This is a genomic window from Wenyingzhuangia aestuarii (assembly GCF_011927765.1).
Lineage (GTDB): Bacteria > Bacteroidota > Bacteroidia > Flavobacteriales > Flavobacteriaceae > Wenyingzhuangia > Wenyingzhuangia aestuarii.
Genome location: NZ_JAATJG010000006.1, coordinates 57,672 through 115,342, shown reverse-complemented (window position 1 = coordinate 115,342; position 57,671 = coordinate 57,672). Strand labels below are relative to the sequence as shown.

Genomic DNA, 57,671 nt, shown 5'->3' with positions numbered 1-57,671 from the left:
ATTGCCTTAATAATTGCAGCAAAATCAGCAGCAGCTAAAGCAGCTCCACCAATTAATCCACCATCTACATCAGCTTTAGAGAAAATTTCTTCAGCATTCGCAGGCTTACAAGATCCTCCGTATAAAATAGATACGTTGTCAGCAACTTCCGCTCCGTATTTATCAGCAACAAATCCACGGATAAAAGCGTGCATTTCTTGTGCTTGATCTGCAGATGCAGTTAATCCTGTTCCAATAGCCCATACTGGTTCGTAAGCCAATACAATGTTAGACCATGCAGCAGCATCTAAATGAAATAATGCTCCAGAAATTTGTTTAGCAACAACTTCTTCTTGAGTATTAGATTCTCTTTCTTCTTTAACTTCACCAAAACAGTAAATTACTTCTAATCCATTTGCCAAAGCAGCATCTGTTTTTTGAGCTAATAAAGCTTCGTCTTCACCAAAGTATTCACGTCTTTCAGAGTGACCTAAGATGACAGATTTAATTCCAGCTCCTGTTAACATAGCAGCAGAAATTTCTCCTGTGTATGCTCCACTAGCATTTTGATTCATGTTTTGAGCAGCAACTTCTACAGCAGAACCTTCAGTTGCAGCTAGTACAGTAGTTAAGTTTACAAATGTAGGTGCTACAATTACTCTAGTATTTTCTAAAGAAACACCTTTTAATTCACTTACTAATTCTTCTGCTAACGCTTTAGATTCGGCAACGTTTTTGTTCATTTTCCAGTTACCTGCTACAATTTTACTTCTCATTATGTTTATTATTTTTGATTTTCTAAAATTTCTATAATATCAGAATCATCGGCTTCAATGGCTCTGTAAACAACAACTTTACCGTTTGGATTGATAAGAATGTATCTTGGAATCCAATCTAGATGAATGTTCTCTGCAAATATACTTTTCCAACCGCCTTCTACATAGTAATGATCTCCTTTTATACGATAACGTTTGATACCATTTTGCCAAGCCCTCTGATTGCGGTCCAAAGATATAAATACATAGCTAATTTTAGGGTGCTTTTGCTGAATAGTTTTTAGTTTTGGTAAGCCTTTTATACAGTCTCCACACCAACTAGCCCAAACATCAATAAGTACAGTTTTTCCTTTGTAAGATGTTACTAAATCTTGAAACGTAACAAGATTTCCATCATTTGTAAGAATAGGAGCTTGCAATACTTCTTTGCTAAATTGAGTATTGTTGGGTGGTTTGCAGTTTAAAAGAAATAGACTTAGAAATACAAAAAAAAGTTTTTTCATCATTATTATTTTAATTCAACACTTGGGTCTAATATGCTGTAAGAAATATCCACTAAAATATTTAAGAGGATAAAAAAAGCAGCAATGGTTAGAATACTTCCTGATATAACAGGTAAGTCGGAAGAATTTAATGCGTTTACAATTTCTTTTCCTAAACCGTTCCAATTAAAAATATATTCTACAAAAACAGCTCCTGCTAGTAACGATGCAAACCAACCTGATAAGGTGGTAATAACAGGGTTTAAAGCATTTTTTAAAGCGTGTTTTTTTATAATGGCATAGGTAGATAATCCTTTAGATTTTGCTGTTCTTATATAGTCTTTACTTAAAACATCTAACAAAGAGTTTCTTGTTAATTGTACAATTACAGCCAAAGGTCTAATTCCTAATACCAAACTAGGGAGAATGGCATTTTTCCATACTATTTTGGTTCCTTCTCCAAAATCATCTACCTCTATAATATTTCCTGTCATTCCTAAGCCTGTGTATTTATGCAGTACAAAACCAAAGAGCCAAGCAAAAATTATGGCCGAAAAGAAAGAAGGTAAACTCATTCCTAAAGTACTAATTACCATAATACATTTGTCTAAAAAACTATTGATTTTTAAAGCAGAAATAATCCCTAAAATTAAACCAATTACCAAAGCAATACTAATAGCAGCTACAGCTAGTAATAAGGTGTTGGGTAGTGTTTCTGCTAGAATACTACTCACTTCTTTGTCATTTTTCTGAAAAGAATTTCTAAGGTTTGGGAATTTAAGTACAAAGTTGTAATTCTCTGTTTGTAACCAAGTAAGTTTACTTTTTTTAGGGGATAAATAAGAATAATTATTCTTGTTGTTGCTGTGAACAGATAACGGAGAAATATCGTTTAAATATTGAAAATATCTTTCGTGAATAGGGAGATTTAAACCGTATTTAATTTTTATATTTTCTAATTGTTCTTGATCTTCTCTTTGGTCTAACAGCATCCTAGAAGGATCTCCTAGTAAATTGAATAAGAAAAACAGTAGCGTAGCTACTCCAAATAGACTTAAAAAACCTTTAAATATATTTTTTATTAAAAAAGAAATCAATGGCTAAAATTTTATCATTCAAATATATCATTTAATATTTTGAGTAAAGCATAAAATTGCTACAGAGAAGAATTCATTTTTTAATTCTTTACCAAAGGTTTTCTTTTAGAATAGTGATAAATTAGTAGGTGTCTAAGAATTTTTAAAAACAAAAAATGTCAAATATAATAAGAACAGGGTTGTTGTCTTTTGGAATGTCTGGTAAAGTATTTCATGCACCTTTTTTAACAGCACATAGTGGTTTTGAACTGACTGCTGTGGTAGAACGTAGCAAGCAAGAGGCTCATAAAATATATCCACATATTAATAGTTATGCTAGTGTTGATGCTATTCTACTAGATAAAAGTATAGATTTAATTATAGTAAACACCCCAACGGGTACTCATTATGAGTTTGCTTTAAAAGCGTTGCAACATAAAAAACACGTGTTGGTAGAAAAAGCTTTTACAGCAACAAGTGCACAGGCTAAAGAATTATTTGCTCTGGCTAAAGCGCATAATTGTTGTTTGTTAGCCTATCAAAATAGACGTTTTGATAGTGATTATATGTCGGTAGTAGATGTGGTAAAATCAGGAAAGTTAGGATCTATTGTAGAAGCACATTTTAGATTTGATAGATATAAGCACGAAATAGGTCCAAAAGCTAAAGAAATTCCGGGTGAAGGTAGTGGACTATCTTATGATTTGGGTCCTCATTTGTTAGATGAAGTTATAGCTCTATTTGGTCAGCCTCTGTCATGGAATAAAACACTAGGAATGTATAGACCCAATACTAAAGTAAACGATTTTATGCATGTGCATTTAACCTATCCAAAAGCATTACAAGTTTTTGTAACGACTAGTTTGTTGGTCGCTAATGAGCAAGCTGCTTATGTAATTCACGGGACTAAAGGATCCTATGTGAAATATAGAACAGATCAACAAGAAGCTCAGTTGTTGGAAGGAATAGGAGTGGAAGATGCTAATTACGGAAACGAAAAAGAAAATCAAGAAGGAGTGTTAACCACTATGGACGAGAATAATGTAAAAACGGTGATAAAAGTTCCATCAAAAAAAGGAAATTATATGGAAGTGTTTAATGCTGTATATGCAACAATAATGGAACAGAAACCCTATATAGTAACAGAGCAACATATTATATACCAATTAGAGATATTAGAAGACTAATTCTATCGTTATTTTAACCATATGTTTCATACCTATAATGTAGATAGCCTTATGTTTGTTTTTTAAAACATTACAATAGCGCAAATTATTTTATATGAAAATTTCAAATTTATTTCTTACGATTAGTCTTCTGTTTTTAGTGATTTCTTGTAAGAATAAGGAAACCTCAGAAGCACCCACTTATAAAAATTATCAAGATTTAAGTTTTGGAGAATTATCACCTGCCATGGTTGATGATTTTTTTAATCACGATAAAAAAGAACAAATTTTAGTAGAACCAGGCTACTATGTTTGGGGAACCTCTGTAGTAAAATGGAATGGAGAATATCATGCCTATTATGCCAGATGGAAAAAAGAATACGAACACAAAGGATGGATGACCAATTGTGAAATTGCTCATGGAGTTTCTAAAAATCCTCAAGGTCCATTTAAGTTTGTAAACGTAGTTTTAAAAGATCATAAAACTGGAGGATGGGATCTTAACAATTCACACAATCCATATGCTGTAGTAGCTCAAGGAAAAATTAGTTTGTACTATATAGCTAATGACATTCACAATCTTTTAAAAGCCACAAAAACAACCATAGATCAAGTAAATACAGAATGGTTTGATGCCAATAGAATGGCGATAAGAGATCGTCAAAGAATTGGAGTTGCTATTGCAGATAATCCTTCGGGACCTTTTGTAAAAGCTAAAGAACCTGTAGTAGCTCCAGACAATGTGAAGTTTAAAAAAATAGCAGTAAACCCAGCTGTAATCTATAATAACAATGAGTATTTAATGATTATGAAAGGGGATGATTTAGCACATGAAAAACCTTTTAGAATTCAATTAGTAGGTAGTGCAAAGCATGCAGACGGTCCTTTTACTTTTAAGGAAAAACCTGTATATGCAAAAGCTCAAACAGAAGATGCAACCATGTGGTTTGACCAAACGTTAAACAAGCATTTTATGGTTTGTCATGTTATGGGTAAAAACGATTTAGCTTTGTTTAGCTCCAAAAATGGTTATGATTGGGAGCCAGATGAAAGAAGTGTGTTTATGAAAAAAGAGTTTAAATTGTCAGACGGTACTATATGGAAACCTAAACGAGTAGAACGTCCGTTTGTATTGACCAATGAAAAAGGTCAGCCTATCATGATTTATGTAGCTGTGTACGATAAAAACACCAATGGAAATATTGCCCTTCCTATCAACATTACCAAAATTCAAAAATAACAGAAGATAAAACCAAACACAATGAATTTAAAACCTCTCTTTTATGCTACATCGCTTTTAGTAGCGATGGCTTCTTGCAAAACAGAACAAAAAGTAGAAGAACCTCAACAAAAAAACATCCTTTTTATTTTAGCGGATGATTATGGATATAATGATTTGAGCTATAGAAATAATAGCTTTTACGAAACTCCAAACATTGATCGTATTGCGAAAGAAGGAACTGCTTTTAATGAAGGTTATGCTGCTTGTCAAGTTTGTAGTCCTTCTAGAGCAAGTATTTTAACCGGAAAATTTCCTGCAAGACATGGAATTACAGATTGGATTGGTGCTAAAACAGGAGAAAAATGGAGAGAAAAAAACAGATTTTCTAAATTATTACCAGCAGCGTATGATCATAATCTAAATAAAGAATATGTTACGTTGCCAGAGGCTTTACAGCAAGAAGGTTATAAAACGTTTTTTGCTGGAAAATGGCATTTGGGTGAAAAAGGTTCTTGGCCCGAAGATCATGGTTTTGATATCAATGTTGGGGGATGGGATGCTGGAGGTCCTAGAGGAGGATATTTTGCTCCGTATAAAAATCCTAATTTAAAAGATGGGAAAGATGGTGAGAATTTAACCATGCGTTTGGCTAAGGAAACGGTTAAATTTATGAAAGACCATAAAGATGAAAAGTTTTTTGCTTACTTATCTTTTTATGCGGTACACGGACCAATTCAAACAACAGAAGATAAGTGGAAAAAATATCAAGAAAAAGCACTTAAAAATGGAGTTGCTGACAAAGGATATGAAATGGGACACTTTTTACCCATAAGACAAACTCAAGACAATCCGGTATATGCAGGTTTGGTAGAGTCTATGGATGATGCTGTAGGTGTTGTGTTAGAGAGCTTAAAAGAATTAGGATTAGACAAAAACACAATTGTTGTTTTTACATCTGACAACGGAGGAGTTTCTGCCGGAGATTCTTTTTCTACTTCTAACTTACCTTTAAGAGGAGGAAAAGGATATCAATTTGAAGGAGGTATTAAAGAACCTTACTTTATTAAAGTTCCTTGGTTAAAAGATAAAGTTGACGAAAACAATACTCCTGTATCAGGAAGTGATTTTTATCCAACATTATTAGAGTTAGTGGGAGCAAACCTAAGACCACAAGATCATCAAGATGGAGTTAGTTTAGTGCCTTTATTAAAAGGAAAACAAATTAAAAAACGTCCATTAGTTTGGCATTATCCACATTATGGAAATCAAGGAGGGGAGCCATCATCTATTATTAGAGAAGGAGACTGGAAGTTAATTCACTATTACGAAGATGGTAGATATGAATTGTACAATATTACTTTAGATCAAAAAGAAAAAGACAATGTTGCTTTAGAAAATAAAGACAGAGTAAAAGATTTAAAAACAAAATTGTTTGATTATTTAGAAAGTGTAAATGCAAAATATCCTGAAAAAGATCCTTTGTATAATGCAGATAAAGAAGCAGCTTACCTTAAAAAAATAGCTACTAAAAAATTAAAAAGTTTAGAAAAACAAAGAATTAATTTTTTAGCTCCAAACTTTAAACCTAATGCAGACTGGTGGGAAAGCAAGCAGACTGTAGACTAGTGTAGAGTGTTTGTCTAGTTTGTAAATTGGACTTATTTAAAGGAATTATAATCATATGATGTGCATATAAGGGGATTTGTTTCCCCTTTTTGCATCTATATTGTGTCTCTTTGTTAGTATAATAGTAGAATTGAATAATTATAAAAAATTAAAAATGATTAAAAGTAATTTAGCAAAGTATACCGGTATTGCTGTTTTATGTTTGATGACTTTGAGTGGATGCTCACAAAAGACAACAAAAGGATTTCCTTATGCACTTCCTGCAGAAAAACCAAACAGACCTTTAAGTTTAGCAATGGAACGTAGTTACGATAAATACGGTGCTACTCCACAAGACAACGAATTGTATACGCAATTTAAATATACAGAGTTAAAAGGGTTTGATTATAATGGTCATGATGGAACTATTTCTAGAAGAGATCCCTCTAAAATAATTTATAAAAACGGAAAGTACTACGTTTGGTATACTTACAGAAATACGTCTACTTCTCCAAAAGGAGCTGCTAAAGCTAATGACACTATTCCTTCTGCTGATTGGGATTTATCAGAAATTTGGTATGCTACTTCTAAAGATGGATTTACTTGGGAAGAACAAGGTGTAGCGGTTCCTAGACCTCCTAAACCTGCTGTAGGATGGAGATCTGTAACAACTACAGATATTTTAGAATGGAAAGGTAAATATTACTTATACTACCAAGGTTTCTTAGAAATTAGTGGTAAAAAAGGAGATGATTGTCCCGTAGCAGTTTCTTATGCAGATTCTCCTGATGGACCTTGGACTCCACACAATGAAATTGTAATTCCTAATGGAGCACCAGGGGAGTGGGATCAATATTCTATTCACGATCCATATCCAATTGTGTACAAAGGGAAAATTTATTTATACTATAAGTCAGATGCTAACGGTAAACCAAATTACATTAGAATGCAAGGTTTAGCAACTGCAGATAATCCTTTAGGACCGTTTACAAAACATCCTTTAAACCCGGTAATTGGTTCAGGTCACGAAACAACCATGTTCCCTTTTAAAGATGGAATTGCTGCTTTGGTAATTAGAGATGGTAATGAACACAATACTATACAATTTGCTAAAGATGGAGTTAATTTTGATGTAGCAGCTAATGTTGAGTTTATGCCAGATGCAGCAGGACCTTTTATTCCAGATGCTTATACAGACACTAAAGACGGTAGAGGAATCACATGGGGGTTATCTCATTTTACAACTGTGAATGGATGGGGTACCAATCATGCCGTTTTAGCTCGTTTTGATTGTGACTTAAGTCAAGATGTAAACGATCCAAATATGAAGAAAAATCACGTGTATTTAAGGCCAGAGTTTTTCTATAAAATGGGCTTAACTGGACAACAGAAAAAAAGAATTGCAGAAGAAACTAAAAAACTAAGTAAATAAGAGTTTTAGTATACTTTTCTAAAAGTAATACATATTAAATCCTCAAAAATGCAAGTTGCATTTTTGAGGATTTTTTTATTAATCTATAATTATTTTTTGGGTTTTAATTCCTGTATTAGAACTTATTTCTAATACGTAAATACCTTTTTGAAATTGATTTTTATGTAAGTTGAAATTGTTTTCACTGGTAGAATTGTGATAAATTAAATTTCCTAAAAGAGTAAACAAACTAATGTTTTTAATACTATTAGTATTCTCTAATTTAACAAGAACATTGTTCTTAAGATTAGATATTTCTAACGTTTCTTCTTTTTTAATTAGGTTAGCTGCGCTACTAAAATTAGTGATGTCAAACTTTAAAGCTGCATTTTTATTATTTCCATTAGCTTCTAATACATTGTTGTTTGCTACAATATACTTGTTGTTAATTTTAGCTTTTAATACAATTTTACCATTAGAAGTTTCAATTCTAAATTTTTGTCTGTTAAAAGCTTTAGAAGCTCCTGCTCTTAAGGGGGAATTTGTAATAGAAGTTGCTGTTACAAATTTATTATTTGCAGAAGATTTTAAGCTAACAAAGCCATCTGATGTGTTTGTTATTGTAAATTTTTGATTGTTTCCAGTTCCACTATTAGCCGTTGTTTTTAATGTATTGCTGTTGTTGCTTACTACAGTAATAAATTTGTTGTTATTGGAAGCTTTTAAATTGATAGTACTACCAGAACTAGGTAAATTGTTGTTGCTTGGAGGATCTATAGGTTCAGTTGGCGGATTGTTGTTTGTATTATTTCCATCTAGTTCCCATACTCTTATGTAATCAACTTGCATTGTTTGTGGAAACTTATTTTGATTGTTTAAGGCAAACTGTCTGGTAGGCAACGCAAAGGCATTGTTACAAAATGTAGTATAAGGAGCTCTAATTCCTAAAGATAATGCCACATTCATAGGTCTATGCCATTTTGTATTGGCCTTTCTTCCAATTTCTCTGTTATCAACATACCATGTAATCCAATTTGGATCTATTCTACATCCATATGTGTGAAATGCAGCTCTAGGATCAAATCTGTTAGGATCACTAGCTTGACCTGTTACATTTTCTTGGTCGTGACTTACTTCTGGATTTCCAGGTCTAAACCATCTACGTCCCTTGTTGGTGGTTATCTCATTATTGGTCAAAGGAATTTTATTTCCATTAGTATCTAATTGAAATGTATAGCCGTTAGAAGTTACTTTGTTACGGGTAGTAACAATAGCGTGTAAATTATGATCCATAATCATTTCATTACCTCTTACTCTGTTACCTCTTTGAGTCATTTCTACCACATCTACTTCGCTATATCTAATAGCTCCCTCTTGGGTTAAACTATCATCAATATCACTATACATCCAAAATGCAGGAGCTACACCAGGAAACAAATTGGCACCTTTAATTTTGGCTTCATAATAGCCGTAAACTCCTTTGGAATAAGATTTAAGCATTGCAGATGTGTAGAATAAATCATTGGTAGCACCACCACAATTCTGAAAAATATTTCTATCTGCTCCAGCATCATCAAATCGAGCTGTTAAATTTAAAACACCATTCACTTCTTTGGCATTATTGTCGTTGTCCCAAGTCCATGTTTGTACTTGGCCAGGGTTTCTTTGCCATTTACCATAATCAACAGCATTGTTTGGTCTGGATTGATTAAAATCATCGGAACGATTCCATTTGATAGTCCAATTTTCTCCAGGCTTGGCATTAAGCGGTCTTAAATTCTGAGAAGTTTGAGAAAATCCATTCACAAACATTCCTGTTACAATTATTGCAGTAATTGTCTTTTTCATAAGTAATTAAATTTTTATTGAAAATCTAATCTATGCTTAAAAATGTATTTTGTTTAGTAAATATCAATATATATTGTTTTATTGTCATTTTTTAATTGATATTTTGTTGGTACTAGTAATATTTCAATAAAAAGGCTCTGAATATTTCAGAGCCTTTTTGTTATTGTTGTGATTGTGATTGCGATTGTTGGAATTTTAATTCTGTTTGATTGTAGCCACCATCAGGTCTAATGTCTACAGAAACAGATAAGGTACTCATTCCACTACTATAAAGGACTCCTTTTAGTGGAGCTACATCGTAATAATCTCTTCCCCAAGCCACAATAATATGTTGGTCTTTTGGAATCTGATTGTTGGTAGGGTCAAAATCTACCCATCCAAAGGTGGGAATATACACAGAGAACCATGCGTGTGAAGCATCTGTTCCTATTAGTTTTTCTTTTCCAGGAGGGGGTAGTGTTTCTATGTATCCACTAATATACCTTGCAGGTAAATTTACAGAACGCAAACAAGCAATAGCAATTTGTGCAAAATCTTGACAAACACCTTTTTTCTCTTTCATAACCTCGCTAATAGGTGTAGCAACGTTAGAAAAGGTAGTGTTAAACTCAAAGTCTTTAAAAATGCGTTGCATCAATTCAAAACTAGCTTCAAAAACAGATCTGTCGGGTTTAAAGGATTCTAAGGCATATTTTTTTATATCCTCATTAATATTGTTAATCAATATAGATTCTAGTTGATATTGTCTTGCATCTAAAATTTCATCACTTACTCCTTTTAGCAGCTCTAAAGTTTCGCTAAGTGTAATTCTTTTACCTACTTCAGCATCTTGAATGTTTTTACAAGTACTCACATCACGATTAACTTTACTAGTAGCAATTACCTTTAACTGTTTGTGATGTTCTTGAATAGAGAAACGAGTAATAGTGTTGCCAAAAAAATCTTCTTTTTCAGAAAACTCAGTAGGTTTGGGTGATATTTCTAATTGATAATCTACCAATCTTTGTCCTGCAATATCTTTAGGTTTTAAAATGGCAATGTTATGACAAAAAGTAACACCTTCATCATAATCATATATTGTAGAGTGGATGACTTTGTATAACATTAGTTTTCAATTTTTTGTTGAACCATTTGTGTTTGTTGATACGTGTGATCAAAATAAGTATTAGAAATTGCCAACGATGTTTCGTGTAACAAATCACTTAAATCGGCAAGTGTTTGTTCTAAGTCTTCTCTAAGCACTCCCTCTTTATTCGTTGTAAGTATTGTTTGCGGATTTATAGCATCCATAATGCTACAAGCAGCTGCAATTTTATCTTGACATTCGCTAAAACCAATAGTGGTTACAGGCAAAGGTAAATGAGCAATATCTTTCTGAATTCTCTTTAATTGATAATGTAGCGACTTTGCATACTCTTTATCTAAAAGAATTAAGTTAACTACATTTTCTACACTTAAATAAGATTGATAACTATATCTGTAAATGTTTAAACTTTCGTGACTGTTTAACAAAGCCTCTAAAATTTCGTAGTTTAAAGAATCTTCGTAATTAAACACAATTAGAGATCTACACTTGGCAATATTCATGCTTGCTTGCTCCATTTGTAGACCAATAAAGTACAATAGCAAGCCTTGGTTTACCATAATACTTTCTTCTATCAATCCCATAAAAGCAATCAGCCTTGTAATAGTTCTGTCTAACAATTTAATCAAAGCATTTAAAGAATATTCTTTACTGCTGTCAAATTCTTTCCACAGTTTTTTAATACTATCAAACACTCTCCACATGTCTTTAGACCAAAGATTTCTTAGTGTGTAATAAGAATTGTTAAAACTGTTTAAAGTTTGTGCCAAACTACCAGCTCTGTTACTATCTAAAATTAACGATTGTAGCTCTTTAAGAGGATCTTTTAACACTTCTTCGCTACCTTTTCCTACAAAACCAGGAAATGTAGAGGTAATATTGGTTACTGCTTTAAATAAATAAACTAAAATTTCCGATTCGGATTTACGAGAGTTGTAACGCTCGTTGTTCATGTTGTTTAAAACCGTTCTTATAAATCTAGAGGTTGTTAGCGCTCTTCCTAAATACCTACCAGACCAAAATAAATTTTCGGCCGTGTTACTAGGCAAATCATTCATGTCTGAAGCTCCAGAGTTTTTAGATTTGTTCCAAGTGTATTGTTGAATATTGTCTTGTTTGTCATTACTAACAATCCAAAAATCTTTGCTAATTCCACCACGTTGATTAGAAACTCTTAGTTGTTTTCTTTCTGATGCAACACGAACCAAACCTCCAGGCATTACAGAATAACAGTCGTCTTTTGCAATGCTAAAAGTTCTACAAACTACTTTGCGAGGTTCTAGTTTTCCTTTTACATAATTGGGTGCTGATGAAAATGATATTTTTTCTTGAGCTACAAATCTAAAAGGGTTTTTGATGATTTCTTCTTTTAAAACATCAATCTCTTTTTCTGATAAAAATTCACAGAAGTACAAGCTTTCTCTATTCGTACGATCGATTCTTTTTACGACAAATTTTCGAATGTTTTTAAGAACAAAAGTTCGTTCTTTTTCTTGACCACACCACCAAGAGGCAATTTGTGGCAACAATAAATCTTCGTCAAAAAAGTAATTACAGATGGCATTCATAAAAGGAACCAATCCTGAGTTTTCTATAATTCCGCTTCCAATTGGGTTGATAACGGTAATGTGTTGATTTCTGACAACTTCTAACAATCCTGCAACTCCTAAGTAAGAATCTTCTCTTAACTCTAAAGGATCTACAAAACTATCATCTACACGTCTAAGAATTACATCTACTTTTTTTAAGCCTTTTAAAGACTTCATCCACACAAATCCATTTCTAACAATTAGGTCGTTTCCTTTAACCAAAGGATATCCTAAAAGTGAAGATAAATAGGCATGCTCAAAATAAGTTTCGTTATGTGGTCCAGGGGTTAAAATTACAATGTTAGGATTTTCTACTCCTGTTGGAGCAGCATCCATTAACATCTTGCTAAAATCATTAAAGAATTTAGAAGGTTGCTTTACATTAATATCCTGAAACAATTCAGAAGTTATTCTACTTGTGGTAAATCTATTTTCTAAGGCATATCCCATTCCAGAGGGTGCCTGAGTTCTATCGTTTACAACCCACATTCTTCCATCAGGACCTCTAGATAATTCTGCAGAATAAATCATTAAGTTCTTAGGTGTGGTATATTCAATCTGATCACATTGTCTTAAAAAACCTCTATGCTCGTAAAAAACTTCAGGAGGAATAATTCCATCTTTAATTAATTTACGTTCACCGTACACATCTTTTAGAATTAAATCTAAAAGTTTGGCTCTTTGCTGAATTCCTTTTTCTATGGTTGTCCATTCATTTTCATGAATAATAAAAGGAATGGCATTTAATTGCCAAGGCCTATGCAAACCATTAGGATCGTTATAGACATTATAAGTAACCCCATTTTCAGCCATTAGCCAGTCAATTTCACTTTGTAATTCGTGAAGTTCTTCTGTACCAATAGCTTCTAGGTTATCAAATAATTGAATCCAATTTTGATTGATTTCTTTAGTAGGCTTTAAGATTTCGTCGTAGTTCTTTAGATCAGCTACATAATCTTTAAACAATTTGTTTGAATCAATGCTCATTTACGGTGTTTCTATTTTTTACGCAAATCTAATGTATTTGGAAATTCTGGGTCAATAGGAATGGTTTTAAATCTAAACTTTCTTTTACTTCCTTGTTCTTCTACAGTTCTTTCTGGTGCAGGTATTTCTCTAGCAGTAATTTCCTCAATAGTATCTACATCTGCTTGGGTTTCTCCAATGTCCCAAAAACGATTGATTCTTCTAGATTCTGCTTCAAAACTATTAATAGGGAAGGTTTCGTAAGATCTTCCTCCAGGATGTGCTACAAAATATTTACATCCACCAATAGATTTACGGTTCCAAGTATCTACAATGTCAAAGGCTAGGGGAGTATCTACTCCAATAGTTGGATGTAAGGCAGAATGTGGATCCCAAGCTTTGTATCGTACTCCGGCAACATATTCACCTTTTATAGGGGTGGGTTGTAATTGTACTTTTACTCCGTTACAGGTTAACACATATCTTTCATTTACAAAATTAGAAACTTTTACTTGTAAGCGCTCTAAAGAAGAATCTACATAACGAGAAGTTCCTCCTCCTGTCATTTCTTCTCCTAAGACATTCCAAGGTTCTATACCTGCTCTTAATTCTAAGTGAATATCTTTAATATCTACCATTCCGTGTAATGGGAATCTAAATTCAAAGAATGGATCAAACCAATCTACTTCAAATTTGTATCCAGCTTTGTTTAGCTGACCTACAATGTCTTTTACATCTTCTCTAACAAAGTGTTCTATTAAAAACTTATCGTGTAATTCTGTTCCCCAACGTACTAAATTGTGTTCGTAAGGTTTTTTCCAAAACCATGCAACTAAGGTTCTAACCAATAACATTTGTACCAAACTCATTTGTGGATGTGGAGGCATATCAAACCCTCTTAATTCCAAAATACCTAATCTTCCTGATGATGAATCTGGAGAGTATAGTTTATCAATACAAAATTCAGCCCTATGCGTATTACCTGTTAGATCGGTTAACAAGTGTCTAAACAATCTATCCGTTAACCAAAAGGGAACTTCTCCGTCTTTAGGTATTTGGCTAAATGCAATTTCTAACTCATATAAGTTTTCCATTCTAGCTTCATCAATTCTTGGAGCTTGACTGGTAGCACCTACAAAGGCACCCGAAAACAAATAAGATAAACCTGGGTGATGTTGCCAAAACGTAAGCAAACTTCTTAACAAACTAGGTTTTCTTAATAAAGGACTATCAGAAGGCGTAATACCTCCTAGAGTTACATGGTTTCCTCCACCGGTTCCGGTGTGTTTTCCATCTAACATAAATTTTTCTGTTCCTAAACGAGATTTTTTAGCCTCACCATACAAAGTCATAGTATTTTCTACGAGTTCTGTCCAGCTCTTCATAGGATGAACGTTGACTTCTATAACTCCTGGATCTGGAGTAATTTTCATAGATTCAACTCTGTTATCATGCGGAGGATTGTATCCTTCTAAAATAACAGGAATGTTTAATTCTTTTGCTGTAGCTTCTATGGATGCTATTAAATCTAAAAAGGCATCGGCAGAATCTAAAGGAGGTAAGAATAAGTATAATTTACCCTCTCTAACTTCTGAACAAATGGCAGTTCTAACAAAATATTTAGGTTTGTTTTTTTCTAATCCTCTGGTACAAAAATCTTTGTAACGAATGTTTACCAGTCTTTTAAAACTAGGCAATGCTTTTCTTTCTTTAAATAAATCGGGCTCGTATACAGGGAATACTTCATAGTCTGGTTCAGACATTAATGAGTCTAAAGGCAGTCTTAATCCAATTGGAGAAGTACCAGGAGTTAAAAACAAGTTTTTTCTACGGAACAACCATTCGCTAGTAAACCATTGGTCACCAGATTTGTTTAAGGGTAAAACATATCCAACAGCTTTATGGGTTCCTTGTTTTAAAATTTCTGCTAATTTTTGTCTTACTAAATCTTCGCTGTTTTCTTTTGTAATATCAATATCTACAGGAACATTTCCTTCTTCCCATAACATGTAAAATGCATCTTCGTAAGTAGGAATAATATGTTCGTGGGTAACGTTTAAGTATTTACTTAAGGTACGCAAAAATCTATGATCGCTTCCTTCGGGAACAATTGGGTTAGGAGAAAAACAAGATAATAACTCTTCGTTATGCCAAATGTTTTTTCCATCTTTTCTCCAATACAATTGAATTTCCCAACGAGGTAAAGGTTCTCCAGGGTACCATTTTCCTTGTGCATGATGTAACATTCCACCCAAAGCAATTTTATCTAATAATCGTTTGGTTAAATCGTTGGCTAGTTTTCGTTTGTGTGGACCATCTGCAGCTGTATTCCATTCTGGAGCTTCCATATCATCAATAGACACAAAGGTAGGTTCTCCACCCATGGTTAGTCTAACATCTCCTTTTTGTAAATCTTTTTCTACTTTATGACCTAGTTTTTCAATAGCATTCCATTGCTCTTCGGTATAAGGTTTGGTTACTCTAGGAGATTCTAAAATTCTGGTTACGGAATTTTCAAATTCAAATTCAGTTTCACATTTATCGGTCATTCCTGTTACGGCAGCAGCACTGTCGTAATGAGGGGTACAAGCCAAAGGTATGTGACCTTCTCCTGCTAATAAACCAGAAGTGGCATCAAAACCAATCCAACCTGCACCAGGTAAATAAATTTCTACCCATGCGTGTAAATCTGTAAAATCTTCTTCAGGACCCGATGGACCATCTAAGGATTTTTCATCAGATTTTAATTGTACAATGTATCCTGATACAAAACGAGCACCAAATCCTAAATGTCTAGCAGCTTGTACTAATAACCAAGCATAATCTCTACAAGAACCTGTTTTTCTTTCCAAACTTTCTTCACAAGTTTGTACTCCTGGCTCCATACGAATATTGTAACTCAAATAGTCGTAAATCCTTTGATTTAGGTCTATTAAGAAATAAATTGTTTTTCTAGGTGTTATGTCTACCGTTTTTAAGAAATCATGCAACAAAGGTCCGTTGTCGTTAATTTCTAAATATGGATGTAGTTCTTTTTTGGTAACATCAGAATATTCAAAAGGATATTCTTCTGCACTTTCTTCTACAAAAAAGTCAAAAGGATTGATGGTTTTTAAATCCGCAATAATCTCAACACTAATAGAAAGTTCCTTAGTTTTTTCTGGAAATACAACCCTTGCTTGATAGTTTCCAAAAGGATCTTGTTGCCAGTTAAAGAAATGATCTTCTGGTAGAATTTTTAAGGAATATGATTCAATAGGAGTTCTACTGTGTGGAGCAGGTCTTAATCTAAATATATGTGGTGATAGATTTACAGAACGATCGAACTTGTATTTTGTTTTATGTGAGATTACAACTTTTAAAGCCATGTATTGCAGTGATAAATAGTGATGATTACTAATATATAAACCGATGTTTAAAAAAACTAAGTTAAGTAATTAATAGCCTGCTAAAACTGCGCTATCACATATTTAAGAAAGAATTAACAGTTTCGTTATTTTTAGTATTAAAATTAGGTGTGTTTTTAGTTACAATAAGCGCATAAAAAAAGAGAACGTTTTTCAAAATCATTCTCTTTTTTTATTTTAAACTTGCTAACAATCATCTATTTGGCTTCTATTTTTACTTCAACATTCCCTTTCTTGTCAATTTTAAAGTAATTTGCTTTTTCTTTTCTTGGAACTGTTTTTTCTTTTTCAATAATTTTAACAGTTTCTTTTTTGTCTTTACAACTGATAAATAAACTAGTTGCTATTAGAATTGTAGTAATTATATAGATTGATTTTTTCATAATATTGATTTGTTAGATACACTTAATTAGTCTTAAATTTTCTTCCTTCCAAATAACAAGGAAACAAAGAATAAAATAAGAAACAGAACAAATAATATTTTGGCAATACTAGCTGCACCTGCTGCAATTCCTGTAAAACCTAATACACCGGCTATAATGGCTAAAACAATAAAACTAAAACTTAAACGTAACATATTTTTGATTTTTAAAGGTTCATAAAATGAGTAATTAACTCCTACTTCAAAATTAGAATGAATCTATAATTTATAGATTGATGGTAAACAAGTGAAAAGTTGAGTTGTATCAATTTTATAAGAAATAAGGCTAAGTATGGCAAGTGGTAGTGGCAGATAATTGTTAATCAATCAACTACATTTCTGTAAAATGTTTATTTAGGCTTGCTTTATGTTTTTTTAAGACTGCTTTTCGGTATTCTATTTTTATAATTTCGACAAACTAACTATTACTTTGTTGCTAAATTGACTGATAAAACCATATTATCATTAAAAGAATTTAAAGAACTCTATAATACTTTTTATTTTTCGTTATGTCTGTTTGCTGATAGATATATGAATGATATTGAGTTGTCAAAAGATCTTGTTCAAGATGTTTTTGTAAAAGTATGGAATAACAAAACTCCTTTTGAAAGCGAATTGGCCATTAAAACGTATTTGTACAGGTCGGTTAGAAACAAATGCTTTGATGTGTTAAAAAGCAAAGACTTTAAATCGAAATCTAAACTTACGGACTATGATTTATCGGTTATTGAATCTGAATCTTTTTATGAAAAAGAAATTTTTATAGAAGAAGTTTCTAGAATTATAGATACAGCCGTAAATACGTTGCCTAAAAAATGTGCTGTTATTATAAAATTAAGTTTAAAGGGATTGTGTAATACGCAAATATCAGAAGAGTTGTCTGTATCTATTAGTACAGTTAAGGCACAAAAAAGGATTGCTTATCAAAAATTACGTCCATTATTAAAACAGAGTGTATTAAGTCTTTGTTTTTGTGTTTTTAATAGGTTTTTTTATTAATAAATAAATTATTTGTAAAAAAGTTAAACTTTTTTTAGTCTATTCTCTTTTTATATCGTCTTTAGGTATATAAGCAATAAATAAAGCTTGTGCTTGAGATGAGAAAAATTGAAAACATATATATACTAGCCGCTAAAGTTGCTAAATCAATTTTAAAAAACAAGAAAGTAAATCCAGATAAGATTACGGAACTGTTTGATGAAAAAGAGGCAGTTGAAATTCTAAATAGATTAGATACTATTGAAGAGAAAACGAACAGACAGTTAAAACTAAAATCTCTAAAAAAAACTAAAAATAGCGATTGGAAAAAAATCCATCAACAAGTTGTTCCTGCTAAAAAAACAATTCGTTTAGCATTGTTTTACAAAGTTGCTGCTGTGTTTGTTGGTGTTTTAGGACTGTCTTATTTTTTAACTTTTTACAGCAACAATAATACCTTACACAATATAGCAACTAATGATGCTATTGTTTTAAAATTAGGTAATGGAAAAACTCAAATAATCCATACAGACGGATCTAGTGTAATTGTAAATAATAGTGGAACAGTTGTAAGTAAACAAATAGGAACAAGTTTAGAATATGTATCTGCAAATAATGTAGAAACTTTAATTTATAATGAACTAACAGTTCCTTTTGGAAAAACTTTCCAAGTTTTATTGTCAGATAGTACTATGGTGCATTTAAATTCGGGGACAACGCTTAAATACCCTGTAAAATTCTTAAAAGGAAAAGAACGTTTGGTTTACTTAACTGGGGAGGCTTATTTTAAGGTGTCTAAAGACAAGCACCATCCATTTACGGTAGTTTCTAAAGATATTAATATTAGAGTTTTAGGAACAGAATTTAATGTATGCTCTTATCCAGAAGATTTTGGCTCTAAAACTGTTTTGGTAGAAGGTTCGGTTAGTTTGTATAAAAACAATCAAGACTACAGTAAAGAAAATGAAACACTTTTGGTTCCTAATCAAAAAGCAGTTTGGAGTTTTAACAATAAAGAATTCATTATAAAAGATATTCCTGATACTTCTATGTACACAGCTTGGATGGAAGGTAAAGTAGTGTTTAAACACACTTATTTTAAAAACATCATCAAAAAATTGGAAAGGCATTACAATGTTAAAATTCAAAACAATAATTCTGAACTAGCACACAAAAAATTTACAGGATATTTTGATAATGAAACAATAGAACAAGTATTAAAAGCCTTCTGTAAAAACTACAAAATAGAATACACAATTAAAAACAACCTAATAACTATAAACTAAAATCAATGAAATAAAAAGAAAGAACTAAATCCGAAAAGAAAACGCTTTAAACTAAAAAATCGGAAAATGCTGCAACATTTCCCGATCATAATTAAAGTGTTACAATTATTAATTAAACACTAAACTCAAAAACAAAAGTATGAAAAATCTCAAAAACGTTGAGAGGTATTCCCTTTTTACATTAAAGTTTGACTTAAAGATGAAATTAACTATTTATTTGTTTCTATTTTCTCTTATCCAAATCAATGCTACTACCTATTCTCAAGACACAAAAATCTCCTTAAAATTAACGGATGTAAGTGTAGAAAAAGTATTAGATGAAATTGAAACTAAAACAGAATTTAAAGTATTATATAGCAGCGATGAAGTTGACTATGCAAAGATTGTTTCTGTAAATGTTGTAGAAACAAAAGTATCAGATATACTAAATACTATTTTTAGCAATACCAATATTTCTTATGATTTGGTAGATAAACAAATTGTTTTATTTACTTCTGAAAACAAAACAATACATACAAAAACTACTAATAATATTGCTCAACAACAGCAAACAAGAACGGTTCTTGGTAGTGTAACTGATAAAAATGGAGTTGTTCCGGGAGTAAACGTAGTTGTAAAAGGTACCAACAAGGGAGCTATGACAGATTTTGATGGAAATTATTCAATTACTGTATCTGGACCTAGTGATGTGTTAGTCTTTTCATATGTTGGTTATGAAACAAAAGAAGTAACCGTTGGAACAGAATCATTAATTAACGTTGTGTTAAAAGAAGACGTATCAGAGCTTAATGAGGTTGTTTTACTAGGGTATACTTCTCGTAAAAAAGGAGAATTAACAGGGTCTGTTTCTCAAATATCAGAAGATGTAATAGAGAAATCATCTAGTAAAGACATCGCTAAATCATTAGCGGGTAGAGCTTCAGGTTTAATTATTAGTGACCGTGGAGGATATCCTGGTGCTGGTAATGGAAATGGAGGAAATACAGATGATGATTCTACAACAATCTTAATAAGAGGAATGTCTACATTAGGAAATAACTCTCCTTTAATTTTAATAGACGGAATTCAAGCGGGTTCTTTCTCTCATTTATCTCCACAAGATATTGCTTCGTTAACTATTTTAAAAGATGGTGCTGCAGCAATTTATGGATCTAGAGCAGCAAATGGAGTTATTTTAATTACAACAAAAAGAGGTAAAACAGGTGCTCCAAAAGTTAATTTCACAACCTCATACACCTCTTCTTCTTTTTCAAGAACTCCAAGTTTAATGTCTTCGGAACAATTTGCTATTTATGAAAACGAAATAGCTTCTAGAGCTGGTGATGCTGCTCCATATTCTGCTGCCGATATTGCTAAATATAAAGATGGTTCAGATCCCTTAAATTTTCCAAATACAAATTGGGCAGATTTAACCTTAGCAGATAGCTCACCAGAATCTCGTACAAGTTTAAGTATTTCTGGAGGAGATGATAAAACTAAATATTTTGTAAGTGGAGATATGTTTGACCAAAAAGGAATGTATAAGTCTGGAGATTTAGGATTTAAACAAAAACAAATAAGATCTAATATAGACATGAATGTTTTTGAGGATTTAAAATTAGGAGTAGATTTATTAGGAAGATTTGGTGATAGAAAAGAACCAGGTGTAGATGATGGATATATTTACAAACACATATACACTAACCTACCAACACAAGTAGGGTATTATCCAAACGGATTAGCAGGATGGGGAGGAGAAAACGGAGCCAACCCTGCAGTAATGTCAAGCAATCAGTCAGGTTTTATAAATAGAAAAGACACAGATTTAAGAGGTAAGTTTTCTTTTGACTTAAGATTAGATAAGCTAGCCAAAGGTTTAAGTGTAAAAGGTTTTGCAGGTATTAGAAAGCAAAGTAATGATGAAAAATCTTGGTACACTCCATGGACAGTCCATACTTTACAAGGTACTGATTATGTAGAACAACCTGGTTTTTCGCAAAGAGGACAAGAAAGAATTTTAAGAGAATCTTTTTGGAAATATGATGAAACGTTACTGAACTCTACTATACACTACAATACTTCTGTAGAGAATCACAATATTAGTGGTTTTATTGGTATTGAAAATTTAAAAAGCAAAACAAGAGAGTTTTGGGCACAAAGAATTGGTGGTTTCCCAACAGAAAGCTCAACGGAATTAGCCATTGGTGGACCCGATAATCAACAAACATCTGGTCAGTCTAATGAGTTTAAAAGATTAGATTATTTTGGGTCTATTTCTTATGATTATGATAAAAAATATTTTGTAGATCTTACCATACGTCGTGATGGGTCTAGTATTTTTAATAAAGGTGCTAGATACGGAACTTTTCCAAGTATAGCAGCAGCCTGGGATATTAGCAAAGAATCTTTTATGGAAAATGTTCCTGTATTAAATTCTTTAAAACTTAGAACTTCTTGGTCAGAAATGGGGAACGATAGAATTGCTCCGTTCCAATGGGCTACAGGTTATGCCTCTGGAGAAGCAAACCCAAACAGTGCCATTCCAAGATACTATACTTTTGGAACAGGAGGTACGCTAATTAATGCTTTTGGGGTAACCAATATTCCTAATGAAAACGTAACTTGGGAAACTGCTAATATGAAAAATATTGGTTTAACATTTTCTATGTTAGATAAAAGATTGTCAGGAGATATTAATTATTTCCGTCAAGACAGAAGCGGAATTTTAGTGAATAACGCAAATGAAATTCCAAGTTTTACAGGTATAGATGCTTCTTTAATTCCAGAAGAAAACATAGGGAAAACAAAAAGTTGGGGATATGAACTAGAATTATCTTGGGCAGATAAAATAGGAGCGGTTAACTATAATTTAGGAATGACTTTTTCTCAAGCTAAAAATGAAGTGGTAGATATTAATGAACCTGATGGTGTATTGGCATGGCAAAAAGAAGAAGGAAAACCTATTAATTCTTTCTTAGTCTACCCAACAAACGGAATTTTTAAAAATCAAGCAGAAGTAGATGCTGCTACTGCAAAACTACCAGGAACCACAGAAGGTGAACCTTATTATGTAGATACTAACAAAGATGGTGAAATTACAGGGGCAGATAGAGTTAGAGTTTCAGATACAAATATACCACAAGTTCAATATGGTATTTTTGGAGGACTTACTTACAAAAATTTTGATTTTAACTTTTTGTTACAAGGTCAAGCCGGTGCTAAAACTTTAGTATTCTTTGATCAAGTAGGTTCTAAACCAGACTTTGTATTTACAGACAGATGGACTCCAAATAATAGAAATGCATCTTATCCAAGATCTTTTGCTCAAGGAGATAAATTTAGTGGAAATCAAAGTGGTGATGAAGCAAATTTTGAAGGAGCGGATATCTATTTAAAAGATGCTTCTTTTTTAAGATTAAAAGAAGTAGAAGTTGCTTACACATTTACCAAAGAAAAATTAAAGTTTGGAAACGTAAGAGTTTTTGCAAGAGGATTTAATTTGCTAACCATGTTTTCAGACATCTATGATTTAGGTTTAGATCCAGAAGCTACAAGCTTTAATAATTTTAGAAATGCTACCTATCCTTCATTAAGAAGTTATACAGTAGGAGTAAATGTTAATTTTTAAAAATGATAATGATGAAAATAATAAACAGATATAAATTAGTGTGTTTAGGTGTTTTTGCTGCTTTTAGCTTGTCTAGTTGTAGTGAAGATGTATTAGATACTTTACCAACAAATACAACAGAGGCCTCAGTAGTACTTTCTGATCCAGATTTAGTGGAACAACTACTATTTAAAACCTATAATAGCACAGAGTCTTGGGGGTATAACAATAGAATATGGTGGTCTAGAAGATTTAATCTTGAAAATGCATCTTACGAAGCAAAATTTAATTTTAACAATTTAGATAGATTTAGAGTAAGAGCCGGATGGACACCAACCAATATTGGAGATTTTAGATTAAAATGGGAAACGTACTGGCTTTATATTCGTGAAGCAAATGACTTTTTATTAAAAGTTCCTACTAGCGAAGCCATGACAAAAGATGCAGATGCTGTAAAAGTATTAATTGCTGAAATGAAATTCTTAAGAGCTAATACTTATGCAAAATTAGTCAACCTATGGGGAGGGGTTCCAATTATCACGAGTCCATTTGGTTTAAAAGATGATTTTCAAATAAAACGTAATTCTTATGAAGAGTGTATTGATTTTATTGTCTCAGAATTAGATGCTGCAATTACAGATTTACCAGAGACTAGATCGGGAGATGAATTTGGTAGAGCCACTAAATTGTCAGCCATGGCAGTTAAATCACGTATTTTGTTATATGCAGCAAGTGATTTACACGATCCTACAACGCTTCCAAACGGACCTTTGTATGATTATACAAAAAGCACAAAATGGCAAGATGCTGCTGATGCTGCTAAAGAGATTATTGATGCGGTAGGAGATAGAGACTTAATTTCTGTAGCGAATGCAAAACAATACAATAACTTGTTCTTAGCACCTAATGACGATATTTTATTTGCTAGACCTTTTGGTTCTGATTTGTTTGGATTTGGAACAGATGTAAATTCTTTACCAGATCAAACTCAAAGTCCAAGTGGTTACGGAGGATGGGCATTATCGTCTCCAACACATAATTTTACATTAGAGTTTAATATGGAAGATGGTACAGATACCTCTACAGGAACTTATGATCCTTTAAATCCTAACGATAATCGTGAAATGAGATATTATGCAAACATTCTTTATAACGGTGCTCAATTTAGAGGAAGAGATGTACAGTATTTTTTATCTGATGATCCTACTGTAAATCCACATGGATTAGATTCTCCTGAAGGATTAGGAAATCAATTACATTCCTCAAAAACAGGATACAATATTAAAAAGTTTCAGAACGAATCAACCACAACATTAACTGAAACTACCGCAGGAAGACCTTATATTTTATATCGTTTGGCAGAAGTATATTTAAATTATGCAGAAGCAATGTATCATGTAGGAGGTGGGGTTGCTGAAGCTCAAAAATATGTGAGTAAAGTGTCTACAAGAGCCTTGCAACCTGCAATAACAAGTGTAGGGGCAGAACTTTTGGAAGATATTAAACGAGAAAGAAGAGTTGAATTGTGTTTTGAGGGACATAACTTTTTTGACGAAAGAAGATGGATGAACACAGCTCATTTAGGTTTTGATATTAAAGGGTTAAAATGGACCAAAGCAGCAAGTGGAGTTTTATCGTTTAACGAAGAAACGGTAGTTACAAGACCTTGGTTTGATAAAATGTATTATTTACCAATTCCTCAGGATGAGATAAATAAAGTATCAACCCTAGTTCAAAACTCAGGATATTAGTAGTTAGTTTTTTGGATAGATAAAAGAGCTAAGTAAATTAATTTTTACTTGGCTCTTTTTGATTTTATAGAAGTGTTTAAGATTAACGAGTATATTAAAACCCTTCAAAAATCCCCAATCCAAACAAGGCAAAATCATATTTTACAGGATCTGTAGGATCTAGTTTTCTTAAAGAAGCATCTAGTTCTAGTAAAGCTTTGGCATCGTTTTGTTTTCGGTTAATAAAACCTAGTTTTCTTCCAACATTACCCGTGTGTACATCTAAAGGACAAGATAGGTAGGCAGACGGAATAGTTTTCCAAATTCCCAAATCTACACCTAGCTGATCTTGTCTTACCATCCATCTTAAAAACATGTTAATACGTTTTGCAGCAGAACCTTTAAGCGGATCAGAAACGTGTTTGGTGGTTCTAACAGGGTGGGGTATTTCAAAAAACACCTTTTTAAATTCATGAATAGCAGGCTGTAAAGATTTATCTTTTACATTGCTCGCAAATACATTTTCTAAACCTTTATGCTGAGTGTATATATTTTTTAAAGAACGAATAAAAAACTGAAAGTCAATTCCGTTAAAAGTTCGATGTTTAAAATCAGCCAATTTTTCTAAATCTTTTTCGGTATGATTCATCACAAAATCATAAGGACTATGGTTTAGCAATTCCATCATTTGCATACAATTTTTAATAATCATAGGTCTTTTTCCCCAAGAGATAGTAGCAGCTAAAAATCCTGCTATTTCAATGTCTTCTTTTTGGGTATATAAATGTGGAATCTGTACAGGATCCTCATGTATAAAATTATTGTTATTGTAAGCTGCTACTTTGCTATCTAAAAACTCCTTTAATTCTAATTGAGTCATTTTTTTTTATTTACTAATCAAAGATACAATTTGTAGAACGATGTAACATTCTAATCTTTCAACGGTTTTGATGTAAGAAAATATTTTTATAAGAAAACTATGAGTTTTATTGAGGGTATGATAATAAAATGATTACGAAAACAAATATTATTTAATATTATTTGTTTTTGTGTTATTTTTATTTGTATGTTTGCGAAAACATAATTTGTTTTTTGTAACATTAACTAAACTAAAAATCATGAACATTTTTTTTAACTTATTGCAGAAAGATTATGGTTTAAATAAGAGGATTATTGTAATTGGTTTTATCAACGCTAGAATTAGTAGTTGCTTAACCTGTGTTTTATTGTTGTGGATGTCTAGTGAAGTTCACAGTCAAACTATTTTTAAAAACGAAAACAATACGTTTGGTACTTCTGGGTATATAAGAACAGGAGTAGGAAGGAGCGAAGGAGCTAAAACTCAAGCACATTTTCAAATGCCAGGAGCTCAAAACAAATATAGTTTAGGAAACCAGGCTGATACCTATGGTGAACTAGAGTTTGATTATGTACACTATTTAAATACAGAAAAAAACAAATCCCTAGATGTTGTTTGGATGACTTCTTTTTATGAAGCTTTTGGTAGTGAAAATCAAATGGAGTTTGATAAAACAGCCCAACTATATATTCGCGGAAAAAATCTTTTAGGTAAAGGAGAAACTTTATGGGTAGGGAAAAGATATTACGATAGAAAAGCAATTCATTTATTAGACAGACAATGGATCAATCCTGCTCAAAAAGGATGGGGATTTGGTGTGGAAGATTTGTTAAAAAACAAAACCAATGAAGATCTTAAAATTGGAGTGTGGAGTTTTAAAGATGATGATGTGGTATCTTATATTAACAGAAATACAAGCAAGTTAAAAACATTCACCTTAGATACTCGTTGGGTAAACATGCCTGTTAGTAGTACGCTAAAATTGAATCTGGCTTTAAATTATTCTTACCGTCCTAAAAATGAAACTTTAGCGTATCAGAATAGACAAGGATTTGGTGCTTTTGCCTGGTTAGATTATGAAAAAAATAAAATAACCAATACCATAGCGGTTTTGTTTAGACAAGGAGCTACAGTACCACAACATCACTGGACAGGGATGTCTGAAAAAGAAAACCCAGATAATAGCACCACGGTGTTTAACAATTTAAAAACAGCTTATACTTTAGAAATTAACAACAACTTTTTGTACGATGATTTAGACAAGTTTGCCATTAACGGAATTTTACTAACGGTAATTAGAGACTATGGAACCCATCCTTATGTTTATAGGGGGACTAATAACTTAGAATTTCAACAAGGAAAAGGAAATATGATGTATTGGTTAACTGCTGGAGCTAGAGGAATGTATTATATGAGTGATTATTTTAAATTGAGTTTAGAAATTAGTCACGAATACATTCACAACGAGCAATTAGACGTTACAGGAAATTTAAACAGAATTTCTTTTACTCCCGAAATTTCTTTAAGCAAAGGTTTTTATTCTAGGCCCGTCTTACGTCCCTTAGTAACCTATGCTTTTTGGAGTGATGATTTAAAAGGGAAGGTAGGAAACATTCCTAATGATGCTCCTTTTGGAAATGCTACAGATGGATTTACGTACGGTTTACAATTCGAGATTTGGTGGTAAACACTTTAACTATATATAACAATCATTTTAATTTTTTATAATATCAAAAATTTAATATCATGAAAAACAAAATTTCTTTAACACTCTTTATTAGTATGATTTTTTTTACGGTAACTGCTATGGCAGCAGATTCTAAAAAACTAACAGTAACCTCTCCAGATGGTAAAACACAAACTGATGTTACGGTAGGCAAGAATATTAGCTATACCGTTTCGCAAGATAATGTACAGGTTTTAGCACCTTCTCAACTTTCTATGACCTTGTCAGATGGAATTATTTGGGGAGAAAACGCAAAAATTAAAGATGTAAAAACAAAACATGTAAACACCATTATTGAGGCACCTTTTTACAAAGTTAAAAAAGTAGCAGATGTCTACAACCAGTTATTAATTCAGTTTAAAGGAAATTGGAGTTTAGAGTTTAGAGTGTATAATGATGGTGTTGCTTATCGATTTATCAGTACCAAAAAAGGAAGCTACAATGTTGTAAATGAATTGGCAGAATATAAGTTTACAAACAATGCTGTTGCTACGGTTCCTTATGTGTATTCTCCAGGAGATCAAGAACATCAGCTTTCTCAATCTTTTGAAAATACTTACACAAACTTAAAAATATCAGAATTAGACAAAGACCGATTGATGTTTTTACCCTTAAGTGTAGAGGCTCCAAAAGGAAAACGTATCACTATTACAGAAAGTGATTTGCGTAACTATCCGGGAATGTATTTTAAAACTAACGAGAAAAAAAATACCATGACTGCTTTTTTTGCTCCTTTGCGTAACCAAATAGAAGAACATTCAGGATATAACAATCTTCAAGTAACAGTAAAAAGTCGTCACAACTATATTGCAACCATCAACAACAAACGTAGTTTTCCTTGGAGAGCTGCCATCGTTACTCGTAATGATGTGGATTTAGCAAATACAACCATGACTTTTAAATTGGCAGAAGAAAATGCAATTGGAAATACAGATTGGATCAAACCAGGAAAAGTTGCTTGGGATTGGTGGAACAATTGGAATTTAGAAGGTGTTGATTTTAAAGCGGGAATTAACAATGAAACTTACAAATACTATATTGATTTTGCATCTAACAATGGAATAGAATATGTGATTTTAGATGAAGGATGGTCTGTAAATAAAGTGTACGATTTAATGCAAGTAGTTCCAGAAATTGATTTGGAAGAATTGATTGCTTATGCAAAAGAAAGAAATGTAGGAATTATTCTTTGGGCAGGATACTACGCTTTTGATAAAGACATGGAAAAAGTTTGTAAGCATTACAGTAAAATGGGAGTCAAAGGATTTAAAGTAGATTTTATGAATGGGGATGACCAAGAATTAGTTTATTTTAATGAACGTGTTGCAAAAATGTGTGCCAAATATGAGTTAATAGCAGATCTTCATGGAACCTATAAGCCAGCTGGTTTGCAACGTACTTATCCTAATATTTTAAATTTTGAAGGTGTACACGGTTTAGAGCAAATGAAATGGCAACCTATTACTTGTGATCAAGTAACCTACGATGTAACTCTTCCTTATATTCGTATGATTTCGGGACCTGTAGATTATACACAAGGGGCTATGAACAATGCTGTAAAAGCATTAAATACTATAACCAATGTTGTAGAAACACAATACTATCCAAACTTTTCTAAACCAATGAGTCAGGGGACACGTTGTCACCAATTGGCAGAATATGTAATTTTCTTATCGCCATTAAATATGCTTTGCGATACTCCTACTAATTATGAGAAAAATCCTGTAAGTACAGCGTTTATTTCTTCTATTCCTACCGTATGGGATGAAACCAAAACCATAGAAGGTAAAATGGGAGAATACATTGTAACAGCTCGTAGACATGGAGATACTTGGTTTATAGGTGGATTAAACAACTGGGATGCCAGAGAAATTACCATCAATATAAAAGAGATCACAGGAAAAACTGGAGAAGTAACCATTTTTAAAGATGGTATAAATGCAGATATGAATGGTGTTGATTTTGTAAAGAAAACAGAAAATGTAACAGGAAATTTAACCATACGCATGGCACCAGGTGGTGGTTTTGTTGTTAGGTTATAATTACAAGCTATAGTGTAGTTTTGTTTAAAATCTACTTTCAAAGGCAATAGCCAATGGAAGTAGATTTTTTAATAATACAGAACAAAATAAATAAGAATGCGTGTATATTTGTGATATAAGAATGGTAAATTATGAGTAAAAAGGTAACTTTTAAAGAGGTAGCAGAATTAGCAGGAGTGTCTACACAAACTGTTTCTAGAGTTACCAATGGTGGAAAAGGAGTAGAGCCTAACACATTAAAAAGAGTACAACAAGCTATAGATACATTGGGTTATGTTCCTAATAAAGGAGCTCAGTTGTTGGTTCGCAAAAAAGCAAAAGTGTTTGGAGTTATTTCTTTAGACATGTCTATGGAAGGTGCCATGAATATTGTTGAAGGAATTAGAGTAGAAAGCAAACAACAAGGATATGCTATTTCCATTAGTGTGTTAGAACCTGGAGACGATAATTTAGAAGAAGCCATTCGTGATTTAAAAGCTCAGCAAGTAGATGCCATTTTAATCAATTTAGCGGTAACCAAAGAGGTGGCAGAAGCTATGGTTAAAAAACACCATCATATTCCTTTTTTGTTTATTGATGTTCCTGTAGAGGCCAACGTAAGTCAAGTGTCTGCCAATCATTATCAAGGAGCTAAAAAAATTATAAAATCTTTATTAGCCAAAGGTCACCAACGTTTTGCATTGTTAAATGGACCCGAAAATTCATGGGCAGCCAATCAAAGAAAACTAGCTTGGGAAGAAGAAATAAAAAAGGCAAATGCTAAAATTATAATTCAAGCAGAAGGAGATTGGAGTGCAAAAAGTGGGTATTTAGAAACAACTCAAATGTTATTACATCCTCAAAAATTTGATGCCTTATTGGTAGTTAGTGATCAAATGGCCTTAGGAGCATTGCGTGCTTGTGCAGAACAAAAAAAGGCTGTTCCTCAACAATTAGCCGTTACAGGTTTTGATGATACTTCGGATAGTGCTTATTTCAATCCTCCTTTAACAACGGTTCGCCAAAACTTTTTAGAAATAGGGAAACAAGCAGTTCAAAAAATCTTACATCAGTTAAAAGATCACAAGGTAATTTCTAAAGAATTTATAGAGGTAGAACTTATAGAAAGACAGAGCACAATGCTACTAGATAAAGAGGTGAATTCTGTTCAGAAAATAGAAAATTTACTTCAAGAAATTCAAACCATCCTTCCTACCATTCCACATCAATAAAGCGTTACTTTACCTTTTTATTGAAATATTTCTTTTTAAAAACGAGGTAATAGTAGATAATTATGTGTTAATAATGTGTAACTTTTAACTTAGTCATCCCCTTTACATTTGTATTTATAGGTTTTCTATGCGATTATTAATGACATAGACTTTAAAACCTATCTACAAAAACAAGAAAGAAGATGAATACAAGTGAAATTTCAGATCCGTTTAAAAAAGCACGTATTGAAAACGGTTGTGGTCATATAGAAGATCAGAATGATCCGGCTACTATGGTATTACGTTTAAAAGATGTACGTAAATGTGCTCATAATTGGAAAACGTTTCAATCGGGAGCAGAACCAGGTAGAATTGTTATTCCATCAGAAGTAGCTATTAGAACTACTAGACAAATTCCTTTTGAAGTAGATCCACCAGAACATAAAGGATATCGTGATTTGGTAGAACCTTGGTTTAAAAGACCTTTAGATCCTACTTATCAAGAAAAATTAAAAGTAATTATAGATACTATTATTGATGAGGTTTTAACAAAAGAAAGCATTGAGGTAGTTGGAGACTTGTCTTTAAAATTACAATCTAGAGCTTTAACATTGTTGTTAAATACTCCTTTTGAAGAATCAGAAAGATGGATTTCTTGGGGGACTCACGTATTTAGAAGCGAAGACTCTTCATTAGATGGAGACAAAGCCAATATTTTATATGATTATATTGATGAGGAAATAGACAAAGCCATAGCAAATCCTGGGTGTGATTTGTATTCGGTACTATTAGCTTCTGAAGTAAATGGAAAAAAAATGACCAAAGAAGAGGTTAAAGGAGTAATGATTTTAACTTTTGCAGGTGGTCGTGATACGGTAATTAATGCCTTAACCAACTCAGTAGCTTATTTTGCAGAGCATCCAGAATCTATTCAACAGATTAAAGAAAATCCTGAAATTACAGGAAAAGCAGTAGAAGAATTAATTAGATATTTTTCTCCATTAACTCAAATGGGTAGAGTTGCTACACAAGATGCTACAGTTTGTGAACATGCTGTAAAAGCAGATACAAGAATTTCTTTGTGTTGGGCATCTGCTAACAGAGATGAAACGGTGTTCGAAAATCCGAATGAAGTAGTTTTAGATAGAAAATTAAATCCACACATTGCTTTTGGTTTTGGAACGCATAACTGTTTAGGAGCAACACATGCTCGTCAGATAATGAACATCTTTTTAACAACAATTGCTCAAAAAGTAGCTTCTATAGACATTTTAGAAGCAGAAGAAAATATAGAAGATTTAGGAGATTTTAAAAGAAAGGTAGGTTATGATAGCTTAACCGTAAAATTTAATGCTCACTAACCCCAAAAACAAACAACAACTAAATAAAGATAAAATGGCTAAAATAACTTTTATAACAAGCGATAACGAAAGAATTGAATTAGAAGCAACATCTGGTTCTGTAATGCAGTTGGCAGTAGACAATGGTGTGCAAGGAATTGATGGTGATTGTGGTGGTGTGTGTTCTTGTGCAACCTGTCATGTACACGTATTGCCAGAGCATGTTGCAAAAACCGGAGAAGCAAGCGAAATAGAAAACGATATGTTGGAGTTAGATGACAATGTAAGTGAGTACAGCCGTTTGTGTTGTCAATTAGAGGTTTCTGAGGCTTTGGATGGAGTTGTTTTACAAGTTGCTAAATAATTGTCCATGTCAGTTCAAAAAACATGTGTAGTAATTGGAGCCAGCCATGGTGGAGTAAACTTTGCAACAGCATTACGAAAAGAAGGTTGGGAAGGAGCTATTATTTTAATAGATAGAGATCCTGAAATTCCTTATCATAGACCTCCGTTGTCTAAAGCTTATTTAACTTCTACAGATGGAATAGAAGCTTATCATCTAAAATCTGAAGAGAGTTATATAAAAGACAATGTGCAACTAAAATTAGGAGTTGAGGTTGTTAGTATTGACAAAGAAAATCAACAAATAATTCTAGGTGATGGTACTAGCCAAGCTTATGATAAATTAGTTATAGCTACAGGAGCAAGACCTATTATTCCTCCTATAAAAGGAATTCAAACAGCAGCTCATTTGTATCCTTTAAGGACGGCTAAAGATGTAGAAGATATTCGTACAGCTTTGTTAAATTCTGTTGCTAAAAATGTAGTGGTAATTGGAGGTGGATATATTGGATTAGAAACGGCAGCTTCTTTAAAAAAGATGGGGGCTGAGGTAACTGTTTTAGAAAGAGAAGAACGAATTTTAGCTAGAGTTACAGCTCCAGAAATGTCTACTTTTTTTCAAGAATTACATACTGCTAATGGAGTAGATGTGTTAACTAGTAAAAACGTAACAGCTATTGAAACCGAAAACGGTGTCAATACAGTTTTTTGTGAAGATGGAACTTCTTACCAAGCAGCGGTTATTGTAGTTGGAGTAGGTATTTTGGTGAATACAGAATTAGCTAAAAATATAGGTTTAACAATAGAGAACGGAATTAAGGTAGATGCTACAGCAAAAACAAGTGATGATGACATTTATGCCATTGGAGACTGTACATATCACTTTAATCCGCATTACGATCGATTTATAAGATTGGAGTCTGTTCAAAATGCTGTAGATCAAGCAAAGGTAGCTGCTGCCGCTATTTGTGGTAAATCACCTGTGTACAATGCTCTTCCTTGGTTTTGGTCAGATCAATACAATGTAAAGTTACAAATGGTTGGTTTGTCTCAAGGATACAATCAAGTATTGGTAAGAAAAGACGAAGATTTAAAGTTTTCTATCTGGTATTTTAAAGATGATGTGTTGTTAGCTGTTGATGCTGTTAACAATGCCAAAGCCTATGTTATTGGAACAAAGTTTATCAAAGAAAATAAAAAGATAGACAAAGAGAAATTAATAGATACATCAGTTGATTTTAAACCCTTGAATTTGTTACAATCATAAAACTAATTAGAGATAAACAAACTCCCAAAAGCCATCTGGTTTTTGGGAGTTATTTTTTATACTTGAAGATTTTTTAATTGCTGTAAAACTCTTTTCCAATTCTCAGAAAAATCAGTTTCTAAAATGTGTTTTTGGTTTGTATAAGGATGGGCAAAGCTTAGCGTTTTGGCATGTAAAAATAGTGCCTCGTTTTGGAATTGATCTTCAAACATACGGTTGTGAAAACGATCTCCGTATTTAGGATCACCAATTAAAGGATGACTAATTTTGTTCATGTGAATTCGTAATTGATGGAGTCTTCCTGTTTTGGGATTCAATTCCACTAAACTGTATCTAGACATTTCGTAAGGCCCTACTTGTATAGGGATTTCAAAAGTTTCTAAGCGTTTGTAATGGGTTAAAGCTTCTTTGTGTACATTGGCATCACGACTCTTTACAGGACTGTCTATACTGCCTTTTTCAGGAATAAAACCACGAACCAATCCGTAATAGGTTTTCTGAATTTGATTGGCAATAAATAAATCTTGAAAAGCTTTTACAAATTCCTTTTGCTTGGCAAATAAAATGATACCAGAAGTTTTTCTGTCTAATCTATGTATGGGATAATATTTTTTTCCTAATTCATCAACTAGTAATTGAACTAAAGACTTTTCATCCAATTGATTATTAGCCATAACAGAATGATGTACCAATATATTATTGGGTTTGTGTACAGCTAAAATATAATCATCTTGATAAAGAATTGTGGTCATTAGAAAGGAATATTAAAGTGTGTAAATATAGAGTTTTATTAGATGAATTTTAATGTTGAATAGATTGAAATACACTTGTTAAAGAGATGTAGATATGCAGCTATAAAGTGCTGTTTTTTGTACAATTTTAGTAAATGATAGAATAAGTGTTTTGAAAACTAAAATTGAATATTGTTGTTTTTTTGTTAGATTTGTTAAGTTATCATTATTATTTACTGCTATTTTTTATGAAAAATTTAAGTAATCTTACCGAGTTTGAAGAGGTCTCTTTTCCAAAAACAAAGCGTAAAGAAATAGTATATCAAGTTGACAATGATATTGCTCTGTGGAAAGAGTTTCAGTTAGGAAGCGAAATTGCTTTTGCTAAAATTTATAAAGAAAATGTAGACAAACTTTATAGATATGGTTTAAAAGTAGTGTATGATAAAAACCTAGTAAAAGATGCAATTCAAGATCTTTTTATTGAATTATGGGATCGTAAAGAAAAACTATCCGAAGTAAATTCCATTAAATCTTACCTGTATACAAGTCTAAGACGTAAGCTAATCAAACAACAGATTAAGCATAAAAAAACGCACAATTCTAACGAAAGTGTTGATACGCTTAAGGATGAATTAGAATCTATTGAATTTAGTTTGATAGAAAAACAACAATTAGATGTTGAGTTAAAATCCTTAAAAAAAGGTTTAGATAATTTAAAACCCAAACAAAGAGAAATTGTATATCTAAAATTTTATGCTCGTCTTAGCTACGAAGAAATTATGGATATTATGTCTTTAGATAAAAAGCAAGCTTATAATTTATTGTCAAGAACCTTAAAAACACTGAAAGATGTTTTGATACTATTATTGATTTTATTTAAAATGTAAAACGTAATAATAGTAGTTTTTGTTTGTGATTATATGGGTGTAAAACCAGTAAAAGTGATTTTTTAATAAAAAAATCACTTTTTTTATGAGTAAAATTTAAATTCTAGGCTCTATACTAATATACGGACCTTAATATTCCATCCATTATAATGAAATACAATAATTATTCAATTGAAGATTTTGCTAGTGATCCATATTTTCAAACTTGGGTGTTTGAGCAAAATGCGATGGCAGATAAGTTTTGGACAGATTGGTTAGCAGAGCACCCAAACAAAAAAGAAACCATTGCAAAAGCTCGCAAACTGGTTTTGTTGTTAGATCGTGATGAGGATACGTTGTCTAAAGAAGATTTTGATGCTATTTGGAGAAATATTATTGTAAAAAGAGATCTTAAGAACGTAGAACATAATTTTAAGAAGAAATCTAATAAAGCTCAAAGCTGGTTTTTACTAAAGGTTGCTGCTGTATTTATAGGCTTGTTCACACTAGGGTATACCACTTATTATTTTGCTCCTTTTTCAATAAAAAATTCATCAAAAATAGTAGCTCATAATAAAATTAGTTTGGAGTTAGAAGATGGTAGTATTGTTTATTTAGAAGACACCACCTCCGAAATTATAGAAAGTAAAACCAGTGCTGTTGCAAGCAACAAAAAGAAAATTTCCTATAAAAATTCTAAAAAGATTTCTAGCAAACTTGTTTACAATAAAATTACAGTTCCTTATGGAAAAATCTTTGAAGTTGAATTGTCAGATGGATCAAAAGTTCTTTTGAATTCTGGAAGCCAATTAAAATATCCTGTAAGATTTTTAAAAGACACTCCTAGAAATGTGTATTTAGAAGGAGAGGCCTTTTTTGAAGTAGCCAAAGATAAACACAATGCATTTACAGTAGTAACCAATAAAATGAACACACGTGTTTATGGAACAAAGTTTAATGTTTCTTGTTATGCAAACGAACAGAAAACAGAAACAGTTCTGGTAGAAGGTAGTGTAGGAGTTTACAAAGTAAAAGAAGGAGATGCAAATCATCCAATACTAATTAAACCTGGGTTTAAAGCTTTGTATAAAAATAAAGAAATAGGAGTTGCTAAGATTGATGTTTTAAAATACACTGCATGGACAGAAGACAAACTAGTGTTTATAGATGATTCTTTTGAAGTGATTATAAAAAGATTAGAAAGAAAATACAACGTAAACATAGACAACCAATTCAGCAAGTTAAATACTAAGAAGTTTACAGGTTTTTTTAAGAACGAACCTTTACATGTTGTTTTAGATGTTTTTAGAGCACATACACAATTTAATTACAAAATAGAAAAAGAGGAAGTAACTATAACCAAGTAAAAACAACTAACCAAAAAACAATTATATGAGTCCGTAAGAAATGATAAAGAATCGGAAGATGGGCCAACATCTTCCGATGGTAAAAGATTTAAGTCCGATTAAAAACAAAAATCATTCAAAATTATGAAAAAAAACGACAATTTATATGGGCATCGCTGTGCCTTTTTAAAATTTGATTTAAAAATGAAATTTTCCCTTCTATTTTTACTAGTAAGTGTTTTTCAGATACAAGCCAAAACAGGATTTTCTCAAACTAAGAAAATTACCATAGAGGAGGAGTCTGCTACCATCTTACAGGTAATAGAAAAAATAGAAAAGGATACAGAATACAGTTTCTTTTATAGCAAAGAAGAAATAAACCTAAATCATAAAGTAACTATGTTTGCTTATGATGAGGTAGTTGAGAGTGTACTAATAAAACTATTTACAAATACCGATATTCATTATAAAATATTAGAAGAGCAAATTGTATTAACCAAAAATAAACCACAAGCTGTAAAGGTAATACAACAGCAAGTTTTAGTAAAAGGTGTGGTTAGCGATGAACTTGGAATGCCCATACCTGGAGCTAACGTAGTAGTAAAAGGAACTACAAAAGGTACGATTACTGACTTTGATGGAAACTATACACTTGCTGTAGCTAACAAGAATATTACTTTAATGTTTTCTTATGTAGGTTACAAAGACAAAGAAGTAGCTTTAAACGGAAAAACAAACATAGATGTTGTTTTAGAACAAGATGTTAGTGAATTAGATGCCGTAGTAATGGTAGGATATGGAAAAGAGAGTAGACATGAAGTAACAGGAGCTGTAGCGACTATTAAAGCAGACGACGTTGTAAGTCAAGGTGCTAATACGATAACAAAATCATTACAAGGTAAAGTAGCAGGGGTTCAGGTAGAATCTGCGGGAGGAAATCCAGGATCAGGAGTTAGAATTTTAATTAGAGGAACTGGATCTCTAGGGAATAACGATCCATTGTATATCGTAGATGGAGTACAGGTTTCAGATATAAATAATATAGCCCCAACTGATATCGCCTCAATGAATATTTTAAAAGATGCTTCCGCAGCAGCTATTTATGGTTCTAGAGCAGCTAATGGAGTGGTGATTATAAAAACAAAATCAGGGAAAAAAGGAGAAACAAAAGTAAGTGTAAGTGCTTATAGTGGTATTCAAAAAATCACAAAAAAATTAGATGTTTTAAATGCAGAACAATGGGCCAATGTAAGTAATGCAGCTCATGATAATGCTGGTTTACCTAGATTAAATTTAGCACAGAATCCAACATCTTTAGGAAAAGGGACTGATTGGCAAAATGAAATTTATAGAATAGCTCCTACACAAAACTACAACTTAAATATTAGTGGTGGAGGAGATAATTATACATACAGTTTATCGGGTGGATATTTGTCTCAGAAGGGAATTGTAATAAATACAGATTATAATAGGTTAAATTTAAGGTTAAAGTCAGAGATAAAAAAGGGACGTTTTACCATAGGAGAAACAGTTCTTTTATCTAATGGAACTACAAATGGAATTTTAAGTGGTTGGGGACAAGGACAAGGAGGAAACTCTGCAGGTTCTGCGGCTAAAATGATTCCTGTTTTTGATATTTACGATGCAAATGCAGTTGGAGGTTATGCAGGTGCATATGGACCAGTGGTAACTGTTATAAACCCAGTAGCGCAATCAAATTTAATAAAACCACAAGATAATGAAAAAAGAACAGTGATAAATGCTTATTTGAAAGCCTCTATAACAAAAGGATTGACCTATAAATTTAATCTAGGGTATACAAATAATAACACATATAATATGTATTATACTCCTGCTTATGAAATAGGTACCTTTTTCACAAATTTAAACGCTGATTTAACAGAGTCTAGAAATGAAACAAATACAACCTTATTAGAGCATACATTAACTTATGATACAAAGTTTGGTAAAAGTAGTTTAAAAACATTGTTAGGGTATAGTTATCAGGCGACAAAATATAGAACTTTAACAGGAAGTAAAAGTGGTATGCCTGAAGGAATAAAAGTTTTAGATGCTGGTACAACAAATATCCAGACAGGAAGTAATGCAAGTGAAAATGTGTTGATTTCTTATTTTGGAAGAATGATGTATACATATGATAACAAATATGTATTGACAGGGATTTTAAGGAGAGATGGGTCGTCTAGGTTTGGAAAAAATAATCGATATGGATATTTTCCCTCTTTGTCAGCAGCTTGGAATATTTCAAGTGAAGACTTTTACAACAAAAATGCTACGATGAATAGCGCTAGATTACGTGTTAGTTATGGGGTTTTAGGAAGTCAAAACTTTAGTAATTATAGATATAATTCTACAATTAACTTAAATACAAATTATGTCTCAGGACAAAATCAGAATTTATGGTCAGGTGCAATTCAAACTGCTTTTGCATCTCCAGATATCAAATGGGAAGTATCAAAAACATTAAATTTTGGTACGGATTTAGGTTTCTTTGATAATAAATTAAAAATAATAGCGGATTATTTTATCAAGAAAAATTCTGATATTATTTTACAAGTACCAATTCCTTTATCTACAGGGGCTAGTGGAAATAGTCCTTATGTAAATGCAGGAGAAATCTCAAATAAAGGTTTTGAATTTTCAGCTTCATATAGCAATTCAATTAAGGATTTTAATTATGAGTTAACAGGTAGTATTACAGCTATTAAAAATAATGTAAATAGTTTGGGTACTGGTTCTCAGCAAATTTTTGGAGGAACTGCAACAATACATGATGCGTTAACAACAATAACACAAGCTGGTGGTCCTGTAGGAGCTTTTTACTTAATTAAAGAAGACGGATTGTTTCAAACACAACAAGAAATAGATGATTACACAAAAAATGGGAATTTAATTCAACCCAATGCTCAACCAGGTGATGTGAGGTTTATAGATTATAATAATGATGGTAAAATAGATCAGAATGATAGACAGTATTTAGGAAGTCCTACTCCTGATTTTACATTTGGTTTTGGTGGTAATTTTGAATGGAGAGGTTTTGATATGAGATTGTATTTTCAAGGAACTCATGGGAATAAAATTTACAATGGATTAAGACAAGATTTAGAAGGGATGGATGCTGAATATAATTATGCATCGTCAACATTAAATGCATGGACTCCTACAAATACGAATACTAGTATGCCTAGAGCTGTAATTAATGATCCTAATAGAAATGATCAAACCTCTAGTAGATTCTTAGAGGACGGTTCTTATTTAAGGTTTAAAACATTTCAATTAGGATATAGTTTTTCAAAACCATTATTAAAGCAGGTAGGTTTAACTAATTTAAGACTTTACGTTAGTGCAGATAATTTGTTCACTATTACAAAGTACAAAGGATTTAATCCAGATTTAGGAAGTAATGGTTCTATTTTAAGTAGAGGTGTAGATTTTGGTTCCTTAGCTTATCCCCTGTCTAGTACTTTTTTAACAGGAATTCAATTAACATTTTAATTTAAAAGAAATACAAATGAAAAATTACATATATATATTCATGCTTGTAACTCTGTTAAATGCATGTACAAACGAATTAGAACAAATTAACCCGAATGTAATCACCCAAGAAAACTACTGGAAAAATGAAAATGATATATTAATGGGGTTGGCGGCAACTTATAAAACATTTAAAAGTAAAAAGACAGGGTATTATAATAATACAGGTATCCCTATAGCAAATGGAAGAGGAGATGATTTTTATATTAGAAATGATGTTGCTGATTTTTATAAATTATCAACATTCAATAATGCATCTACAAATGTAAATGTTTCAAAAATTTTTGAAGGTTTTTATACAGGTATTTTCAGAGCCAATCAAGTAATTGAATATACACCTAATGCTGAGTTAACTGAAACTCAAAAAAATATATTTATAGCAGAAGCTAAATTTTTAAGAGCCTTAAATTATTTTTATTTAGTAATTAATTTTGGAGATGTAGCTATTGTTACTGAGGTTCCTAAATCTAAAGAGGAGTATTTTAAGACACATTCTTCAGAAGAAGAGGTTTGGAAACTAATTGAAGATGACCTTAAAGAGGCCAAAGAATTTTTACCAGTATCTTATTCTAGCGAATGGGTAGGAAGAGCAACCAAAGGAGCTGCTATAGGCTTTTTAGGGAAAGCTTATTTATATCAAGAAAAATGGGATCAAGCCGAAACTGAGTTTTCTATTTTAATTGATGCTACAGGAACTTCCAAAGCTCCTTATAGCTATGATTTATTGTCTAATTATGAAGATAATTTTTTGAAAGAACATGATAATAATAAAGAATCGTTATTTGAAATTCAATTTCAAAATGTTGGAGGTACAAATATTGGTCAAACTGAAAACGCAAATGAGTCTCAAGGAAATGTAAATGGTCAATTCTTTGCTCCTGCTGAAGTTGGTGGTTGGTTCGAAGGTTTTCCAACGAATAAAATATTTAATGAATTTCAAAAAGAAAAAACAACAACCAATGATTTTGACCCTAGAATGTATGCTTCTATTATGTGGAATTATCCAGGAGCTGTTTTTTATAACAAGCCTTTTTCGGAGTATACTTTGCAGTTTGGATTTAATTCTATGATTAAAAAATATCAAAACTGGAGAGATGATAATGAGGGAATTAAAATTTCTGAAATTAATGAAAAAATATTACGTTTTTCGGATATCTTATTAATGCAAGCTGAAGCTTTAATTATGCAAGATAAAATATCAGAGGCTTATCCGTTAATTGATAGAATTAGAAATAGAGCAAATTTAGCTCCTTTGAGTATAGGTAAAATAAAATCAGAAATGTTAGAGGAAATTAGACATCAAAGAATGATAGAGTTCTTTAGAGAAGGACATAGGTTTTATGACTTAAAAAGATGGGGATTGTTAGAGCAAGAAATCTCAAATAGCGATAAAGTCGGAAAAGAATTTTTTAATATCTCAAAACATGAATATTATCCAATTCCTCAAAATGAATTAAATACGAATTCTAATTGGTAGTATTAATAAAAAAGAGTTATAGTTTTTAGTTTAGTTAATTTTAAATCCCGTTCAATACTTTATTGAACGGGGTTTTTCTTGTTAAGTAACCATTTCTAAAACACTTAAATGTTTTTTTAAGACTCCAGAGGGAGTTTGTTTACTTTCATCAAACACACGTGTGTCTCCAAATAAAATAAAGCTGTCTTTGGCTCTAGAAACGGCAACGTTTAACATGTTAGGTTTATTGTCTTTGTCAAAAAATAAAGTTCCTTCATCTAAATTACTATATACAGAGCTAAACAAAACAATATCTCTTTCTGCTCCTTGCAAAGCATGTACAGTTCCTAGTTTAATGTCGTTAATTTTATAACCAGCTTCCATTAAGGCTTTAGATAGTTCTGTTTTTTGACTAGCAAATGGAGTAATAATACCCAAAACTTTTTCTACAGAAGTTACTTGGTAAGCTTCTTGAATGGCCTCTTCGTGCTGACGTAACCATTTAATAATGGCATGAACTTCATTTAAATTACAACGACTATTGTACCTGCGTTCACTAACTCCTTCTATATGATAAGCCAACATAGATGGAAAAATTTGATCCTCAGAAGCAATTCCTTTCATAGGTTTTAAAATTCCCCCATAAGCCAATTCGTTACAAAATCCAATAATCTCATCATTACACCTACGGTGTTCTAATAAAACCATTCCTGGTTGATTTCCTGTAGGTAATAAAGTTTCAAACTCACAAGCATTCTGAGCCATTTTCATAATACTTCCATTGGAAGATAAAAATCCTAATTCTTTTAAAATATCAGTTTGTTCGTAGTTAGAAATAATGTTTTGATTGGCTAAATTTCCCTGATCAATTTTAAGGGGAATAGACCAAATGGGTTCTATTTGTTGTAAATCGCCTACCACAATGGCTTTTTTAGCCAAAGAAAATAACGGAATACTTACTTCTGGTGTTACTTGTCCAGCTTCATCAATAATTAATAAATCAATAAAATTAAAAAGCGGTAAATATTCAAAAATAGGTTTTCCTGCTGCGTTTTCTCCCTGAAATTGACTGTACACAAAATGAGGGGGTGCCATGTAAAAGGTAGCTACAAAACACGGTGTTAACATAGCCCTACGTTTCCATTTGGCACTAATCACTTTTTCTCCAGTTCCTTTTTCTGTTTCGTTTTCTAGGGCATCATAGGTAGCTTCTAACCACCTTGCTTCCCAATAGTGAGTGGCTAATAAAAAGGCTTTGTGTCTTAAACTCACATCTAATTCATCGTAAAAATATTGATGTGTTTTGTGGGTAGATTTTAGTTTTTGATATTCAAAATCCCACATTTGTGCTTCCGACACAAAAGGATATCCTTTGATGTTGTTTTTTAATTTCCAGTTGTTTAGCTTAATGTTAGATTGTAAGGCTACATTTAAATTGGCCAAACAGTTTTTGATAAATTCAAGTGCTTTTCCTTCGTCAGATAGTATTGTAGCATCTATTTTAAAAGTATAATCGGCAAGATTTGTAGCTTGTATATTGCTACAAAAAATAGTGGCTACTAGCTCTATAAAGTTGGCTTTTTTAGCTCCAGACTTTAAGGTTTTCATTTGATCTCTCCATTCTTTTAATTTAGAAATCTGAATTTTGTCTTTTTGAATTTTATCTTCAGGATGAATTAAAATAGCATTGATTTGATCAATAGAACTAATATAATCACTACAAATACGAGTACCGTTATTGAGTTCATCGTTAATCAATACAATTTCTTCTTGTAAGTGATCGCATACCTCTTCTAAAGACTCTAATTCAAATCCGTAGTAGTCTTTAAACTTGTTAAAAAAGTAGGTTTCTGCTTCAAAAATATATTGCTCATCTTCTAAATCACACAAAGTTCCTTCGTGTCCAAACAAGTTTCCTTTTAAAAAGTTGATGTTCTCTAAGGTTTTTAAACTTTTAGAATTGGAAGGTAAATAAGTAGCATATCCATTAAAGTTAGGAATCCATCGTTCTGATAAACTTTTAAGCGTACTTTCAGAGTTGATAAAACTATCAATAATATTAGTCACCGCTTGGTTGTTACTAGAACAGGCTAAAATTACCGGAGCTTCATCTCCTAAAATGGCAGATTTTACAAATTCTGTAGCAACTACACTTTGTAGCAAAGTTGTTTTTCCTGTTCCTGGAGGTCCGTTAACGGCTGTAACCGAATTTTCTTCTGCGGTTAAATAAGACAATAAGGTTTTACGCTGACTAATAGAAAGCGGAAATTTATTAGACATTTGACCTGAATGAAAATGATTGTAGTCTAAAAATCCGTAGTCTGTAATGGCATTTTTTCGTTCTCTGTTTACAGGGTTGATAATTTTAGAAAGTAGGGGTAAATCCTCTAATTCATCTAAAATATGATCATACAAAAACAAAATACTTTTGGCTGTAGCAATTTTAGAACTGGTAGCAAAATACATTACTTGATGTATGGTTTGGTAACCTTCTGTTCTGTAATTATGAATGGTTCGGTAAGTAATATTTTTAAAAACCTCATTTACATAGTCCCAGTATTCATCCCAAGGAACGGGAGTTTCTTCATCTTCTGCTATAGGTTCTTCTATTTCTTTGGCATTGATGATTTTATCGGTAGAAGAAAAAATAAAATCGTTTTGTACATCAGCCATGGGAGCTAAATAATTACGTACCACTAGTGGAAATAACTCTTTGGAAACAGATAGTTGCCCAGATCTATTTACTTTGGCTGGAATCCAAAACGGTCTAACAGGTTTGTTGTTTGTAGTACTCTCTGATGTGGTAAACTCTAAATAAAACGGAGCTATTAAAATTTCAGTTTCTGTAATTTCTCGCCAGCTAGCATGGTCCTTTTTATTGATTCCTTTTAATCTATTAATTCTGCGTTCTTCTGCATCCAACATTTCTGTTGCGTGCTTTGCATTTAGGGTTCCATTTCCTATAAAACAGGTTTTTTCTTCGTATAAATTTTTAATTCTACTAATATCTACAGCAAGATTCTCACTATCCGTTAAGCTGTTTTTATAATAATTTAACCAGTTTTTTTCGTTTGCCATAGAAGTTAGAAGTAGATTATTTTAGGACGAGCTAAAATAATTGTTTCACCCTTGTTATGACTTGTTTTTTTGGATGAAAACAAGATATTTATAAACAATTGCAAATAGTTGTAACTTAATGTCTTTATAGCGTAGGGTAAAATTGGTTGTTACTGTTTCATTTGTAGAGAATTAAATTAGTGAAGAATAAAAATTAATAACACAAATATGAATACAAAATATTTAATTGTAGGAACGGTATTATTAACAAGCTTGATAGGTTGTAATAGTCATAAAGAAACTAAAACACATCATCATTCTCATGCTTCAGGTCATTTAGAGGTTAAGGATTATTTTGGGACTTATGAATTGAAAGATAAAAGTTTTGGTACGGAAACTAAGGTGACTATTAAAGGAGATAAACGTATAATGGAGACCAATTCATTACCCGATCATAAAACAGGTGAATTTCCAAGAAAAGGAAATCCAAACACAATCTCTGCTCAAAACAGAACTTATGAATTTCCTTTGCATCCAAAATGGACAGGCAAACCAACTTGGGTTAGAGAGCCTGGGGTAGCAATTAATGGAGTTAAGTTTGAACCAGGTACAGCAGAGGTTGTTGTTTGTGAAACGGGTGAGAACTATAGAGTAGAGGCTTTTCAAGATTTAATTAATCTTGGATTAGATTTTAACAATGCACACGTACAACCAACGGGAGCGTATCATTATCATGGTACTCCAACTTCTGTAGTAAAAAATAGTGATAGTTCTAAAGACTTAATCCATATTGGTTTTGCTCATGATGGATTTCCTATTTACTACTCTAAAAGTGGTGCTTACAAATCGAGTTATCAGTTAGTAGATGGAGATAGAAACGGAGAAGATTGTACCTATACCAATCCTAAGAAAACCATTGAGGTTTCTGTAGAAGATGGTCATGATGGTACGTATACTTCAGATTTTGAATATGTAGAAGGTGCTGGAGATTTGGACGAGTGTAATGGTGTAAAAATAGAGGGTAAATACAGCTATTTAGTAACCGATGAATTTCCGTATGTAAGTAGATGTTTAATGGGAGAAGTTATTCAAAAAGAACGTAGAAGACCCCAAGGAAATAATCAACAAGGTAGACAAAGACAAGGAGAAAGACCAAGTGCTTCTCAACTTATGGAGTACATGGATACAAATAAAGATGGAAAATTATCCAAAGAAGAAATAAAAGGACCTTTACAGCAAAATTTTTCTAATATGGATACAAACAGTGATGGGTTTATTTCTAAAGAAGAATTAGAACAAGCTCCCAGACCAAACAGACAGCCTAGAAGGTAGTATGATTGGCTCTGTTAGTTTGAGCAGTTTTTAGGCACAATAAACTGTATTAAGAATTCAATTTTTCCAATTTATTTAGTTAAGTAGTATATGATAATTTTAATATATTCTATTTTATATGATAAAAAGCATATATTTACATATATATGATAAAAAGCATATAATTAAGAAATGAAAGCAGTCATAACAGCAGATATAGTCAATTCAAGAAAAGTAGCTCCAGCTATTTGGCTAACGGCATTAAAACAAACGCTAAATACCATAGGTGAGGAGTATATTACTTGGGAATTGTACAGAGGAGACAGTATTCAATTGTTAACCACTCCTAACGAGGCTTTGAGAATTGCTATTTTGTTAAAAGCAGTTATCAAACAAATACCCGGTTTAGATATTAGAATAGGAATTGGAATAGGCAAAATTACTTATCGTTCAGAAAAAGTAACTTCATCCAATGGTCCTGCTTTTATCAATTCAGGAGAGGCTTTTGATGGATTAAAAAAGAGTACATTGTCAATTAAAACTGATTGGAAAGAGATAGATGAAGTTCTAAATATCATGCTAGATTTAGCTACTTTAACCTTAGATAATTGGAAACCTGCCATGGCAGAGGTGGTTCAGAAACAATTAGAACATCCTGATGCAAAGCAAATAGAAATTGCAGAAATGGTACATAAAAAACAGAGTAATGTAAGTTATAGTTTAAAATCAGCAGGCTATGATGAAATTATGAAATGTGTCTATTATTACGAAAAAGAAATACAAAAACTATGCTTGCTTTAAAATTGATTTTAGCTCACTTTATAGGAGATTTTGTCCTTCAGTTTGATCATTGGGTAAAAGACAAAGAACAGAAAAAACTAAAATCAAAGTATTTGTACCTGCATACTTTTGTACATACTTTGTTAATGTTTGTACTAGTAGGTTTTCAAAAGGAATGGATAGGAATTGTATTGTTTATTTCATTTTCTCATTGGGTGATTGATGTCATAAAGTTGTTCAAACCTCTAAAAAACAAGAGAATTTTATTTTTTGCAGATCAGTTGGCACATTTGCTTGTAATAGCAGCAGTTGTAATAACAACTCAAGAAACAACAATAGCTATTAATACTTTGCTAACAGAACAGCATTTACTTTTAGCTATTGCTGTTATTATGTTAACGGTAGAAAGCTCTATAACGTTAAAAGTGATCTTTAGTTTGTGGGGAAGTGCTCTTAAAAAAATAAACAAAGCCGATAGTTCTTTAAAAAATGCAGGAAAATACATTGGAATGTTAGAACGCTTATTGGTTTTTGTCTTTATTGTTTTAGACAAATGGGAGGCTATAGGGTTTTTGTTAGCAGCCAAATCGGTTTTTCGTTTTGGAGATTTAACACAGGCAAAAGATCGTTTGCTAACAGAATATGTGTTAATAGGAACTTTGTTGAGCTTTGGAATAGCCATAGCCACAGGGTTGATGTATTTAAAAATAAACTCTTTTTTTTAGTGATTGTTTAATTTATATATTACTTACTTGTATTAAGTATTGTTTTTGTTGTGTTTTTTTAACTATTCAATAACTAGTCTGTGTACTGAATAGCAATATGTGTTTTCTTTAAACACATATGTATTCAAACTAAAAAGAGATGAGTAATAGTTTTAGAGATCACCAAAAAACTATTTAATCATGAAAAAATTAGTGTTATTATTTACTGTGTTTTTAATTCTATCTTGTAGCAAAAATGAGATTGAAGAACAACATATAGATAACAATTTAGAGCAATCCATGTTTGATACTGGAGAAGCACGTAGTACAGCTACAATTACACAAACAATTAATGTTTCTTCACAAAACGGAGCAACCAATTATCAAAAATTGGTAAACGCAATTGCCCAAGCAACAGCAACCAAAGAAATTTTAGTAGATGTAGATGTAAACTTTACGGCTACAGATAAAGCTATTGTTTTAGACAATGGAAATGTAAACATTAGAGGAGCTGCTAGAGGTAACGGAAAGTATAAATTAACACGTACAGGAACGTACCAATCTAGAAATCATATTTTCAATTCTATGTTTGTTGTGAAATCTAACAATATCAGTATAGATAATATTCAGTTTTACATTAACAATGGAAAAGCTTATAGATGTGTGTTTTTAGGAAGTGTAAATAATTCAGGAAATATTAATAACAGATTAACGTTGTATGCTAATATTAGTTTTTTGAATTGTGCTTTTAAACAAGCTATTCCTACAGAAACTACTAGAGGGTTGTTTTTTGAAGGAAGTTTTAAAAATGTAACTATAGATAATTGTTTTTTTAACAATTGGTTTGGATTGGTTGCACGTGATTGTCCTACAATGGATGTTTGGAAAGTAAATAAAAATACTTTTACGAATGGTAGTCATCAAATTTCTTTTGATGGAGCTTTGTTAGGGGAAACCGATCCTACATATGGTTTGGGAGTAAACTTGGTAAAACATGCCAATATAAATGTAACAAACAATACATTTAACTTAACTAAAAGTTTCAATTTAGCGATTGCAAATACACGTAATGTATATGTATTTAATAATGTGTTTAAAGGAGGAACAGCTTCTTATTCTCAACCTATTCACATAGAAGATGAAAGTAAGAATATTCGTATTGTGAAGAATAAGATAGAGAGTCCTAATAATAACGGAATTCTAATTTTTGCTACAGGTAAAGTAGGGCATGGACAAGGTAGAACATTTACTCTTGCAGAGAAAAAAGCCAAAGGTTCTGGGAATATATTAATTAAAAATAATACCATGGTTACTAGTAAAGATGCAGCAGTAATTTCTACATATTTAAAAGGGTATATTAAGTTTGAAGGAAACAATGTTTTTAATGCACAAAATAGTGTTTCTGCACAGATTAAAAACTCTAATACAGGAGCTAAAGTAACATTTGTAGATAATGCCTCTACTTTTAATGGTTCTCTAGCAAATGCAGCAATAAATAATGGAAAAATAGTAATTGATGCCACCAATATTATTGAATTGCCTTAAGTTCTAATTACAAAATTAAAAGCTCGCTACTATAAAATGGTAGCGAGCTTTTTTAGGTTGTAAAATCAGTAATTTAAGAACGGTAATAGATGTTAAATTCCATCAATAAAACTCTCAAAAGTATCTGTAAAACCATAACCTTCATCTAAGGCTACTTTGCTTAATTTTTTATGTGTTACCAAAGACCACAAAACAAACTCTTTAAAAAAGTTTAGATCTTTAGCATCTAAATTGGGTTGATACTTTGTTAGCAAATCCGATAATGGTTGTATGTAGTCTAATTGAACTTGATACTCTTTGTTGGTTAAATCGTTTGCTAGTTCAAAATCTGTTCCTTCTATAAACCATTTGATAATTTCATCATAAGGAGTGCTGTCTTGCTTTCTAACTAATTTTTCAATGGCAGGGAAATAATCAGGAAATAAAGACTTAATAGCATCGTTAATTAAGTTTTCGGCTACAGAAGCAGCACCTTCTTGTTCTCCTTCGTAAACCAATTCTATTTTTCCATTAATAGCGGGAATTATTCCCATAAAATCACTCAATCTAACCGTAGTATTTGCTTCTCCAGAAGCTAGCATTCTTAACTCTGCTGTACTCATTAAGTTTTCATAAGCAGAAATACTCAAACGCGCACTTACTCCACTTTTTACATCTACAAATTCACTTTCTCTAGCTTCAAAACCAATTTGTTCTAAAATATCTTTGGCCAATTCAGGCACGTAAATATTTTTAGCCTGATTTTCTTCTAGTTTGGCTTCTTGTTGGGTAATAGTTTTGGCAATTTCTATACTTTCTGGATAATGGGTTAAAATTTGGGAACCAATTCTATCTTTTAAAGGGGTAATAATACTTCCTCTATTGGTGTAATCTTCAGGATTGGCTGTAAATACAAATTGCATATCCAAGTCAAAACGCAATTTGAATCCACGGATTTGAATGTCTCCTTCTTGTAAAATATTAAACAAAGCTACTTGTATTCTAGCTTGTAAATCGGGCAATTCATTAATTACAAAAATACATCTATTGGCTCTTGGAATCATTCCGTAATGTATTACTCTATCATCAGCATAAGAGAGTTTTAAATTAGCTGCTTTTATAGGGTCTATATCTCCAATAATATCGGCAACCGTTACATCTGGAGTAGCTAGTTTTTCAGCAAAACGCTCCGAACGATGTAGCCAAGTAATAGGAGTTTCATCACCTTGTGCCACAATTAATTCTTTGGCAAAACGAGAAATAGGTTGTAAAGGATCATCGTTAATTTCCGAACCTGCTACTACGGGGATGTATTCATCTAACAAATTCACCATTTGGCGAGCCAAACGCGTTTTTGCTTGTCCACGTAGTCCTAATAAATTGATGTTATGTTTAGATAAAATAGCTCTTTCTAGTTGAGGAATCACCGTTTTTTCGTAACCATGTACTCCTGTAAAGGTGTCTTGTTTTGCTTTTTTTAGTTCAATTAAATTGCTTCTTAGCTCTTCTTTAATGCTTTTATAGGTATACCCCGATGCTTTTAAAGCTCCCAAGGTTTTGATGTTTGTATGTTCCATGCTATCCTTTAATTCTTTTTTTTCTGTTTTGTTCGTAATCTTCAAAAATCATTTCTCCCAACCCTTGTAAGCCTGTGTAAAAAGCTTTTCCTTGATTGGCTTGTGTAAAGGCTCTTACAAATTGCATCAAATAAGGATCTTGAGCAATCATAAAGGTGGTAATGGGAATGTGTAACTTTCTAGCCTGACTTGCTTTGTCGTAACACTTACTTACAATATGTTGATCTAAACCATTACTGTTTTTATAATAACGACCATCGGGCAAACGCAAACAACTTGGTTTTCCATCCGTAATCATAAAAATTTGTTTGTTGGTGTTTTTCTTTCTTCTTAACAAGTCCATAGCCAATTCCAAACCAGCAACCGTGTTGGTATGAAAGGGACCTACTTGTAAGTAGGGGAGTTCCTGAATAGAAATTCTCCAAGAATCGTTTCCAAAAACAATAATGTCTAAAGTGTCTTTAGGGTAACGAGTAGTAATAAGTTCGGCCAAAGCCATGGCTACTTTTTTGGCAGGAGTAATTCTGTCTTCTCCGTACAAAATCATACTGTGGCTAATGTCTATCATTAAAACCGTACTCATTTGCGATTTATGAGTGGTTTCATTCACCACCAAATCATCTTCGGTTAGTTGAAAACCATTGTGAATTCCATTGTTTATTTGGGCATTTTTAATACTCTCGGTCATAGATACGTTGTCCAGACCATCTCCAAATTGATAAGCTCTGGTTTCTCCCGTAAGATCATCACCTGTTCCTATTTTTTTAGTACTGTGATTTCCCGATCCAGATTTTTTAAGCTTTCCAAAAATCTGATTCAAGGCACGTTGACGAATGGCACGTTCTGTTTTGGCCGTAATGCCAGTTCCAGAGTTGCCATCGGGTTGGGTGCGTTCTTGTATGAATCCTTTGTCAAACAAGTCACGTTTAAAATCTTCTAAAGTATACTCGGCTGTGGTTAGTTGATAGGTTTTGTCTAACTCTTCTAACCAGTTTAGAGCTTCGTCCACATCACCAGAAGTGTGGGTAATTAATTCTTTAAAAATCTCTAACAGCTTGTCAAAAATAGAAAGTTCTGGTGCTTCGTATTTTTTAAAAACAAAACCTGTGTAAGATGAATCTCTTTTGTTCATAAGCTATGGTTAAAAGTTACTCTAATTTAAATGAATAAAACTAGTTTAGGCTTAGTCGTAAAAGAATGCTAGTTATTAATATTTATTTTAAATATTATAAATCTGTAAATAAGCGGCCATCAAACTCTTGTTTGGCAATTACATTTTTAGGACCAAAATCGCTTCTGTCAAAAGATAATAACACTTTGTTTAGTTCTTGGTAATTGTCCCAAGGTTTGGTGAATTTTGGTTTTTCATCTGAAAATTTTGAAAAGAAAGACCATTGTTTAACTAAGTTGTCTTCTGCATCTACATACACATGGTATTTATTGTTAGGTGTTACCCCAACGTTTTCAAAAGTCATTTGTAAAACAGCTGCTTTATGACCATTTTCCAACGTAGTTTTCTCTAGAAGTTTTAACGTAACTCCTGGGTCTAACAATTTCCATGGCATGGTTAACCAGTAAGAATCGTTAATCCACCATTTTTTGGCCTGATTTAAAAGTTGGGTTGTTTCTTTAGCATCGGTAACCAATACTCCGTTTTTAAACGCTTTTCCTTTGTTTGTGTTGATGTTTACCAAAACGACTAATTCATCCTTTGGAGAGGTAACTCTCACATCTCCCGTCCATTTATTCCAATGTAGAACTCTTTTTCCAAAATCCCATTTTAGGTAATGTACATTGTTCCAGTTTTCTACACCTCCCATACTTTCCATTACTTTATGAGCAATTTCAATTGCTTTTACATCACTTTGGGCAAAGGTATTACAGCTTAAAATAAGAGCGATAAAAAAGGTGAAAATAGATTTAAAATTCATTTTAAAGATTTTTTTTATTTGTTGTACAAGTATCAATTATGATACCAATCCGCTAATTTGTTCTAGCCAATAATTGGTCTTACTTCCAGTTTTACCTGTGCTGTAGGTGTGTTTTGTTTTGTGAATTAAATCGGATACGATAGAACCAATTAAAGGTTGTTGTACATGTTCTGGATAAGGAATGTTATAGGTTTCGGTTTTTCCATCAATATCTGTAAATACCATAGGCGAATCGTTAAAACAAGCTAGTTTTATATTCCCTTTGGTTCCGTTGATGATGATTTCATCTCTTCTAGTTTTAAAACCGTGATTAAATGCCCAAAAACAAGTTCCGATGGTTTTGTTTTTAAATAAAATATTGGCAGTAACCACATCGTTAGATTTGTAAATCTTAGATTGATTGATGGCGATACCTTGTACAAAATCTATTTCGCCAATTAAAAACTCTAAAATATTTAATTGATGAGATCCTAGATCGTAAAAATAACCATCACCTGCAATTTTAGGATCTACTCTCCAGTTTCGGCTGTCATAATCGTCATCTAAAACATCTAAAGGTTTGGTAAAATTGAGTTGTACGTTTAACAGCTCTCCAATAGTTCCGTTGCTAATAAGTTCTTTAACTTTTAAAAAGTTAGGCAAACAAGTTCTGTAATAAGCAATGTATAAAGGCAAGTTTTTAGCTTTAAACACTTTTTCTATTTCCATACATTCGTGATGGGTAATAGCCATAGGTTTTTCTATGTAACAAGCCTTTCCAGCCTCTGCAACTTTTAGCGCATAGGCTTTGTGATATTTGGGAGGAGTGGCAATATAAACAGCATTAATATCTGGATGGTTGATAATTTCATCCGCATTAGTTGTCCATTCTTCTATACCATGTCTTTTGGCATAATCTTTAGCCTTTTCAGCATCTCTACGCATTACAGCAACTACAGTAGAGTTAGGTGTTTTATACATTCCGGGAGCGCTTTTTACTTCGCAAACATTACCTACACCAATAATTCCCCAGTTGACTTGTTTCATATCCTTATTTTTGTGAAAATTAAATTTACTATTTTAAAATAAGATATAGATTATACAGCTTTATTTTTGTGACTCTTTTTTGATTCGCTCCAAGGTTTCTTTTATGAGTTGTTCTTTTTCCTTTTGTTCTTTAATTGTTTGTAATTCGATCTCTTTTTTTATTTTTTCTCTAAAAAGAGCTACCTCACTAGGATGGTCATCTAATTGTACCTTAAGAAAGAAACCCAAAAACACTAAAAACACAATAAGGTAGCCTCTAAGAACTGCAGATAGAGAGCCTTTTGCCATTTGATATAAGATTCTTTCCATAACGAATACTATTTTTCAACAAAACTAATACTCACTTATGCGGAGTTTCTGCATGCATAAAATGTTTGTGAGTTTTATGTAAAACACTTGTTTTATATAGAATACATTTTGTTTATTTGCAATCCATTTTAGAGAGGTGTCTGAGTGGTCGAAAGAGCTACCCTGGAAAGGTAGTGTATGGGTAACTGTACCGAGGGTTCGAATCCCTTCCTCTCTGCAAAACCACTTGTTGTTTCAAGTAGTTACAGAATAAATACACGTTTTAACACCCGCTTTTTATGAAAGTGGGTGTTTTTATTTATAATTCAAAAGATAAAGGTTTCTGATTATTGTATATATAGTTTCATTAGCTCTTATTATTTTGATGATATATGAAAGAAGTGTAGAGAGAATTTTGAAATAGATTCTACTATAATTGTATAAATTTTATTCAATAATTAGGATTGATTTATCCAAAGTAAAAGTTAACCTTAGCTACTACTAAATTCAACATCAAAGAAATAGAAAACCATTACGGTTCCAGAGTCCGTTTCCGAATGTGACAATTATTTAATAGTATTTGATAAGAATTGTGGGGATAAAAGGTAGTCTTTATCTTAAATACTTGATATAACAAGTAGACAAAAATACCCTAGCACGCTAAAAAATGAATGTAAAGAAATTTAAAAAATCTTATCATATATTTTTTATAAGTAAAGAAAAATCAATTTTCTTATCAAAAGAGTTGTCTTTGTATAGAAAAACAGTTGGTAATTATCTGAGTAAATAGGCTAAAGACGGAATTTTAATAAAACAAAAATTAGGAGCAGGGAATTATTATATCAATCATAAGTTAGATACGATTCTGACAAACACAGTACTTTAGCCAACAAAGTACTGTGGTAAAAAACAAGTAAAACTTATTTAATGTTTCCCTAAAGTTAGTTTTCTGTTTATTTTGTTTAGTTTTAATATGAAAATTAATCGGCTTGTCAAACGCTACATTTCTTAGCCAAAACCGTTGTATTTCATACCGGTAAACCATAGAAATTCGAAATATACCATGAGTGACATAAAAAGAATTATAGAGAAATTAATTGAATTTAGAAACGAACGAGATTGGGAACAATTTCATAATCCTAAAGACTTAGCTGTTGCACTAAATATAGAATCAAGTGAATTACTTGAAGAATATTTATGGAAAAAACCAGAAGAAGCCAATAAAGAATCCGTTAAAGAAGAATTAGCAGATGTTTTTGCTTATGCCTTTTTACTTGCAGACAAATATGGATTTGATGTAAAAAAAATTGTTCTAGACAAAATAGAAAGTAATGGAAGAAAATATCCCATAGACAAAGCAAAAGGTACTACAAAAAAGTATGACAAACTATGATTTCAAACTTTGAACTATCTGTAGAAGTTTCAGAACGCTTCGACTTCAATAAAAATTCAATTGATAAAATTAACCAAAATATTTGGGTTAAAAACCAGTGGCCTTTAGTTTATTTTATTCAAAATGAAATAAATAAAGTTGCCTATGTTGGTGAATCAACTAATTTTTCTAATAGAATTAAAAATCATTTAGCTAATTCTAAAAAAGCAAAAGCTTTTAATCAAATATCAATAATAGGATCAGACAAGTTTAATAAATCTGCAACTCTTGATATTGAATCAAAACTAATTCAATACATATCATCTGAGGGAACTTATGAACTACAAAATGGTAATTTTGGTTTAATAAACCATAACTATTATCAGCAAGATTTATATCAGAATTTATTTAAAACCATCTGGAGTAAATTAATTGAAAATAATATTGTTAGCAAATCTCTTGAAGAGATTGAAAACTCAGAACTATTTAAATATTCACCATATAAAACACTTAATGAAGATCAATATAATTCGGTAATTGAAATTACTGAGGCTCTGACCAAAAAAAGTAAGAATCAAATTTTTATTAATGGAAGTGCAGGTACTGGAAAAACTATCCTCGCTTCATTTTTAATCAAACTACTTGGTTCTGATATTTTAGAAAAAGATGATGAAAATTTAAGTGTAAGTGAAACTCAAGAATTAAATCTAATCAAAGCTTTTAAAGAAAAATACCCAAAAGCTGAAATTGGATTTGTTGTTGCAATGAGTTCATTACGTAAAACATTACAAAACGTTTTTTCAAAAACACCAGGTTTAAAAAAATCAATGGTAATAAGCCCTACACAAACCTTTAAAAAGAAATATGATTTACTGATTGTTGATGAAGCACATAGATTACGCAAATATAAAAATATTAGTTGGAGAGGTGCATTTAAAAAATGCAATCAAACATTAGGTTTAGATGACAGTGGAACTGAACTAGATTGGATAATTGCTAATAGTAAAAATCAAATATTTTTTTATGATTCAGCACAATCTATAAAACCATCTGATATTGATTCCTATCGATTTGAAAATTTAATAAAGGCAAAAGATTCAATATCAATTGAATTAAAATCTCAAATGCGTTCACAAGGTGGAAATGACTATATAAAATTTGTTGATGAACTACTAAAGGTAAAACGCTCTCAAAAGCAAAATTTTATCTCGGATAAATATGAACTATTAATTTTTGATTCATTAAAAGACTTATATTCTGAACTCAAAATTAGAGAAGAAAAATTTAAATTATGCAGATTAGTTGCTGGCTTTTCTTGGCCTTGGATTTCTGACACTAGAGGAAAAACACCAAACGCAATTGATATTACAATAGAAGGTTTAGAGTTTCAGTGGAATAGAACTCCTGAAGATTGGGTAAACTCCCCAAATGCATTTAATGAAGTTGGTAGCATCCATACAACTCAAGGTTATGATTTAAATTATACAGGAGTAATATTTGGAGAAGAAATAACATACAATAAGGAAACAAAAACAATCGAAATTGTTAGAGAAAAATATTTTGATAAGTACGGAAAACAACAAACTACAGATGCAGATTTAAAAGATTACATCATAAACATTTATAAAACAATTATGTATCGTGCTATAAAAGGTACATTTATTTATGCTTGTGATAAAAATTTAAGGGAGTATTTCAAAGAAAATATTAATTCTTTTGAAACAGAAAGCAAATTAAGAATTTTACCTTTTTCTGAAGTTAAACCTTATGTTAACTCAGTACCTATATTTGACATATATGCAGCAGCAGGTAACTTTAGTGAAATGCAAATACAATCTGAATACGAAAATTTGAAATGGGTTGAATTACCAATGAATATATCAGTTAGAGAAGATTATTTCGTCTGTCAAATAATAGGAGAATCGATGAATAAAAGAATTGAGAATGGCTCTTGGTGTCTTTTTAAAAAATATTCTGGAGGTACTCGAGAGGGTCGAATTGTTTTAGCACAACACTATAATATTCAAGATTCCGATTTTGGTGCAGGTTATACTATTAAGGAATATCATAGTGAAAAAAACACAACTGAAAATAGTTGGTCACATAAATCAATTGTTCTGAAACCTTTATCTTTTGACACTTCTTTTGAATCTATAGAATTAAAAGATGATGAATTGACAGATTTAAAAATAATTGGTGAGTTTGTAACAGAATTAAGTTTATAAAAAGCACGAAAATACTACAACGTATATAAAAAAATGTGTTTTCAGTGTTTATTTGCAAGTGAATTTTATAAAGTTAAGAATATTTTAGCCCCTAATAAGTTCGGAGTGTTCTTTTAAATTTCAAACTAATATATTTGAAATATGAAATACAAGAAAGAATCAAGAAGCCATTAAACAACTAGAAGAGTGAATAAACAACTAAAGAAAGAAGAACACTGGACAGTTTGTTTAGAGTGTAATGGACTTGGTAAAAAAAAGAGGAGAATTCGTAAAAAAGTTAGACTTCAGTATCAACTAGCTTTAGAACAATTTCACAATTCTAATCAAGAGGGGGTAGCTCCAATTCCTCCTAAGGCTAGTTTATATGTTTGCCCAAATTGCAAAGGTGCAGGTGTTGTTCCTGCTACCAATTTCCCTGTGGTCGCTCCTCAAAATTATCCACACATTGCTATTGTAGGTGGGGGGATTGGAGGTGTTGCTTTGGCAGTTGCTTGTTTGCATCGTGGAATTCCTTTTACGCTTTATGAACGTGATCCTAGTT

The 57,671-nt window shown here is 31.9% G+C and carries 42 protein-coding genes and 1 tRNA gene (2 of these 43 cut by a window edge); 26 read left to right on the top strand and 17 right to left on the bottom strand.

The features are described 5' to 3' along the window. The 3 genes in view from tpiA to GGR97_RS07500 are tightly spaced (at most 8 nt apart) and all read right to left on the bottom strand, a layout consistent with a single transcriptional unit that may run on beyond the window. On the bottom strand, positions 1-755 hold the 5' portion of the coding sequence (tpiA, locus tag GGR97_RS07510) for a triose-phosphate isomerase (protein WP_167897907.1). It extends 4 nt beyond the left edge of the window; the window shows 755 of its 759 coding nt (coding positions 1-755); it begins with the start codon at positions 753-755; its stop codon lies off the left edge, out of view. A gap of 8 nt (positions 756-763) precedes the next feature. After that, positions 764-1,258, bottom strand: a complete 495-nt coding sequence (locus GGR97_RS07505) for a TlpA family protein disulfide reductase (protein WP_167897906.1) — start codon at positions 1,256-1,258, stop codon at positions 764-766. Between the two features lie 5 nt (positions 1,259-1,263). Continuing rightward, complete coding sequence (locus GGR97_RS07500; protein WP_167897905.1) at positions 1,264-2,334, bottom strand: ABC transporter permease; 1,071 nt, start codon at positions 2,332-2,334, stop codon at positions 1,264-1,266. A 155-nt stretch (positions 2,335-2,489) separates the two neighbouring features. On the opposite strand from GGR97_RS07500, the gene GGR97_RS07495 reads away from it, so the two are divergent. The 4 genes from GGR97_RS07495 to GGR97_RS07480 all read left to right on the top strand — a co-directional run bounded on the left by GGR97_RS07495 (position 2,490) and on the right by GGR97_RS07480 (position 7,738). Next, positions 2,490-3,500, top strand: coding sequence for a Gfo/Idh/MocA family oxidoreductase (locus tag GGR97_RS07495; protein ID WP_167897904.1), 1,011 nt, complete (start codon positions 2,490-2,492; stop codon positions 3,498-3,500). Positions 3,501-3,594: 94 nt separating this feature from the next. Further along, complete coding sequence (locus GGR97_RS07490; protein ID WP_167897903.1) at positions 3,595-4,719, top strand: glycoside hydrolase family protein; 1,125 nt, start codon at positions 3,595-3,597, stop codon at positions 4,717-4,719. Positions 4,720-4,740: 21 nt separating this feature from the next. Next, entirely contained in the window at positions 4,741-6,327 is a 1,587-nt protein-coding gene (locus GGR97_RS07485; protein ID WP_167897902.1) for a sulfatase, read from the top strand. Between the two features lie 154 nt (positions 6,328-6,481). After that, positions 6,482-7,738 (top strand): glycoside hydrolase family 117 protein, encoded by a 1,257-nt coding sequence (locus GGR97_RS07480; RefSeq protein ID WP_167897901.1) that lies wholly within the window; start codon positions 6,482-6,484, stop codon positions 7,736-7,738. Between the two features lie 78 nt (positions 7,739-7,816). Here GGR97_RS07480 and GGR97_RS07475 read toward each other — a convergent pair whose 3' ends face one another. The 6 genes from GGR97_RS07475 to GGR97_RS07450 form a co-directional block, all read right to left on the bottom strand. Further along, positions 7,817-9,565 (bottom strand): family 16 glycosylhydrolase, encoded by a 1,749-nt coding sequence (locus GGR97_RS07475; RefSeq protein WP_167897900.1) that lies wholly within the window; start codon positions 9,563-9,565, stop codon positions 7,817-7,819. Positions 9,566-9,725: 160 nt separating this feature from the next. Beyond that, a complete protein-coding gene (locus GGR97_RS07470) occupies positions 9,726-10,670 on the bottom strand; it encodes a transglutaminase family protein (RefSeq protein WP_167897899.1) in 945 nt (314 codons plus the stop codon). Further along, positions 10,670-13,225, bottom strand: coding sequence for a circularly permuted type 2 ATP-grasp protein (locus GGR97_RS07465; protein ID WP_167897898.1), 2,556 nt, complete (start codon positions 13,223-13,225; stop codon positions 10,670-10,672). Before GGR97_RS07465 ends, GGR97_RS07470 begins: the two co-directional genes overlap by 1 nt. Positions 13,226-13,236: 11 nt before the next feature. After that, positions 13,237-16,572 (bottom strand): transglutaminase family protein, encoded by a 3,336-nt coding sequence (locus GGR97_RS07460; RefSeq protein WP_167897897.1) that lies wholly within the window; start codon positions 16,570-16,572, stop codon positions 13,237-13,239. Between the two features lie 236 nt (positions 16,573-16,808). After that, complete coding sequence (locus GGR97_RS07455) at positions 16,809-16,994, bottom strand: hypothetical protein (protein WP_167897896.1); 186 nt, start codon at positions 16,992-16,994, stop codon at positions 16,809-16,811. A 32-nt stretch (positions 16,995-17,026) separates the two neighbouring features. Then, positions 17,027-17,188, bottom strand: a complete 162-nt coding sequence (locus GGR97_RS07450) for a DUF1328 family protein (protein WP_167897895.1) — start codon at positions 17,186-17,188, stop codon at positions 17,027-17,029. A gap of 285 nt (positions 17,189-17,473) precedes the next feature. On the opposite strand from GGR97_RS07450, the gene GGR97_RS07445 reads away from it, so the two are divergent. The 4 genes from GGR97_RS07445 (at position 17,474) to GGR97_RS07430 (ending at position 24,633) form a co-directional block, all read left to right on the top strand. Then, positions 17,474-18,031 carry an RNA polymerase sigma-70 factor gene (locus tag GGR97_RS07445; RefSeq protein WP_209272337.1) on the top strand — a complete coding sequence of 186 codons (558 nt, stop codon included), beginning with the start codon at positions 17,474-17,476 and terminating at the stop codon, positions 18,029-18,031. Between the two features lie 98 nt (positions 18,032-18,129). Next, positions 18,130-19,296 carry a FecR family protein gene (locus GGR97_RS07440; RefSeq protein WP_167897894.1) on the top strand — a complete coding sequence of 389 codons (1,167 nt, stop codon included), beginning with the start codon at positions 18,130-18,132 and terminating at the stop codon, positions 19,294-19,296. 139 nt (positions 19,297-19,435) lie between these two features. Next, entirely contained in the window at positions 19,436-22,903 is a 3,468-nt protein-coding gene (locus tag GGR97_RS07435; RefSeq protein WP_245229473.1) for a TonB-dependent receptor, read from the top strand. A gap of 11 nt (positions 22,904-22,914) precedes the next feature. Beyond that, on the top strand, positions 22,915-24,633 hold the full coding sequence (locus GGR97_RS07430) for a RagB/SusD family nutrient uptake outer membrane protein (protein WP_167897893.1): 1,719 nt from the start codon (positions 22,915-22,917) through the stop codon (positions 24,631-24,633). Between the two features lie 94 nt (positions 24,634-24,727). Here GGR97_RS07430 and GGR97_RS07425 read toward each other — a convergent pair whose 3' ends face one another. Next, on the bottom strand, positions 24,728-25,492 hold the full coding sequence (locus tag GGR97_RS07425; RefSeq protein ID WP_167897892.1) for a TIGR02757 family protein: 765 nt from the start codon (positions 25,490-25,492) through the stop codon (positions 24,728-24,730). A 238-nt stretch (positions 25,493-25,730) separates the two neighbouring features. Here GGR97_RS07425 and GGR97_RS07420 point away from each other — a divergent pair, with 238 nt between their 5' ends. The 6 genes from GGR97_RS07420 (at position 25,731) to GGR97_RS07395 (ending at position 33,378) form a co-directional block, all read left to right on the top strand. Further along, positions 25,731-27,158 (top strand): carbohydrate porin, encoded by a 1,428-nt coding sequence (locus tag GGR97_RS07420; protein WP_167897891.1) that lies wholly within the window; start codon positions 25,731-25,733, stop codon positions 27,156-27,158. A gap of 59 nt (positions 27,159-27,217) precedes the next feature. Then, on the top strand, positions 27,218-29,239 hold the full coding sequence (locus tag GGR97_RS07415) for a glycoside hydrolase family 97 protein (protein WP_167897890.1): 2,022 nt from the start codon (positions 27,218-27,220) through the stop codon (positions 29,237-29,239). A gap of 131 nt (positions 29,240-29,370) precedes the next feature. Continuing rightward, the gene (locus GGR97_RS07410; RefSeq protein ID WP_167897889.1) at positions 29,371-30,450 is read left to right on the top strand and encodes a LacI family DNA-binding transcriptional regulator; all 1,080 of its coding nucleotides are present in this window, start codon (positions 29,371-29,373) and stop codon (positions 30,448-30,450) included. Positions 30,451-30,632: 182 nt separating this feature from the next. Further along, positions 30,633-31,790 carry a cytochrome P450 gene (locus tag GGR97_RS07405; protein ID WP_167897888.1) on the top strand — a complete coding sequence of 386 codons (1,158 nt, stop codon included), beginning with the start codon at positions 30,633-30,635 and terminating at the stop codon, positions 31,788-31,790. 34 nt (positions 31,791-31,824) lie between these two features. Next, positions 31,825-32,133, top strand: coding sequence for a 2Fe-2S iron-sulfur cluster-binding protein (locus GGR97_RS07400; RefSeq protein ID WP_167897887.1), 309 nt, complete (start codon positions 31,825-31,827; stop codon positions 32,131-32,133). A 6-nt stretch (positions 32,134-32,139) separates the two neighbouring features. Then, positions 32,140-33,378, top strand: a complete 1,239-nt coding sequence (locus tag GGR97_RS07395) for an NAD(P)/FAD-dependent oxidoreductase (RefSeq protein ID WP_167897886.1) — start codon at positions 32,140-32,142, stop codon at positions 33,376-33,378. 56 nt (positions 33,379-33,434) lie between these two features. Here GGR97_RS07395 and GGR97_RS07390 read toward each other — a convergent pair whose 3' ends face one another. Continuing rightward, positions 33,435-34,130 (bottom strand): pseudouridine synthase, encoded by a 696-nt coding sequence (locus GGR97_RS07390; protein WP_167897885.1) that lies wholly within the window; start codon positions 34,128-34,130, stop codon positions 33,435-33,437. A 227-nt stretch (positions 34,131-34,357) separates the two neighbouring features. Here GGR97_RS07390 and GGR97_RS07385 point away from each other — a divergent pair, with 227 nt between their 5' ends. From GGR97_RS07385 to GGR97_RS07370, 4 genes are all read left to right on the top strand, one after another. Continuing rightward, the gene (locus GGR97_RS07385) at positions 34,358-34,999 is read left to right on the top strand and encodes an RNA polymerase sigma factor (protein ID WP_167897884.1); all 642 of its coding nucleotides are present in this window, start codon (positions 34,358-34,360) and stop codon (positions 34,997-34,999) included. 149 nt (positions 35,000-35,148) lie between these two features. Further along, positions 35,149-36,345 (top strand): FecR family protein, encoded by a 1,197-nt coding sequence (locus GGR97_RS07380; protein WP_167897883.1) that lies wholly within the window; start codon positions 35,149-35,151, stop codon positions 36,343-36,345. 123 nt (positions 36,346-36,468) lie between these two features. Then, the gene (locus tag GGR97_RS07375) at positions 36,469-39,840 is read left to right on the top strand and encodes a TonB-dependent receptor (protein ID WP_167897882.1); all 3,372 of its coding nucleotides are present in this window, start codon (positions 36,469-36,471) and stop codon (positions 39,838-39,840) included. A gap of 16 nt (positions 39,841-39,856) precedes the next feature. Continuing rightward, positions 39,857-41,356 (top strand): RagB/SusD family nutrient uptake outer membrane protein, encoded by a 1,500-nt coding sequence (locus tag GGR97_RS07370; protein ID WP_167897881.1) that lies wholly within the window; start codon positions 39,857-39,859, stop codon positions 41,354-41,356. An 81-nt stretch (positions 41,357-41,437) separates the two neighbouring features. Here GGR97_RS07370 and GGR97_RS07365 read toward each other — a convergent pair whose 3' ends face one another. Beyond that, a complete protein-coding gene (locus GGR97_RS07365) occupies positions 41,438-44,413 on the bottom strand; it encodes a DEAD/DEAH box helicase (RefSeq protein ID WP_167897880.1) in 2,976 nt (991 codons plus the stop codon). Between the two features lie 207 nt (positions 44,414-44,620). Here GGR97_RS07365 and GGR97_RS07360 point away from each other — a divergent pair, with 207 nt between their 5' ends. From GGR97_RS07360 to GGR97_RS07345, 4 genes are all read left to right on the top strand, one after another. Then, a complete protein-coding gene (locus GGR97_RS07360; RefSeq protein ID WP_167897879.1) occupies positions 44,621-45,724 on the top strand; it encodes a YHYH protein in 1,104 nt (367 codons plus the stop codon). 171 nt (positions 45,725-45,895) lie between these two features. After that, the gene (locus GGR97_RS07355; RefSeq protein WP_167897878.1) at positions 45,896-46,504 is read left to right on the top strand and encodes a SatD family protein; all 609 of its coding nucleotides are present in this window, start codon (positions 45,896-45,898) and stop codon (positions 46,502-46,504) included. Then, complete coding sequence (locus GGR97_RS07350) at positions 46,492-47,208, top strand: DUF3307 domain-containing protein (protein ID WP_167897877.1); 717 nt, start codon at positions 46,492-46,494, stop codon at positions 47,206-47,208. Before GGR97_RS07355 ends, GGR97_RS07350 begins: the two co-directional genes overlap by 13 nt. 180 nt (positions 47,209-47,388) lie before the next feature. Beyond that, positions 47,389-48,732, top strand: coding sequence for a hypothetical protein (locus GGR97_RS07345; protein ID WP_167897876.1), 1,344 nt, complete (start codon positions 47,389-47,391; stop codon positions 48,730-48,732). 92 nt (positions 48,733-48,824) lie between these two features. Here the strand turns inward: GGR97_RS07345 and GGR97_RS07340 are convergent, their stop codons facing one another. The 5 genes from GGR97_RS07340 to GGR97_RS07320 all read right to left on the bottom strand — a co-directional run bounded on the left by GGR97_RS07340 (position 48,825) and on the right by GGR97_RS07320 (position 53,554). Next, positions 48,825-50,288: a magnesium chelatase gene (locus tag GGR97_RS07340; RefSeq protein ID WP_167897875.1), complete on the bottom strand. Its 1,464-nt coding sequence runs from the start codon at positions 50,286-50,288 to the stop codon at positions 48,825-48,827. A gap of 1 nt (position 50,289) precedes the next feature. Further along, the gene (locus GGR97_RS07335) at positions 50,290-51,420 is read right to left on the bottom strand and encodes a vWA domain-containing protein (RefSeq protein ID WP_167897874.1); all 1,131 of its coding nucleotides are present in this window, start codon (positions 51,418-51,420) and stop codon (positions 50,290-50,292) included. A 94-nt stretch (positions 51,421-51,514) separates the two neighbouring features. Beyond that, on the bottom strand, positions 51,515-52,219 hold the full coding sequence (locus GGR97_RS07330; RefSeq protein WP_167897873.1) for a hypothetical protein: 705 nt from the start codon (positions 52,217-52,219) through the stop codon (positions 51,515-51,517). Positions 52,220-52,255: 36 nt separating this feature from the next. Further along, the gene (locus GGR97_RS07325; RefSeq protein WP_167897872.1) at positions 52,256-53,245 is read right to left on the bottom strand and encodes a Gfo/Idh/MocA family protein; all 990 of its coding nucleotides are present in this window, start codon (positions 53,243-53,245) and stop codon (positions 52,256-52,258) included. 60 nt (positions 53,246-53,305) lie between these two features. Next, complete coding sequence (locus GGR97_RS07320; protein ID WP_167897871.1) at positions 53,306-53,554, bottom strand: hypothetical protein; 249 nt, start codon at positions 53,552-53,554, stop codon at positions 53,306-53,308. Positions 53,555-53,684: 130 nt separating this feature from the next. On the opposite strand from GGR97_RS07320, the gene GGR97_RS07315 reads away from it, so the two are divergent. The 4 genes from GGR97_RS07315 to GGR97_RS07300 all read left to right on the top strand — a co-directional run. Beyond that, positions 53,685-53,771 (top strand) — tRNA-Ser (locus GGR97_RS07315). Positions 53,772-54,596: 825 nt separating this feature from the next. After that, the gene (locus GGR97_RS07310; RefSeq protein ID WP_167897870.1) at positions 54,597-54,926 is read left to right on the top strand and encodes a nucleotide pyrophosphohydrolase; all 330 of its coding nucleotides are present in this window, start codon (positions 54,597-54,599) and stop codon (positions 54,924-54,926) included. Beyond that, positions 54,923-57,130: a DNA/RNA helicase domain-containing protein gene (locus GGR97_RS07305; RefSeq protein ID WP_167897869.1), complete on the top strand. Its 2,208-nt coding sequence runs from the start codon at positions 54,923-54,925 to the stop codon at positions 57,128-57,130. Before GGR97_RS07310 ends, GGR97_RS07305 begins: the two co-directional genes overlap by 4 nt. Before the next feature lie 186 nt (positions 57,131-57,316). Further along, positions 57,317-57,671 carry the start of an FAD-dependent oxidoreductase gene (locus tag GGR97_RS07300; protein WP_167897868.1) on the top strand. The gene runs 1,088 nt beyond the window's last position, so the window shows 355 of its 1,443 coding nt (coding positions 1-355); its start codon is at positions 57,317-57,319; the stop codon falls past the right edge of the window.

Excerpts from the sequence above, each read along its gene's own strand:
- GGR97_RS07505 (WP_167897906.1), bottom strand. The coding sequence starts at position 1,258 with ATGAAAAAACTTTTTTTTGTATTTCTAAGTCTATTTCTTTTAAACTGC.
- GGR97_RS07495 (WP_167897904.1), top strand. The coding sequence starts at position 2,490 with ATGTCAAATATAATAAGAACAGGGTTGTTGTCTTTTGGAATGTCTGGT.
- GGR97_RS07490 (WP_167897903.1), top strand. The coding sequence starts at position 3,595 with ATGAAAATTTCAAATTTATTTCTTACGATTAGTCTTCTGTTTTTAGTG.
- GGR97_RS07485 (WP_167897902.1), top strand. The coding sequence starts at position 4,741 with ATGAATTTAAAACCTCTCTTTTATGCTACATCGCTTTTAGTAGCGATG.
- GGR97_RS07480 (WP_167897901.1), top strand. The coding sequence starts at position 6,482 with ATGATTAAAAGTAATTTAGCAAAGTATACCGGTATTGCTGTTTTATGT.
- GGR97_RS07475 (WP_167897900.1), bottom strand. The coding sequence starts at position 9,565 with ATGAAAAAGACAATTACTGCAATAATTGTAACAGGAATGTTTGTGAAT.
- GGR97_RS07470 (WP_167897899.1), bottom strand. The coding sequence starts at position 10,670 with ATGTTATACAAAGTCATCCACTCTACAATATATGATTATGATGAAGGT.
- GGR97_RS07465 (WP_167897898.1), bottom strand. The coding sequence starts at position 13,225 with ATGAGCATTGATTCAAACAAATTGTTTAAAGATTATGTAGCTGATCTA.
- GGR97_RS07460 (WP_167897897.1), bottom strand. The coding sequence starts at position 16,572 with ATGGCTTTAAAAGTTGTAATCTCACATAAAACAAAATACAAGTTCGAT.
- GGR97_RS07455 (WP_167897896.1), bottom strand. The coding sequence starts at position 16,994 with ATGAAAAAATCAATCTATATAATTACTACAATTCTAATAGCAACTAGT.
- GGR97_RS07450 (WP_167897895.1), bottom strand. The coding sequence starts at position 17,188 with ATGTTACGTTTAAGTTTTAGTTTTATTGTTTTAGCCATTATAGCCGGT.
- GGR97_RS07440 (WP_167897894.1), top strand. The coding sequence starts at position 18,130 with ATGAGAAAAATTGAAAACATATATATACTAGCCGCTAAAGTTGCTAAA.
- GGR97_RS07435 (WP_245229473.1), top strand. The coding sequence starts at position 19,436 with ATGAAAAATCTCAAAAACGTTGAGAGGTATTCCCTTTTTACATTAAAG.
- GGR97_RS07430 (WP_167897893.1), top strand. The coding sequence starts at position 22,915 with ATGAAAATAATAAACAGATATAAATTAGTGTGTTTAGGTGTTTTTGCT.
- GGR97_RS07425 (WP_167897892.1), bottom strand. The coding sequence starts at position 25,492 with ATGACTCAATTAGAATTAAAGGAGTTTTTAGATAGCAAAGTAGCAGCT.
- GGR97_RS07420 (WP_167897891.1), top strand. The coding sequence starts at position 25,731 with ATGAACATTTTTTTTAACTTATTGCAGAAAGATTATGGTTTAAATAAG.
- GGR97_RS07415 (WP_167897890.1), top strand. The coding sequence starts at position 27,218 with ATGAAAAACAAAATTTCTTTAACACTCTTTATTAGTATGATTTTTTTT.
- GGR97_RS07410 (WP_167897889.1), top strand. The coding sequence starts at position 29,371 with ATGAGTAAAAAGGTAACTTTTAAAGAGGTAGCAGAATTAGCAGGAGTG.
- GGR97_RS07405 (WP_167897888.1), top strand. The coding sequence starts at position 30,633 with ATGAATACAAGTGAAATTTCAGATCCGTTTAAAAAAGCACGTATTGAA.
- GGR97_RS07400 (WP_167897887.1), top strand. The coding sequence starts at position 31,825 with ATGGCTAAAATAACTTTTATAACAAGCGATAACGAAAGAATTGAATTA.
- GGR97_RS07395 (WP_167897886.1), top strand. The coding sequence starts at position 32,140 with ATGTCAGTTCAAAAAACATGTGTAGTAATTGGAGCCAGCCATGGTGGA.
- GGR97_RS07390 (WP_167897885.1), bottom strand. The coding sequence starts at position 34,130 with ATGACCACAATTCTTTATCAAGATGATTATATTTTAGCTGTACACAAA.
- GGR97_RS07385 (WP_167897884.1), top strand. The coding sequence starts at position 34,358 with ATGAAAAATTTAAGTAATCTTACCGAGTTTGAAGAGGTCTCTTTTCCA.
- GGR97_RS07380 (WP_167897883.1), top strand. The coding sequence starts at position 35,149 with ATGAAATACAATAATTATTCAATTGAAGATTTTGCTAGTGATCCATAT.
- GGR97_RS07375 (WP_167897882.1), top strand. The coding sequence starts at position 36,469 with ATGAAAAAAAACGACAATTTATATGGGCATCGCTGTGCCTTTTTAAAA.
- GGR97_RS07370 (WP_167897881.1), top strand. The coding sequence starts at position 39,857 with ATGAAAAATTACATATATATATTCATGCTTGTAACTCTGTTAAATGCA.
- GGR97_RS07365 (WP_167897880.1), bottom strand. The coding sequence starts at position 44,413 with ATGGCAAACGAAAAAAACTGGTTAAATTATTATAAAAACAGCTTAACG.
- GGR97_RS07360 (WP_167897879.1), top strand. The coding sequence starts at position 44,621 with ATGAATACAAAATATTTAATTGTAGGAACGGTATTATTAACAAGCTTG.
- GGR97_RS07355 (WP_167897878.1), top strand. The coding sequence starts at position 45,896 with ATGAAAGCAGTCATAACAGCAGATATAGTCAATTCAAGAAAAGTAGCT.
- GGR97_RS07350 (WP_167897877.1), top strand. The coding sequence starts at position 46,492 with ATGCTTGCTTTAAAATTGATTTTAGCTCACTTTATAGGAGATTTTGTC.
- GGR97_RS07345 (WP_167897876.1), top strand. The coding sequence starts at position 47,389 with ATGAAAAAATTAGTGTTATTATTTACTGTGTTTTTAATTCTATCTTGT.
- GGR97_RS07340 (WP_167897875.1), bottom strand. The coding sequence starts at position 50,288 with ATGGAACATACAAACATCAAAACCTTGGGAGCTTTAAAAGCATCGGGG.
- GGR97_RS07335 (WP_167897874.1), bottom strand. The coding sequence starts at position 51,420 with ATGAACAAAAGAGATTCATCTTACACAGGTTTTGTTTTTAAAAAATAC.
- GGR97_RS07330 (WP_167897873.1), bottom strand. The coding sequence starts at position 52,219 with ATGAATTTTAAATCTATTTTCACCTTTTTTATCGCTCTTATTTTAAGC.
- GGR97_RS07325 (WP_167897872.1), bottom strand. The coding sequence starts at position 53,245 with ATGAAACAAGTCAACTGGGGAATTATTGGTGTAGGTAATGTTTGCGAA.
- GGR97_RS07320 (WP_167897871.1), bottom strand. The coding sequence starts at position 53,554 with ATGGAAAGAATCTTATATCAAATGGCAAAAGGCTCTCTATCTGCAGTT.
- GGR97_RS07310 (WP_167897870.1), top strand. The coding sequence starts at position 54,597 with ATGAGTGACATAAAAAGAATTATAGAGAAATTAATTGAATTTAGAAAC.
- GGR97_RS07305 (WP_167897869.1), top strand. The coding sequence starts at position 54,923 with ATGATTTCAAACTTTGAACTATCTGTAGAAGTTTCAGAACGCTTCGAC.